Here is a 57671-nt window from a genome sequence, read left to right as displayed (position 1 = left end):
AACAATCTGTTCAACACCGTCATCCAAACTTTTTCTATTCATTCTTCTCTCTTACTTAACACCACCGCTTTTTAATCATATTTATATCTCCTGACTTAGAAAAAAATAAGCCGCTGTATTTCTGTCAAATAGATGACTGTCTAAGTTAAATTTTCTCCTTTACCCTGCTTCTGGTTTTTGTTTATATCTAAGACAAAGAAAATCAATTATTAAATAAATTCAAGGAAGTCTAATGGCCACCAAGCAAGATCTACACGCTGGCATTTTTGAAAATCATCCCGAACATTTCCAGCTGTTTACCGGAATAAATATCGCTTCTTCCGAGCTTATGAAACTGGATTATTCAAACAAAGATATTGCAATTATTGGTACAGACCAGTTTACCGTTACCCAGCTGGATAAAATTAGTCAACATGCCGGTTCGGTGAAAGTTTTTCAGATTAATCCTGCTTTTGTGCTGCCAGGTTCAGACCGCATTCTGCAACGCATTATTAATCATCCTTTAATTGGTAAAAATCGTCGTCTATTTAATAACCGGATTAAGAGTCTGCTTTCCCTCAGATTTCTGGAAAATCAGGTACAAAACCTGTGGCTAAGACGCCAGTTAATGCCAAATCTTGCATCTTCTCCTAGCACCTATCTCAAGTCAGATCATTATTATGCCGCGCTACAGCGGGAAAATTGCCAGCTGATTACCTGGCCAATCCTAAAAATTACTGAAAACAGTATTTGCTGTATCAATGGAGATCAGCATCAGGTCGATATTATTATTCATACTTATTTAGCAGAAGAATAAGCTACGTTGGGAACTCAACATGAAAAATTGATGAAATCTAGAACTCTACACCCAGGATTAATAGTGTACTTATTCAACAAATTGATTAAATAACGCTCTTTTGTATTTTTAATTATGATACTTGATATTTTTTAAATTTATAAAAATCATATATTATTTCTATAAATAAGCACTTATTGGTATTTTTTAGCTATAAAACAGAGCCAAATCAAAGTTTGGCTCTGTTTGGCTTTTTAGCCAATTCGACGTTTTAAACCCGTCATTTGCAAGACACGTGTCGAGATTTCTTCAATCGACATTTCAGAGACATTCAGGTACTTGATTCCTTCCGAAATGTAGATTCCTTCAATGGCACGCAGCTCCATCTGGCACTGGCTAAAGCTGGCATAACGACTATTGGCCTTACGTTCAGTGCGAATCGCGACGAGACGGTCTGCATCAATCATCAGACCAAACAGCTTGTTTTTATGCGGACGCAGTACCGCTGGCAAGCGATTATCGTCCAGATCTTCTTCTGTTAGTGGATAGTTGGCCACCCGAATACCAAATTGCAAAGACAAATAAATGGAGGTAGGTGTTTTACCCGAACGCGACACCCCAATCAGAATCAGATCGGCTTTATCATAATGACGCGTACGCGCGCCATCATCATTGTCCAAGGCAAAATGTACCGCATCGATACGGGCTTTATAGGAGGCAGTATCAGTCACCGCATGGGTTTGACCGACTAAAGTTGTAGGCAACACCTGCAACTCATCCGACAACTTACTGATAAGCCCTTCAAATACATCAAGATTTACGGCATTTGCGGTATTAATAATCTCCCGCACATAAGGGTCGACTAAAGTATCAAAAACCAGTGGTTTTTCACCGTCTTGCAGAGCACGCGCATTGATCTCTGCAACCACACTGGTTGCGGCTTCTTCAGAGCTAATATAAGGGATAATATGAATGTCAAACTTTACATTTGGAAACTGCGCTAATAGTGAGTGTCCAAGCGTTTCAGCGGTAATTGCCGTGCCATCCGAGATAAAGAAAACACTACGCTGAATTTGTTTACCTTCTGACATTAAAATTCTCCTCCACCATTTGTCTTAGTGCTATATAATCTTTATAGTAAACCGATCTTACATGACTGTCGCTTAGTAAAATCAAAAACCTAGATGATTTGCTATACTCTCATGCCAAGATAGTGATTAATACTGCAAAAGTGGAGTAACAACTTTGGAAGCGCGCGTAATTGGTCTGGAAAAATTAGGGAAGCACGACGTTGAACTCGTGGGTGGGAAAAACTCATCCTTGGGCGAAATGATCAGCCACTTATCCAATGCTGGTGTATCGGTGCCAGGTGGCTTTGCAACTACAGCTGAAGCATATCGTGAATTTCTCGAGCAAAGTGGCCTAAACGCTAAAATTAATGCAGAGCTTGCAGCACTAAATGTGGATGATGTGAATGCTCTTGCTGAAACCGGTGCAAAAATCCGCCAATGGATTGTGGATACTCCACTTACCTCTGAATTAGAACAAGAAGTTCGTACAGCATTTGCAGAACTTTCTAACGGCAACCCTGATATCGCGGTTGCCGTTCGTTCATCAGCGACAGCAGAAGATTTACCAGATGCTTCTTTTGCTGGACAGCAAGAAACTTTCTTGAATATTCGCGGTATTGATAACGTGCTTATCGCGATCAAAGAAGTTTTTGCATCTTTATATAATGACCGCGCAATTTCTTATCGTGTCCATCAAAACTTCGCGCATGACGTGGTTGCCCTTTCAGCAGGGATCCAACGTATGGTTCGCTCTGAAACGGGTGCTGCAGGTGTGATGTTTACCCTGGACACTGAATCAGGCTTCCGTGATGCAGTGTTTATTACCGCGTCTTATGGTTTGGGTGAAATGGTCGTTCAAGGTGCAGTCAACCCTGACGAATTCTATATTTCTAAACCGCTGTTAAATGCAGGCCGACACGCGATTTTACGCCGCAACTTGGGTTCTAAACACCAGAAGATGATTTATGGTGAAGAAGCTTCTGCAGGTAAATCAGTGGTTGTCGTAGATGTAGAAAAAGCTGAGCGTCAACAGTTCGCTCTAAACGACCAAGAACTCCAAGAACTTGCCAAACAAGCGCTGATCATTGAAAACCACTACGGTTCTCCAATGGACATCGAGTGGGCAAAAGATGGCGATGATGGAAAAATCTACATCGTTCAGGCACGCCCTGAAACAGTAAAAAGCCGTGAAAATGTCGGCACCATGGAGCGCTATCTCCTCAAACAACGTGGTACTGTGATCTGTGAAGGTCGCTCAATCGGTCAACGTATCGGTTCTGGTAAAGTCCGTATCGTGACTTCAATCAAAGAAATGGACAAAGTACAAGACGGTGACGTGCTGGTATCTGACATGACTGACCCGGATTGGGAACCAGTGATGAAACGTGCTGCTGCGATTATTACCAACCGTGGTGGTCGTACCTGTCATGCTGCAATCATTGCACGTGAACTTGGTGTTCCTGCGATTGTAGGTTGTGGTAATGCCACTGAAGTACTGGTTGACGGTCAGGAAGTGACTGTGTCTTGCGCTGAAGGTGATACGGGCTTCATCTATGAAGGTGCGCTGGATTTCGAAATCCAAACCAACTCGATCGAATCAATGCCTGCTCTTCCGTTCAAAGTCATGATGAACGTCGGTAACCCGGATCGTGCATTCGACTTCGCGCAAATTCCAAACGAAGGGATTGGTCTTGCACGTTTAGAATTCATCATCAACCGTATGATCGGTGTGCATCCTAAAGCATTGTTGAATATTGACAGCTTGCCACGTGAAACACGTGCTGCTGTGATGGCGCGTACTGCTGGTTATGCTTCTCCAATCGAGTTCTATGTAGAAAAACTGGTTGAAGGTATCTCTACTCTTGCTGCTGCATTTGCAGATAAACCAGTGATCGTGCGTATGTCTGACTTTAAGTCAAATGAATACGCAAACTTGATCGGCGGTAAGTTGTACGAGCCAGAAGAAGAGAACCCGATGCTGGGCTTCCGTGGTGCAAGCCGCTACGTGTCTGACAACTTCCGTGACTGCTTCGAGCTTGAATGCCGTGCATTGAAAAAAGTTCGTGATGAAATGGGCTTAACCAATGTACAGATCATGATTCCATTTGTGCGTACTGTGGCTGAAGCAAAACGTGTGATCGAGTTATTGGAATTGAACGGTCTTAAACGTGGTGAAAATGGTCTTAAAGTGATCATGATGTGTGAATTACCAACCAACGCATTGTTGGCCGATCAATTCCTTGAACACTTCGATGGTTTCTCTATCGGTTCAAACGACCTGACCCAGCTAACGCTTGGTCTAGACCGTGACTCTGGTATCGTATCGCACTTGTTCGACGAACGTGACCCTGCTGTAAAAGCGCTTCTTGCTCTTGCAATCCAGGCATGTCACCGTGCAGGCAAATACGTGGGTATTTGTGGTCAAGGTCCTTCAGACCATCCTGATCTTGCGAAATGGCTCATGGAACAAGGCATTGAGTCTGTATCTTTAAACCCGGATTCAGTCCTGGATACCTGGTTCTTCCTGGCTAAAGAAAAAGTGGCAACTGCATAATAGATTTTAAATAAAAAAAGACCCTTTCGCAGGGTCTTTTTTTATGAGATGAATATTCTTTTATATTTCAAAACGCTCTTCTGAAAGTTTTAAAAATATAAGTTTTTGTATTTTGTTTCTCCACATTCAAATTGTAATGACAAACAAATGCCAACAGTAAAATCATTTTTAAAGGGCAATAATTAAAGCGAATCGGATATGTTGAATGATGCACTCAAACCACCCGATCCTTGTTACACTGTTTTTGATTTGAAGCATTTTCTTCATAAATAGGATTGAAAATACTCAATTTATCTATAATCTTAACGATAAGATGGTGTTTGTTTTCAAAATAGAATTCAATACAATCTTAATTCAACCTATTATCAGTTCAAATTTATATATTGAGATTCAGTCTATATGCAGATTTACTTGGCACGAAACAATCAACAAGCTGGTCCATATACGCTCGAGCAATTAAATCAAATGCTTGCCAATCAGCAAGTCATGCTAACTGATTTGGCATGGCATCAAGGCATGGCAGAGTGGAAAGCTTTAGGTGAGCTTACCCAGGGAAAATCGGTATATCAACCTGAGGGTTATGTCGTACCAACCGCAACACCTGACACGCCTTTCCAGAACAACCCGCCTATAACAGTGTCTGGTACGCAACCACGCACCCAAGCAACTACGCAAAAAAATACACTTGCCAGTATTCCCAGCCGTATTCTGGCCAAAATTGTAGACGTGTTACTCTGGTTACCAGCGACTTTTATTCTGACTGGATTCTTCACCCCTGAACAGGAAGTCCGCTTTGCAGAATTGAACCAAGAGTTCATGAATGTGATACTCAACAGTGATGCTGATCCTACCATGGCGCAGCAACTGCAAACCCAGATGTTTGAGATGTTTTCTCAACAAGCCTGGATTGCAACTGCGGTCTATTTACTGATCATGCTGGTGATTCAAGCCTACCTTATTGCCAAATCTGGGCAAAGTATTGGCAAAAAAATGACGAAAATCAAAATTGTAGATGCTGAATCTGGTGAGAAAGTTAGCTTATTACGTGCCTTCACCATTCGTAGCGTATTCTTTATATTTCTGAATATCATCTTCATGCCCTTGAGTTTAATGATTGACTGGGCCTTCGGATTGGGTAAAAAACGTCAGACCCTGCACGATAAACTGGCAAAAACTCAAGTGGTAAAACAATAATTTTGAATCACTTAAAATGGGATGATATTCATCCCATTCTTTCTTACATAACTTTGAAATTGAAATAAAATTCCTATAAATATTCCTAAATCCCGAGCAACAAAATCGGTTTTTATTACAGGCATTTAAAGCGGCTTTAGATATAGCTTAGTTCGTCAATCTCAGGCATAATGCCCTACAACGTAGCGGTGTATTATGATTAATAGGATGTTTTGTAAAAATCAGCCTTTTTCGTCATGTGCACTTTAATCGCTATCCCATATTAAATTAGGGAATGGGACTCTTCACCGAGGTTGTAAAATGAGACAAACGATTTTAGCTGTATTGTCTTTATCTGCGATGACTGCACTCTTGACCGGGTGTGGTGGTGATATGGTACTTCTGAACTCTAAAGGTCCAGTTGCAGCAGGTCAAAGTAACCTGATGATGACTGCGATTTACTTAATGCTGTTGGTGGTTATTCCATCAATCATCATGGCATTATGGTTCGGTTGGAAATATCGTGCATCGAATAAAGACGCAGACTATAAACCTACATGGACACACTCTACTGCGATTGAAATTGTGGTATGGGGTATTCCTGTCATTATTATTGGTATTTTAGCTTGGTTAACTTGGTGGGGTTCCCACAAGTATGACCCATACCGTCCAATTGAAGCAGATAAAGCACCATTAACTGTTCAAGTTATTGCTGAACAATTTAAATGGATCTTCATCTATCCTGAGCAAAACATTGCAACAATTAACGAATTGCGTTTCCCAGAGAAAACTCCGGTAAGCCTTCGTATCACGTCTAACTTCACGATGAACTCTTTCTTCATCCCGGCGTTAAGTGGTCAGATTTATGCAATGGCAGGCATGCAAACTCACCTTAACTTCTTAGCTGATGAAACGAGTCCAGCTGAAGGTTATCGTGGTTTCTCTTCAAACTATTCAGGCTATGGCTTCTCACAAATGCGCTTCCGTGCACATTCTGTGACTGATGCTCAATTCGCTGAATGGGTTGCTGCAGTTCAATCAGGTAATGGTACTTCAGTAAATCCTGTTGCAGTTCAAAAAACTGTTTTAGACCAAGCTGAATTTGCGACCTTACGTGACGGCAACCGTTCACAAAAACAAATTGATGCAATGGTTCGTAATGCAAGAACAGATTTAGAGAAACGACTTGCTGAAACTGCACAAGCAGAAGGCCCATATAAGACTCAGCCACATCCTGTGACTTATTATTCTTCTGTCGAGTCTGGTTTGTTTGAATCTGTGATTCACAACTATATGAGTAACTACCACGGTGCTGATCATACAGCTCCTGTAGAAGCTGCAGCGACTGATGCTGTTGCTCAGGAAGCATCTGCTTCTGAAGCTCATGTAGCAGGTGAACATGCGACTGCTTCTCAAGGAGAATAAGACATGAGCTTCTTAGGTAAGTTAGGTCCAGATGCAATTCCTTACGATCCAATCGTATTGGCAACTGTTGCAATGATGATCTTGGGTGCTATCGCAGTTGTTGCTGGTATTACCTACTTCAAAAAATGGGGCTACTTGTGGAACGAATGGTTCACATCTGTAGACCATAAAAAAATTGGTATCATGTATATCTTCGTATCTGTGATCATGCTGGTGCGTGGTTTCGCCGATGCGATCATGATGCGTCTTCAGCAGTTCCTTGCAAAAGGTGGCGGCGAAGGTTATTTACACCCTGAGCATTACGACCAGATCTTTACCGCGCATGGCGTGATCATGATCTTCTTCGTGGCAATGGGTCTTGTAGTTGGTTTAATGAACATCTCTGTGCCGCTTCAAATCGGTGCACGTGACGTTGCATTCCCATTATTGAACTCACTCAGCTTCTGGTTATTTGCCGGCGCTGCGGGTCTGATGATGGTTTCACTTGCGTTAGGTGAATTCGCTGCAACAGGCTGGATGGCATACCCTCCACTGTCAGGTATCGAATATTCTCCAGGCGTAGGTATGGACTACTACATCTGGGCACTGCAAATTTCAGGTCTAGGTACGCTATTAACGGGTGTTAACTTCTTTGTTACCATCATCAAAATGCGTGCGCCTGGCATGAAACTCATGGAAATGCCAATCTTTACCTGGACATCTTTATGTACAGCAGTATTGATTATTGCGGCTTTCCCGGTGTTGACTGCAACAATTGCAATGCTAACGCTTGACCGTTACTTCGATTTCCACTTCTTTACAAATGACCTGGGTGGTAGCCCAATGTTGTATGTAAACCTGATTTGGACTTGGGGTCACCCAGAAGTGTATATCTTGGTATTACCAGCATTTGGTATTTACTCAGAAGTTGTTGCGACTTACTCGCGCAAAGCATTGTTCGGTTACAAATCCATGGTGTATGCAACAGTAGCAATCACAGTATTGTCATTCGTTGTATGGGTTCACCACTTCTTTACTATGGGTGCAGGTGCCAACGTTAACGCGTTCTTCGGTATCATGACCATGATTATTGCGATTCCTACAGGTGTGAAGATCTTCTCTTGGTTGTTCACCATGTACAAGGGTCGTATTGTTTACACTACCCCAATGCTATGGACACTTGGCTTCCTTGTGACTTTCGGTATCGGTGGTTTAACAGGTGTATTGATGGCGGTTCCACCAGCGGACTTCCTGGTACACAACTCTTTATTCCTGATCGCTCACTTCCATAACGTAATTATTGGTGGTGTAGTATTTGCGATGTTCGCAGGTATCATCTTCTACTGGCCGAAAATGTTCGGTTGGAGACTGAATGAAACTTGGGGTAAAGCAGCATTCTGGTTCTGGTTCTTCGGTTTCTACTTTGCATTCATGCCACTTTATATCCTTGGTTTCATGGGTATGACTCGTCGTCTGAATACATTTGACAACCCAGATTGGGACCCATATGTAAATATCGCGATGTTCGGTTCAGTTCTTGTTGCACTTGGTATCGTATGTTTCGTTATGCAAATCGTGGTTGGTTTCTTACAACGTGACCAACGTCTAGATTTGACTGGCGACCCATGGGATGGCCGTACGCTTGAATGGTCGACATCTTCTCCTGCTCCGTTCTATAACTTTGCTCATCTTCCAAAGATCAATGGTATTGATACTTTCTGGGTTGAGAAAGAAAATGGTGTTGCATATGCAAAACCAACGAAGTATGAAGATATCCATATGCCAACGAATCGTGCTGCTGGTTTCGTTATCGCGATGTTCATCACTGTAATGGGCTTCGGTTTAATCTGGCACATCTGGTGGTTAGTAGTTGTTACGTTCATTGCTTCTATCATTAGCTTCATCGTGTCTTCTTTCACCAAGAAAGTGGATTACTATGTTCCTGCTGCTGAAGTTGAGCGTATTGAAAACGAACGCTATGCGATTCTTGAAAAACACTTGAAGAAGGACTAAGACAATGGCTGAAGTACTTCATCACGATAACCACGGACACGATGAGCATCATCACGATGATACTGACATCACCGTCTTTGGTTTCTGGACTTACTTGATGAGTGACCTTGTCCTGTTCGGTACACTCTTCATTGCGTTCGCTGTTTTAAGTAGCCACATTCCTGTGGGTACTCCAAGTGCGAGAGACCTGTTTGGCGACTCTTTAGGTTTCGTTCTGACTGAAACCTTCGCTCTCTTGATCTCTTCTGTAACCTTTGGTTTTGCAGTTCTTGCTGCATACAAAAAAGACGTTGCAAAAGTACTGACTTGGTTAGCGATTACTTGGGTATTCGGTGCTATCTTCATCGGCATGGAACTATATGAGTTCAATCACTTAGTTCATGCGGGTCACGGTCCAAGCACAAGTGCGTTCTTATCTGCGTTCTTTACCTTGGTAGGTACGCACGGTATTCACGTAACTTCTGGTCTGGTCTGGATGATCGTGTTAATGGTTCAAATCAAGAAATATGGTTTGACTCTTGCAAACACGCGTCGTCTAGCTTGCCTAAGCTTGTTCTGGCACTTCCTTGACATCGTTTGGATCTGTGTATTCAGCGTAGTTTACTTGATGGGAGTTCTGTAATGAGTCACGATCACAACTCAGCTGGTGCATCACACGGTAACGTTAAGCAATATACAATTGGCTTCGTACTTTCTGTCATCCTTACCGTAATTCCATTCGGTATGGTGATGGCAGGCGGTTTTGAACGCGGTATCTTGATTGCAGTAATTGCGATTACTGCGGTTGCTCAGATTCTTGTGCAGTTAATTTACTTCCTGCATATGAACTCTTCTTCAGAGCAACGCTGGAACGTGATTGCGTTCGTGTATACCATCTTAACCATCGCTATTCTTTTAGTAGGTTCTGTATGGATCATGAATTACCTACACTACAACATGATGATCTAAACTGGTCGTCATGTTGAAAAAGTATTTATTCCTGACTAAGCCAGGAATTCTCTTCGGTAACTTTGTTACCACTTTGGGTGGCTACTTCGTAGCCACCCAAGGTTCTGTAGATTTCCTTCTCCTGCTTATTACCCTTCTCGGTACTACGCTTGTCGTAGCATCAGGATGTGTGGTCAACAACGTGATTGACCAGGACATCGACCAAAAAATGCAGCGCACACAAAATCGTGCTCTGGTCATCAAAACCATCTCTGAACCTGTTGCCCTGGCTTTTGCTCTGGTCTTAGGCCTCATTGGTTTTAGCATTTTATGGTTCTGGGTAAATGCGTACGCTTTTCTTTTCGCGGTGATTGGTTTTGTTGTATATGTTGGTTTCTACAGCCTATGGACAAAACGAACCACAATTCATCAAACTGTAGTCGGCAGTATTTCTGGTGCAGCTCCGCCTGTCATTGGCTATACCGCTGTGGCCAATCAATTTGACCTGGGTGCATTACTGATCTTTTTAGGTTATGCGTTGTGGCAAATGCCTCACTCATGGGCAATTGCGGTTTACCGCTTTGATGATTACAAAAATGCAGGCATTCCCATTTTGCCTGTGGCGCGCTCGATTCATCGTACCAAGATCGAATCACTTTTGTATGTGGTGTTATTCACCCTGACCATGAATGCATTATTTGTATATGGCTATGCCAATTGGTTGTATGCAGTCATTTTAAATCTATTGTGCATTTACTGGTTGTATATCGGTGTCATTGGATTTAAAGCTGAAAATGATCAGCTTTGGGCAAAGAAATATTTTCTGTTCTCTGTCATCCTGATTACCGTGATCAGTATTGTATTTAGCTTTACTTCAACTGCGCCATCTACACAGATAGTATTTTTTTAAAAAGATAGAGAGTTCGTCTCTATCTTTTTTTATTTCAGAATCAACGTCTCATATGTTCATGCATCGGTTGCATCGCATGGCAGTCATAACACAAAGCACTCAAATTGATTAAACGGTTATCGGCTTTATTACCATTAATATGATGCGTATGTAAATTTGCATGATCGTGAGTACAATCTTTTGTACATGCTTCACAGCGCCATTGTTTCGATTTTCTGTATTTATAGGAAATATACTTCCAGTCCATTTGATATTGATTAGCTACAATATCATTTTGGTCTGTATATAACACTTGAATCATCGCCTGATAAAATTGTGGCTCAAACTTGAGATAAAAATCACTTAAGTCTAATTTTTTGGATATCTGGTTTTTTTCCATCGGTGTCATCGAAGTTTTATAGCCGTTTAACTTTAATTGACTTAGACAGTATTTACAGACATCCAAATCATACTCACCACTTTTAATTTGGTTTGTATAATTTGAAATAAAGCGAATTTTACGAATTTTATCTGTGCGTGCTGAACACACATAACGCTGTATACGCCCAGCAGCCTTCATTTCTTTGAGCTTATGACAATGACAAATGTGTAATTTAGGCAGACTCTCTTCTTGCTTATTTCCCTGAAAAGCATCCTGAATATTCAGAGAAACCATCACGCCTTTATAATAAAGCAAACCCGAAGGAGAGCTTGTAATATCACCAATATCAACCTCGACACCTTCATGCAAATCATATAAATCTGCGTAGGTAATACCATTGCGAAAGGGTAAATCAGTAATATCTAAAAGCTTTGCTTTCATTTGACTTCTTAATTCATTTAAGAAGTCACTAGTTAAAAAATCAACGAGCTGCATTTGAATCACCATAGGCAACAGCACGAATTCTATCTTCAGCGGTTGTCACCACTCTAAATTCTACACGTTGTGATGCACCGTAATGCTCTCTATTAGAGCCACTCGCAGGTTGCCCATTTTTACCTAAAGGTGCAGCCGAAGAAAATCCAATTGCTCTGAATTTACGTTTTAACCACGCTTTTTCTACCGTTGTTAATAATGAACTTTGTAGTAAATAAATTAAGGTATTTTGTGCACGTGTTTGAGAAAGCTGCATGTTACGAATATAAGCCTCTTCCTCACCAACACCTTTTGCCCAGAAACTTGACGTATGCCCTTCAATACGAATTTCTTTAATATTATCAACAAAACGATCTTGCATCACCGAACGAATATAAATAGGGAAATATTCATTCAGTGCCTGCTTAAATTCAGCACTTAAATCTGCTGAACCTGCCTTAAAAAGAATTTCCTCATTATTAAAGCGCACTGTTAAGTCAGGACTTAGAGTTGCACCCCACTTGGTCAATTTACTTTGTAGCTTTTGCTCTAATTGCGAATGTAATTGTTGTTCATCCGCCTTAAAAATTCGTGGGATATCGACTGATTCTTTAACACGTATCATGTAAATGACACTAATAAGCAAAAACACCATCATCAGTGCAGTCATAATATCGCTTAAACTAATCCATTGATCAGAATTCGTTGCACGCTGACGCATAAAGGGCAACATTAAGATCTCACTCCCTGATCAATCGAGTCGATAATATTTTTTAAATTTTCTGTAATTGGCTCATAATCTTGTGCAAACTTAGTTGAAAGTGCACCTAATTGCTGAGCGAGTGTGATCAATGACTGATTCAATGTCTGCTGCAATTGAGTTTCAATCGTGCTTAAACCATCGCTTAATTGCTGCTGCGTCTGTTCAAATGATTGCTTCATTTGCTTTTGCATTTGTTCAGCTTGCTGTGCAGACGTTGTTTGTATCTGTAGCGCACGCGCATGACTAGACTCCAAATAGTCATGAATTTCAGTAAAGATCGTTTCGGTCAGTTGATTGATTTTATCCATTTGCGATTCAGTCTTGTTAAAACTCTCTGCAAACAATTGACGCGTTTGATCAACCTCTACAAGTTTTGCATCCAAAGCGCCATAGAAATGCTCAATACGGTTGTTAAACTCATAGTTGGTATGATCAATGGATTGAATGGCTTGCTCTACTTGTAAAATAATTTGCTTAAAACCATCCACATTATGCAACACAGTTGAAAAATCATTTTTCACCTGTTCAATCTGAGACAACATTCCCTCATAATTTGTGGTCTGTTGTTCTACGTGAGATGCGTATTGCTCCTGCCAATCTACCAAACGGTTTACAGATTGATTAAGTTGCTTAAAGTTTTCACCCAAACTATCTGTTAAATTTTCATTGAAACGTTGAATTGCTTGTTCCAGGGCCTTAATGAAAATATCAGTGGTCTGTTCTGCTTGCTTTTGTGCAAACGAAACAAATTCGTTTCTTAATTCTGCGATTTCACCTGCAATATAACCTTGTGTACTGCGTTGAATTTGCTCAATACCACCTAAACTACTACTGATCGATTGAAGCATTTCTTGCATATTATTTTTATTATTTTTATCTAAATTTAGGCCAAAATTTTCAATGGCTTTTACTAAATTCTGATGATGATTTTGATTATCAGTATAAATTTTTTCTAAAAATTGGCTCTGCTTTGCTAAAATTTGATGCTCTTCATAAAACTGCTGCACCTGCTTATCTGCCTGTAAATCAGTATCATTTTCTTTAAACTTAATAAGTGCATGAAATTTAATTAAAATTGAAGCAAGAATACCTGCAAATGACCCCCAAAATGCAGTTTTAATACCATTTACTAGAGTCGATAGACTTCCCGTTGGATCCTCTGTGTCAAAGCCCGCAAGCCCCAAAGCAACACCAAAGAAGGTAAAGCCAATCCCTATTGTAATCAGTAAACTTGGGTAAGCAGGATTAGCCTTTTCATGCAAGCGATCTAAACGAATAAAATAAATAAAGAAAACAACAATAACTACAATTGCAAGGAAATGAAAAATTTTGGAAAAAACATCAAGAAAATCTAACATGACAGAGGGAAAGGAAATAAAATTATGTGAATAGTATCACTATAAATAATTGTTCCCACAAAAAAACTTCAATAAACACAAAAGAATAAATATAACTTAATATTTGAATTTAGCTATTTCAAAGCTATGACTTGTATTTTAAACCTAAACCCTCTAAAATTCTTGGCTCGCAAACACTGCGACACAACCTTGGTTGTGACTCCTTGCTTCAATTTACTTAAATTGGGGCTGTCCAAACCGTAAGGAGCTGACAATGCGTCATTACGAAATCGTACTTTTAGTACACCCTGATCAAAGCGATCAAGTCGTTGGTATGGTAGAACGCTACCTAACTCACATCAAAGAAGCTGAAGGTCAAATCCACCGTCTTGAAGACTGGGGCCGTCGTCAATTGGCTTACCCAATCAACAAGATCCACAAAGCTCACTACATTCTTATGAATGTTGAGTGTGGTCAGACTACTCTTGATGAGCTTGAAGAATTGTTCCGTTATAACGATGCAATCATTCGTAGCCTTATCATCCGTCGTGAAAACGCAATCACTGAAGAGTCACTATTGGCGAAAAGTGCTGAAGAAAAACGTGCGCGTAAAGCTCAACGTGAAGAAGCACAACACGCTCAAGACTCTGCTGAAGCTTAAGGAGAACATAACATGGCACGTTTTTACCGTCGTCGCAAGTTCTGCCGCTTTACAGCTGAGAACGTTACGTACATCGACTACAAAGATATCGACACTTTAAAACAGTACATCACTGAAAACGGCAAGATTGTTCCTAGCCGTATTACAGGTACTAAAGCTCGTTACCAACGTCAATTGGCGCTAGCTATTAAACAAGCTCGCTTCTTGTCTTTGATCCCTTACACTGACAATCATAAGTGAGGTTGAGCTGTGGATATTATCTTATTACAACGCATTAAAAACCTAGGTAAACTAGGCGATAAAGTATCAGTTAAAGCTGGTTATGGCCGTAACTTCCTTATCCCACAAGGTATGGCAGTTGCTGCAACAGAATCAAACACTGCTGCTTTTGAAGCTCGTCGTGCTGAACTTGAGAAAGCTGAAGCTGATGTTTTAGCTGCTGCTCAAGCACGTGCTGACCAATTGAACGAAGTAAATATCGTAATCACTGCGAAAGCTGGTGACGAAGGTAAACTATTCGGTTCTATCGGTACTCGTGACATCGCTGACGCGTTGACAAATGCTGGTCTAGAAGTAGACCGTGCAGAAGTACGTCTTCCAAATGGCGCACTTCGTCACACTGGCGAATTTAACATCGCAATCCAATTGCACCATGATGTTACTGCAGAAGTTCTGGTTACTATCGTAGCTGAGTAATTTCTCGCCTCAAAAAGAGCATGCGAAAGCATGCTCTTTTTTTATCTATAAAAAAATGACAGGTATCTCCTGCTTAAAAATTATTTTATTACCCATACAAATGAAAATTTACCCTTCGCATTTGATTTCAGAACGCGTATGATTTCATGTCGTAGTGAATAAAAGCTATTCATCTCCGATAATGTTTAACCATTGTATTTAAAATCAGGGATTTATATGTCACAGGCGAATGCCAGCAAAAAGCCGACCAGCGCTAATATCGAAATCAGTACTGAGAACAGCAATCTCAAGGAATTTCGTACTCCACCGCACAATTTAGCGATTGAACAAGCCGTACTTGCTGCATTAATGACCGTTGCCGAATCTTTTGAACAGGTCGGTGATGTGCTGACTGAAAATGATTTTTATGCGACCCGACATAAATATATTTTCCGCGCCATTGATCAACTCTCTAAAGAAAACTCACCTTATGATGCGGTACTGGTGCATGACTGGCTGATCAAGCAGAATTTACTGGATGCGATTGGCGGTGAAGAATATCTGATGCAGCTCATGGCAGACTCGCCATCGAGTTTCTACAACCTGGAAACCTATGCAGGCAAAATTAAAGAATTCTCGACCCTGCGCAACATGATTAAAGTCAGCTCTGAAATTTTACAAAATGCCTATGACACCAAAGGCCGTACCGTCAGTGAAATTTTGGACTTGGCTGAAACCAATATTTTCTCGATTGCAGAACAGCATAATAATAATGCCAAGGCTCAAGGGCCTAAACCGATTAACTCTGTCGTTGCCGATGTTTTTGATAAATTGAATGAATTATCACAAATGGAAGGTAGCATTACCGGTCTAACCACAGGTTTTGTGGAGCTGGATAATAAAACCTCAGGCATGCAATCCGGCGACCTGATTATTGTCGCGGCGCGTCCGTCCATGGGTAAAACCACCTTTGCCATGAACCTGGTCGAAAGCGTTTTATTTAATAACAACCTGCCGGCGCTGGTCTATTCCATGGAGATGCCAGCGGATTCGATTGCCATGCGTTTGATTTCGTCATTTGGCCGTGTGCATCAGGGGCATTTGCGTTCAGGCAAAATGGACAGCGATGAGTGGTCAAAAGTGACCAGTACCATTGTGCATTTACAGGAAAAAAACCTGTATATCGATGATTCCTCTGCCCTGCCACCAACTGAATTACGTTCCCGTGCCCGTCGTATTGCCAAAATGCATGGTGGCAAACTCGGCTGTATCATGGTCGATTATCTTCAGTTGATGAAAGTACCCGGTATGGGCGACAACCGTGTCGGCGAGATCTCGGAAATTTCACGAAGTTTAAAAGCCTTAGCCAAAGAAATGCAGTGCCCTGTGATTGCACTTTCCCAGTTAAACCGCGCCCTGGAAAACCGCCCCAATAAACGCCCGGTGATGTCCGATTTACGTGAATCCGGTGCAATCGAGCAGGATGCCGATTTGATCATGTTCATTTACCGCGACGAGGTTTATAACAAGGAATCAAAGGAAGCCGGCACTGCTGAAATTATTATTGGTAAGCAGCGTAACGGCCCGATTGGTACGGTACGTCTGGCTTTCGAAGGTCAATATACCCGTTTTAGTAATCTCTCACCTGAGTTTTATGCTCAGTATGATGATGAAGAGTAAACAAGCTCAATCATCAGATTTCCATCGTCCCTCCAGGAGTAATTTAGGGTGCGCCAAGCTACAGTTTATATTGACAGTGCAGCACTGCAATATAATTTAAACCGTGTCAAACAACTTGCCCCAACCGCTAAAATCGTCAGTATGGTCAAAGCCAATGCTTACGGACATGGAGTTAAAGACTGCCTAGCAGCCTTAAGTGCAAGCGATGCTTTTGGTGTCGCATGCTTACAAGAAGCCCTGGAAATTCGTGAACTGGGTTATCAACAGCCGATCACGCTCATCGAAGGTGTTTTTGTTGCAGACGAAATGCCAATCGTGATTGATCAGAATATTGAAGTGATTGTGCATCAGCAGGCACAGGTCGATTGGCTCTTGGCACATAAAGATGCTTATATCGCCAAAGACCTGAAAGTCTGGGTCAAGCTGAATAGCGGGATGAACCGTCTTGGCTTTAAAATTGATGTAATTAAAGACGTGATCAATCAACTCAAAGCTGAAGGTTTTACTTGTGTTTTGGCGATGCATTTTGCCAATGCCGATGCTGATCACCCGCTGAATGATGAACAAATCCGTCAATTCTTAGAAATTAAAAATGACTGTGCACCATTGATGGGTTCATGTTGTAACTCAGCAGCCATTTATAAATATCCAGAATTGCATTTTGATTTTGTCCGTCCCGGGATCATGCTTTATGGCGCGACTCCATTTGCAGATCATGATGTGCATGATCTGGATTTAAAACCAGTCATGACCTTTACTGCCGAAGTGATTGCACTTAACCATATCAAGGCAGGTGAGCATGTCGGTTATGGTTCAACATTTACAGCTGAGCAAGACATGACACTTGCGATTGTTTCAATTGGCTATGGTGATGGCTACCCTCGTGCTTTCCCGAAACAGAACTATGTGGCGATTAATGGCCAGCAAACGCGTGTCATTGGTCGTGTAGCAATGGACATGATCGCGATTGATGTAACTGCGATGCAGGTAAAACCTGGCACTCAAGTCGAACTTTGGGGGAATACCCGTTTGGTCGATGAGGTTGCTGAAGCCAATGGCACCATTGGTTATGAACTGTTATGCAGACTCAGTCATCGTCCGCTACGTAAAGTTATTTGAGTTGATCCTCAGAGCCAAAAAAGTCCAACAGAAGTTGGGCTTTTTATTTAAGCTGATTTTTGTTCTTCAGCCTGCTCTAAACTCAATTTCTCTAATAAAGCATCGACATGATGTTGCTGAAAGGCAAAAGGATTAAAGTCATTAAATCCCATGTCCTGACAGAATTGCTGGATTTGACTGCGTTTAGAAATATACTTCATCGACCAGTCGGGGAAACTCGGATATTCGATTTCCTTGGTCTCAAACAATTTAATATCATGATGGCGAGGATCTTTATTGAGTCTCTCGAGCAGCAGACTTTTTAAGGTTAAACACTCACCTTCCAGACATTGAAAAAAATAACCATCGGCAAAATACAGCACTCCTGTGACTTGATAGCGATGATTAAAATCACGTGCTTCTTTCAGGATATTGGTCAGATCTTCAAGCAAATCAACTTTAGAAGACGTACTTTTACTGGCGTAACAAAATTGGTACATGCGCTAACTTATCTATTTTTATTATGCTGGTGCACAGAAGTTCATACTGTACGCGAAAAAACTGAACCAGAATACCTTTTACAGAAAATATTCATTCGATGGAACAGGTAGCGCTGCCAGTCCTTTTTTCAAGGTGTCTGACCATTGCCGGCTGATCGACGTGAAATATTCATCATCTTCGGCAATACGTTTACCCCTCGGCATCATTAAACTGTCTTTTTTATACACCAGCACATCGAGTGGCATACCGACCGATACATTGGAACGTAAGGTCGATGCAAATGAAATGAGCGAACAACGCAGAGCTTCATCCAGCGGCATATCATAAGTCAAGGCGCGATCCAATATCGGCTTGCCATATTTACTCTCGCCAATCTGGAAATACGGCGTATCCCGCGTGGCACAGATAAAATTTCCTTGCGGATACACATGATAGAGCTGCATTTCTTGATCTTTGAGCTGACCACCCACCAGTAAATTACAATAATAATTACTCTGTTCCAAAATGTCGCTGGTGACATTGGCGATGACTCTCTTAAGCGTGCTCCCGATCAGTTCAGCCACATCAAACATGGTATGCAGACTGAGTATATTGGGTTCCTGCTTCAATTCTAGCTGATTTTTGATACGCCCAATTACGGCTTGTGTTGTGGCCAGATTTCCGGAGGCCTGTATGACGATCATACGCTCCCCAGGAATACCAAAGGTATACAGTTTGCGAAAGACAGAAATATGATCTACTCCGGCATTGGTCCGTGTATCACTAATAAAAAGCATACCTTGCTCTAAACGTAGCGCACAACAATACGTCATTCTTTTGTCCTTATTAACATCCTAGTACCTGAACAATGGAATGCATGGATTCCACACCGCCCTTCTCCCTCACACCACGTACCGGTGCTACATCCCAATAATCCCGCCCAATGGCCACATAAATATGCGAGCTTGGACTAAACAGCAGATTACTCACATCAAAACAATACCATGTCTGCTCTACAAACACCTCTGCCCAGGCATGACTGGCCAGATGTGAAGCATTTTGTGCATATAAATAGCCAGAAACATAACGGGCAGCCAAGCCCAGATATTTACACATGGCAATGAAAATATGACTATGATCCTGACAGACCCCCTGACGTGCTTCAAAGGCATCTATGGCAGAGCCTTGCACTGAGGTGCTATTGGAAATATAAGGGACATGTTCCAGCAAGGCCTGTGCCAGTTCAATCAGACGTTGACGGCTTAATGCAGGGACATGAGCTTGTGCAAAATCTTTCATTGCTGCATTACATTGCGTTGATTCGGTTGGCTGTAAAAAAATATTGGGATTGATTGAATCATTCAGTCCAGTCTGATGCGCGGGATTCAGCTCGACAATCCCTTGCGCCATGATCGTTAAGGAATAATAAGGTTCACGCTGGTTACAGGTCATCCACAGATTATGAAAGGCATCTTTTCGGATTTCTTTATTCCCCGGTACACTAATATCCCAGGAATGCACCCGTTGATGCGCATTGCTCGAAGGCATCATTTTGATGTACTGAATACTGTTCCTCACCTCAGCTGTATACATATAATGCGTTTGGTGATTCACCATCAATTTCATACATCTGCCTCAAACAGTTGATGGATATGGTCGCTAAACTGATAGAACTGAATCCGGTTCGGTTCTGTACGCAACTGTTCCCAGTATTGCTCCAGGTCACCCCAGCCCATTTCCACTAGAATTCTGACTACATCATCGATCTTGCACAGTGTCGTACTGGTTTCTTCACCGAGTCGTAACTGATGATCGAGCTGTTCGACACATTGTCCCAGGCTAAAGAACAGAAAAATATCGGCAGATTCAGCTTCCAGAATATCTTCACATTCAGTCACCACTTCACAAATATAACCAGCATTTTTGTCTGCAGTTTTGATCAGTTTCATTAGTTCTGCATAGCCTGATGCAGACAATACTCCGCGTAGTTCCTGAATATTATCTTTAGCCACTTTAAACTGCTGGCTAAAAGATGCGGTCTGAGTTGAATCTAGTACCAATTCATTTAAGGAACTGGCATCAAAAGCGGGTAAACAAAAAGCATGTGCATAGGCCACAGCTGCTTCGTCTTCTAAAAATGGAAAGCGCGCACATAAAAAATGAGTGCGAGATAAATAACGCCCTAACCAAAAAATATGTTGTGCATTGCTATTCAGCAAAACCATGACATTTTCCTTCTTTGGAATATTATGAATGTAAATTGTCGACTACCCAGGTATCTTTAATACCGCCACCCTGTGATGAATTCACCACCAGTGAACCGGGCTGCATCGCTACACGTGTCAAGCCACCCTGCACAATTTCAGTACGGTAAGGCGAGCTTAAGACAAATGGGCGCAAGTCAATATGACGTTCAGCAATACCAAAATTGGTCAAAGTCGGACTAACCGATAAGTCCAAAGTTGGCTGCGCAATATACAAATGCGGCGCAGCTAAAATTTTCTCCCTGAAAAATTCAATTTGCTGTTTCGAAGCCTGTGGCCCAATCAGCATGCCATAACCACCCGAACCCTGAGCTTCTTTTACCACCAGCTGGTCCAGATGGGCCAACACATAGCTTAAATCTTGCTGATTACGACATTGATACGTCGGAACATTTTTTAGTATTGGCTGTTCACCCAAATAAAAATGAATCATTTTATCGACATATGGATAAATCGATTTGTCATCTGCGACACCTGTACCCGGTGCGTTGGCAATCAGGACATTATTTTGTAAATAAGCTGACATTAAGCCAGGTACACCCAGGGTACTCTCCGGTTTAAAGCATAATGGATCGAGATAAGCATCATCGACCCGTCTATAAATAACATCGACTCTTTGGCGACCACGTATAGTTTTTACATAAACCTTCGAGTCATCAACAAAAAGATCACGTGATGTTACCAACGGTACATTCATTTCTCTTGCGAGAAAGGCGTGCTCATAGTAAGCACTATTAAAACGCCCTGGCGTCAGCACTACGACAAAGGGTTTGTCGACATGGGCATTTTCGATCAGGATTTCTTTTAAAAGCTGGGGGTATTGCTCAATTCCAGCAATCTTGGACTGTTCAAATATTTTCGGCATCAGCTTTTGGCTAATCTTACGGCATTCCAGCATATAAGAGACACCCGATGGCGTTCTAAGATTGTCCTCCAAGACATAAAATTTGCCCTTGGAATCACGTATTACATCAATGCCACTAATCTGGCTATAAATCCTGCCTTTCAGGCTATGTTGATACATATGCGGCTGATAAGCCTCATGCGTCAAAATCTGGAGTTCAGGAATGATATTGGCTTTTAAAATATCCTGTTGATGATAAATGTCATGTAAAAACAGATTCAGTGCGCGCACGCGTTGTGCCGACCCCAGAGCCACCATATTCCACTGTTTGCGGTCAATCACTCGTGGAATGATATCGAAAGGAATGCTTCGCTCTACCCCCTCTTTATCTTCGTAAACCGTAAAGCTAATGCCATGATGTAAAAAATGTTCTTTTGCCACCTGATTCAGAGCATTCAATTCATCCAGCGTGTGTTGGGATAACCATTCTTCCAGTCTTTGACTTGCCTGACTGGACATGACTTGCTCATCCTGCATTTCATTAAAGAATTTTGAAGACAACTGTTGAAATAAAAGTTGTGGATTTGCTGTAGTCGATACCGTTGCTGTTTTAGCCTCTATAAAATTTTTCCCAAGATTCGGAGAAGTAAATTTATCAATCGTTTCAATCACATTTGTATCCTGATTTCCTTTAAGCATACAAACCCTCGTATTATCATCTATTTTAATTTAATCAAAGCAATATCTATGCCAGCACATCTATATTCCGCCTATCATTAATCTAGGAACTACCATTTAAACTCAATGCTATTTCTTGCCAAGTTATTTTTAGTTTGTAGGACAATTGTTGCGTTTAAGGACTTGCGAAAAAATGTGAGTTTTCTTATTGTGTTAATCTAAGTTCAAATCCCGTCTTTTATTGCCAGTAAAATACACTATGTCAGCACAAGAAAAAGAAACCTCGAACAGCCTGTATCGCCAATGGCAAATCTTGTCGCGTCTTTCTACCGGCAAATGGATGGGAACACGTGAATTACAGGAAATCCTGAATCGCGAAGGAATTGATATCAGCCTGCGTACCATTCAGCGTGACCTGAACCAGATTGCGCAGCGCTTTCCAATCGAAAGCAGCAAGACCACACCACAAGGCTGGCGTTGGCGCTCAGATGCACCGTTGCAAAGCTTGCCGCATATGACCAGCTCACAGGCGGTCACCTTTATGATGGTCGAAGAACATTTAAAACATTTGCTGCCACCGAGCCTGATCGAAGAAATGAATCCCTGGTTTGATCTGGCACGCCGCAGTCTGTCCTCGCAAAACAATGTCCGCCAATGGATTAATCGGGTACGGATTGTGCCAGCCACCCAACCGCTCATTCCACCTTTCGTGGATAAGACTGCACAGCAGGCGGTATATGAAGGCTTGTTGCAGGACAAACAGCTGGAATGTGTCTATCAGGGCCGCGGTCACAACAGCGAAGAAAAGACTTATATCCTCAATCCACTGGCTTTGGTGCAAAAAGGCTCCATCATTTATCTGGTCTGTACCCGTCATGACAAATCTGATATTCAGACCTTTGCCCTGCACCGTTTTAAATCGGCAGTAGTTCTCAATTCACGTGCCCTGCATCCGGTGAATTTTGATATTGATGACTATATCGATTCTGGTGCATTGGGCTTCCGGGTGGATTTCAATCACCCTACTGAAAATGTCATGCTAAAACTGAGCATGTCGGAATCGGATGCACATTATTTTGAGGAAAGTCAGCTCAGTAAAGATCAGAAGATTGAAAAACTGGACAATGGTATGTCGCTGATTAGTGCAACGGTTCCTTTTACTTCACAACTGGTGTGGTGGCTGCGCAGCTTTGGTAAAAAGATTAAACATATTGAACCCAGTATGGTGTCCAATGCAGTTAGCCAGATGGATGAGGAAAACCCTTAACCAAATGGATTTCATTCAGCTTTAATAATTCCAGAATAAAAAAATCCCCAGATTGGGGATTGGAGAATTATGCTTGTATTTTTATGATTGTTCTGGTGGTCTACCGCTGTACCAACCTGCTTTTCTCTAATACCCCGAAATGCAGATTGGATGAAACCTCAATATTTAAACAGAACTGAGACATGAGCAAGCCAGTTCGGCATTATTAAAGCGAATGGATTTTTTTGTCATGGTTTATAACTCCTGTATGGGTGATAAATCGACTATAAAAGCATTCACTCTGCCTGTGAAATAAATAGAATATATGTGCTTTGCATATTTTTTCTATAGGAATTTTTCCGCAAAATTTATCTGCAATTGCTACTGACTGATTGCCTGTCTGGGTATGATTTTTGGCAAGTTTATAAAATTGAATAACAATTCTATGCTTGCATAAGATACCTGGCTCTGCACATCATAAAGCCCTATAGAAGTAGAAATAGGGACTTAATTTTACAATGGCTAACCCTGCTCAATTAGTACGGCACAAGCTGCTCAATACTTTCTTTTCTCGCCATTCAGTCTGGTTTGCCTGCATTCTGATTGCAGTGATTTTTACCACATTCCATATCGGTTATTCGCCGCGTTATATCTATTATTTTATGCCGCAAACTTTGGTGAATACCCTGTGGATTCTGAGTATACTCCTGAGCCTGTTGGGTTTGTATGATGTACTGCAAAACAAGCATTCTATTCTGAAAAACTACCCCATCATGGGACATTTCCGCTTTATCTTCGAAGAATTTCGTCCGGAGATTCGTCAATATTTTATTGAAGCCGACCGCGATGCACTGCCCTTTTCCCGTATGCAACGTAGTCTGGTGTATCAGCGGGCGAAAAATGAAAATTCAGATAAACCTTTCGGTTCAATTCTCAATGTCTATGAAGACAATTATAGATTTGTCAGTCACTCTTTGACGCCATGTAAGGTGGCCGATCCACAAACTTTCCGTATCCTGATCGGCAATGAGCAATGTACACAGCCCTTCTCTGCTTCCATTTTAAATATTTCAGCCATGAGCTTTGGCAGTATGAGTGCCAATGCAATCCGTGCGCTGAATCTCGGCGCTCAAAAAGGTGATTTTTTCCATGATACCGGTGAAGGCAGTATCAGCCCCTATCATCTTGAATATGGGGGCGATCTGGTCTGGGAAATTGGCAGTGGTTATTTTGGCTGCCGTACCTTAGATGGACAGTTTGATCCGGAACGCTTTGCGGCACAAGCCAAATTACCGCAAGTAAAAATGATTGAAATCAAGTTATCACAAGGGGCTAAACCCGGACATGGCGGTATTTTACCTAAAAGCAAGATCTCGGAAGAAATTGCCCAAATCCGGGGCATCAGCCGTGAACATGATTGCGTATCACCCTCTAGTCATCCCGCCTTTAGCACCCCGATTGAAATGATGAATTTCATCCAACGATTACGTGAACTTTCCAACGGAAAACCGGTCGGATTCAAGCTATGTCTGGGGCAGCCCTGGCAGTTTATGAGTATGGTCAAAGCCATGCTGCACACCCAGATTTATCCCGATTTCATCGTCGTCGATGGCTCTGAAGGTGGAACGGGCGCTGCACCCATTGAGTTAATCGACTTTGTCGGTGCACCCCTAAGAGAAGGTTTACTATTTGTGCATAATACCCTTGTTGGTGCAGGTTTAAGAGATAAAATCAAAATTGGTGCAAGTGGTAAAATTATTAGTGCATTTGATATTGCCAGCACGCTCGCGATTGGGGCAGATTGGGTGAATTCGGCACGTGGTTTTATGTTTGCCGTCGGCTGTATTCAGGCTCAAAGCTGTCATACCAACCAGTGTCCTGTCGGTGTCACCACACAGGATAAAGATCGTCAAAAGGCCTTACATGTGCCCACCAAAGCAGAGCGCGTATTTCATTATCATAAAAACACCTTACACGCCTTGTCTGAACTGATTGCTTCTGCAGGCCTGAAACACCCTTCGGCGATTAAGGCACATCACTTGGCACAACGTGTGAATAATCACGAAATAAAGAACTTTGCGCAGATTCATTTTTGGTTGAAAGAGGGAGAATTATTATCCTGTGAAAATAAGGATGAGGAGAACTTCTACTTCCGGATGTGGAACCTGGCTAAACTGGATAAATTTTAACTCAATACAGTTAAATTAGAAAAGGCGTTTAATCAAACGCCTTTTTTCACATTGAATTGTAGATCAATAATAGGTTTTACTGCCCTGTGCATGTAGAAAGGCAGGAATCAAGCCGGTCAATGCAGCACGAATATCCGCGCGTTCATTGATCAGTTGATGCGAACCTTCTTCCAGCATCAGTAAGGTCTGGAGACGGAATTTACGTCGGATAAATTCGATATTATAGCGCCAGTCTACGGTCTGATCCTGTGCACCCTGTGCCAGCCAGACCGGAATACGACAGGCCGGACGCGCTTCCATTTCCAGCATCCAGCGCGACATCGCCAGAATCCAGTCCATACCCATCATCCGCGGCTGTAACGGATCTTTAAGCCGGATAAAACGCAGAAACTCCGGATTATGGTTATTGCGTCTGAAATGCCGGGGAACTTCACGCTTGATCCGGCTAATAATGCCCAGCCCGACCGAGTTATGCCACCAGGCTGTTTTCGCAGGACGAATCAGCGGCGATAACAGCAAAACCCGTTCTACAAAAGGATTTTCGCGGCGCTGTGCAAATTCGAGTAAGTGATGCATCCAGATTGCACCACCGGTACTCTGTCCAATTCCCACCCAAGGTTTGGGCAATTGCGAGGCAAGTTGTACATAGCGATGTACGGCATGCAAAACCTGCTGATAATGATCAAAATTCTGAATGCTGGCAGGTGAACCATCACTCAGACCATGTCCGGGCAGGTCATAGGTCAATACACTAAAACCTTGCTCCAGCAGCTCTTTGACAATCGGCTGATAAATCCCGCTATGTTCCAGATAACCATGCAGCAAGAAAGCAGTGCCCTGAATCTTGTCAAAGCGGGTATTTTCCAGGTTTGGTTCAAATACCTGTACATGTAATTTAAACAATGGCATCTGTACGTAGCCTTGCCAGTGTTTGCAGTCCAATAAATCAAAGCCATACAGCTTGCGATAGGATTGCAGATCAATTGGCGGCTCATCACTACGATTCAGGTTTAACGGCGGCAAGAGTTGTGGCGTTATATCCCGGCTTGGGATGGGTAAATCAAGTTGCTTCAGGATCGTGGGATTTAAAAATGGGATATCAGACATTATGGCACCTCCCGACAGTCACTAGATCCAAACCACATATCGCGCATGGTCGCCAACATTTCATAATTGGCACGACGACTATGATCATAATTTTGCGCACTTGGACGCCATCGTGTCAAAGGCTTCGGCATCGGTGCCTCTACCGGAATGGTTTGTATGCCATTTAAAGCAAATAAACGGCGGGTCCGTGGCATATGATAACGATCCGTAATCAGAATCACAGTCGGTGCTCCACCTTTCTTTTGTAATAATAATGAACTGAAACGGGTATTTTCACAGGTATTCATGCTGCGATCTTCCAGCAATTTGGCATCAACATCGTGGTTTTTCAACCAGCGCTGCATATACGGCGCTTCTACACCACTCAGCACAATCGGTAACTGATAATGTTTTTCTACCGCCAGCGTGGTTTCCAGACGTAAACGCGTATAGTGATTGACCACAATCTCTTCACCCTTTTCATCTAGCGTTAAACCGCCACCCAACACCACAATGGCATAAGGCTGGGAGCTATTCGCCGGTTTCACTTGTTGCTGATCTTGTAGTAAAGCCAGGTCCTGCTGAATTTCCTCTTCAGCGGTTTCTTGTACCGAGCTGGCCTCTTCTTGTTCTATAGGATGCGTACTCAGGAACTCAATATATTGTTCAATACGTTCTTTGTTTTCATTGCTGTCCCAGTCCAGCAACTTCCGAACATTTGCAGTCGGATCAACCGGCTCTGTCGGTACTTGTGAATATAATAATGGAACTTGAGCAGGCGGACTTTGCTCTGCCTTTTGACTTTGCTGCTCACGCTGATGTTCTTCAATGACCTGTTGCAGCGCTTTATAACGTGCCTGAATCAGAATCAGGTTGGCAGAATTGTTTTGTTGGATATCCTTTTCCATGACCTTTAAATATGCCTGACGGGCAATCCATAAATCGGAGCCAGGTTCCAGATTTTCATGCTCGCTCAATGCTGCCATTTTCTGGCTTTGCGCTGCTACTTCATTAAGTTCTAAAGATACAAACTGGTTTAAGCCCTTGACGATCATTTGCGAGTAAAAAGGGGTATAAACCAACACCAGTAGACAGCCGAATAGTACAAACAGTCCAGTGACCACTTGTAGCAAACGTACCATCCAATGGGTTTTATTCATATCATTTTTCATCCTGATGAGAACGGATCAATCCATTTTGGTCAAACAATACAGGTTCTGGTTCCAGCAGCAGCTTGAATTTTTCCCAGACCGACTGCTGTACTGCACGATAAGTTTTACGCACATCGGTAAGAGAGGCCTGACCATAATTCACCAAGACCAGCGCCTGTTTATGAAACATGCCGACAGACCCCAACTGTTTGCCCTTCCAGCCAGCCTGATCAATCAGCCAGCCTGCCGCCAGTTTAACTTGAGTATTGGCTTGCTGGTAATGGGGTAAATTCGGGAAAGATGCCGCAATCTGGTCAAAGACCGGCTGATCTACCAGCGGATTTTTAAAAAAACTCCCCACATTGGGAAATTCTTGCGGATCAGGTAATTTGCTTTGACGGATCTGAATCACTTGCTGTTGCAGGTTTTCTGCTGTAAGCGTATCACCGACGGCTGTCTTTAAGTCACCGTAATTCAGTTTCAAATCTGGCTGTTTCAGTAATTTAAAAGTCACATGGGTAATCACATAACGGTTTGGCTCATCTTTAAAAATACTATGTCGATAGGCAAACTGGCAATCTGCTGCGCTAATCGAGCCAAACTGTTTGAGCTGACGATCATAGACTGCAACCGAATCGATAAACTCGCCAACTTCGACGCCATAGGCGCCAATATTCTGTACCGGCGATGCACCAACACGCCCAGGAATCAGGGCCAGATTTTGTAAACCATACAGACCTTGTGCTGTAGTCCAGAGCACGAAGTCATGCCAGCCCTGCCCGCCGCCCACGCGTAAACGTTGCGACTGATCATCGCCATCCAGCATCTCAATGCCCTGAATATCGATATGCAAAACCAGTGCGTGAATCTGTTCAGGCAACAACATATTGCTGCCACCTGACAGAATCAGCACATTTAACTGTTGCTGTTCAGCAAAATCCAGAGCCGCCAGCAGATCATCGGTCGATTGAATATGGGCATAGTGTGAAGCAATGGCTTCTAAATTTAGGGTATTAAAGGGTTTAAGTTGAACCTGAGTTTGAATCTGCATTGCTTAAACCTTGTGTACATTCTGTTTGAAAATTTCAACCCATGCCTGACTGCTGGACTCACACTGATCGAGCACCCGTTCAAAACCATCCGCTTCGCCATAATAAGGATCGGGCAAGGCCTGTTGTGGATAATCCTGATCATGCTCACTCATCAATGCAACGCGTGCACGTAAATGACCGAACTCAGTTTCGGCCAGACGCTGTATATTCTGGATATTAGATAGGTTTTCCAGATCCATTGCCAGAATCAGATCATAATCAATAAAATCATGCGTGGTCAGCTGACGTGCGCGAAGCGTTGACAGATCATAGCCACGTTTCAGTGCATGCTGCTGGCTACGCAGGTCTGGGGCCTTGCCCGGATGATAATTACTGGTTCCAGCAGAATCGACCACAATATTCAGTTGCTGTTCATCACAATAATGTCTGAGTACCACCTCTGCCGTGGGAGAGCGGCAAATATTTCCCAAACAAACACATAACACCTTGTATGGCGTTCTGGATGACATAAACAACCTCAGAGCTACTTTATTTTAAGGATTCTTATGTTAAGTTATTTATATACTGATTCCTATCTCACAACCATAGAATAATCTCGTATTTGCAATAAAAAAATCAAGGATATCGCCATGAATCGTTTTCAGTTTCAAACCGTCCCCAATATCATTGCCGGACTAGGCACGATTCAGGAATTATTTAAAATTCTAAAAAATGGCCGTTATCAACGTCTTCTACTGGTGACTGACCCGGGTATGCTGAAGCAGCAATTACATCTGCCGATTCTGGATATTATTGAATCTGCCGGTCTGGATTATGTGATTTACTCAGATGTTCAGGCTGACCCGCCCGATAACGTAGTGCTTGAAGCAGCAGCTTTTGCAAAGCAGGAAAAGATTGATGTGGTGCTAGGCTTTGGTGGTGGCAGCTCGATGGATGTGGCCAAGCTGATTGCGATTTTGGCGCATCCTGAGCAGCATCAGACGCTTTCCGATCTGTATGGCGTCGATAATGCCACCGGGCCACGTTTAGCTCTAATTCTGGTTCCCACCACAGCCGGAACGGGCTCCGAAGTCACACCAATTTCGATTGTTACTACAGGTGAAACCACCAAAAGCGGCATTGTCGCGCCTATTCTCTATGCCGATATTGCTATTCTGGATGCGACTTTCACTCGGAATTTGCCGGCACAGATTACCGCTGCCACCGGAATCGATGCCATGGTACATGCCATTGAAGCCTATACCTCAAAACACAAGAAAAATCCTTATTCGGATATGCTGGCCAAACAGGCTTTAAGATTATTGAATGCCAATTTGCAACGTGTTCTGCAAGATGGTCATGATCTAGATGCCCGTCAAAATATGCTGGTCGGTTCCATGCTGGCCGGACAAGCCTTTGCCAACGCACCGGTTGCCGCCGTGCATGCGCTGGCTTATCCACTCGGTGGGCATTTTCATCTGTCGCATGGACATAGCAATGCTTTGGTGCTGACCGAAGTCTTAAAATTTAATGCACCTGTAGCCAAACAGCTCTATGCCGAATTGATGACCTGGTTAGATCCCCACAGTAAAGGTTGTCATGATGGACTGACCGATCTGTTTATTGATCATTTTAATAATCATCTGATACAGAGCGGCTTAACCTTAAAATTAAAGCAGTTAAATGTACCAGAACAGATGTTGATGGTTATGGCAGAAGATGCCATGCAACAAAGCCGGCTGTTGCAGAACAATCCACGCGAACTCAAGTTGGATGACGCTTACCAGATTTACCAGGCGATTTATGCCTAAATCTATTTCCACACTAAGCCTTGTCTAGCTGAGAGCGAATCCTGATGAAAGCCACGATCAAACAACGCGAACACTATGCCTTTTTCTTGCCCATTCAGACCCGCTGGGCAGACAATGACCTGTATGGCCACGTCAACAATGTGACTTATTACAGTTATTTTGACACCGCAGCCAATGCCCTGCTGATTCAGGAAGCGGCCTTTGATCCGAAATACTCTCCGATGATTGGGCTGGTGGTCAGCTCCAACTGCCAGTTTAATCAGGAACTGTCTTATCCGGAAATTATTGAAGTGGGCGTGGCCATTGAAAGCATGGGAAATTCATCACTGAGCTACGATCTGGCCATTTTTAAACGCAATTCGGATACAGCTGCAGCTCAGGGTAATTTTGTTCATGTATTTGTCGATCGTGAGACACGAAAAAGCACCCCGATTTCAGCCGAAATGCGGGATGCCTTATCTCGATTTGTTGTGCCTTAAAATCCAGTCTATTTCAGCTGAATATTTTGCAATTCACCATCGAACTGCTGCAACAGGTCACGTACCGCAGGTTCAGCCTGTAACAGCTCTTCAGCGCGTTTAAAGGCACGAGCCTTCCGCTGATGCTGCATGGTATAGGGTGTTAGCTGGTCCACACTTTCAAATTTCACCTGGAAATGAGTTTGCGGCCACTGCTGTTGTAAAGCAGCTTCCAGAGTATGTTGCAGTTGTGTCAAAAGTTGCTGGTATTGCTCAGGGATATGAAAAACGGATTGGCCATTAATCTGTCCACTCATGACACCATACTGTGCCAGTTCCTGCACTGCTGGAGAAAGCTGGCTGTTACGGAACCAGTATTCCCATTTTTCGACGCTCCACTCACCCTCTAACATTTGCTCAGGGATTTTTAAAATATCCTGTGGCATCAGATTCTGCGTATTTAAATCTTGGGAAATGTCATCCGGTAGCGCAGTCTGAATCGGAGCGACTTCTTCAATCACAGGCTGAGCAATCGTTTCCTGTGAAAGTTCCAATTCCGGTGAGGCAAGACTAAATTCCTCATCAGCAGATATTTCTTGTGCTGCTTCGACATGAGTAACAGCATCTACAGGAATAAACTCTTCAAGCAGGAAATCATCCGAGCTGCTGCTTGTCGCCGGTGCTTCTACGCTACTCTCGATTTCATCAAAACCAAACAGGCCTTTGTCGTCATTTGGATCAAAAACGATCTGATCACTAGACTGTACTTCCTCAATCGCTGTCTGAATTACTCCCTGTTGAACAGGCTCAGGTGCATGATCATTAGTGGACTTTTCTTCATGGAGAAAATCATCTGAAGATGGTTCAGGCATTGATGGCGTATAAGCTTCCTCATCCGTCTCATCGTCCAGAGAGAAATCATCAAACACTGGTTCCGCTTCAAATGTTTTTGCTGTGACTGTTTCAGACTGCAATTGTGTCTGAACGGGCTGTTGTAGACGTGTAGGAGAAGCTGCTATTGGTTGAGTTGCGGCTTCATGAACGACTGGAACCTCGCTTGGCTGTAAGGGTCGGAATGCCAATAAGCGTAGCACCGTCATCTCAAAACCTTGTTCCTGAGTCACAGCCAACTGTAAATCAGCGCGTCCCTTACAAGCAACTTGATAATACAGTTGTAAATCCTGAGCCGAAATCAGACCGGATAATTGCATGATCTTTTGATTGATTTCAGCACTATATTTCAGACTTAAATCAGGCAGATATTGTAATAAAGCCAGTTCATGCAAAGTCGAAATTAACTGATCTAAAACCAGTGACACATCCAAAGCCTGCTGACGGAATTGCAGCAACAACTGACTGACCTGTGCTTTCTGGTTCTGGTGAATCGCCAGAATCAGATCATAAATAATGGTCCGGTCAATCAAGCCCAGCATGTCTTTGACATCCTGATGCTGAATCGCACCCTGACCATAGGCAATCGCCTGATCGGTCAGAGACAAGGCATCACGCAAAGAACCTTGAGCAGATTCGGCAATTTGCCAGATGGCATCCTGATCCGACTGAATACTTTCTTGGCCTAAAATCTGGGCCAGATGCTCGGTAATTTCATCAACAGCCAATGGGCGCAAAGTAAACTGCAAACAGCGTGAAATTACGGTAATTGGCAGCTTTTGTGGGTCGGTCGTAGCAAACAGGAACTTGACGTGCGCAGGTGGCTCTTCCAGAGTCTTTAATAAAGCATTGAAAGAATGCGTGGACAGCATGTGCACTTCATCAATCAGGTAAACTTTAAAACGACCTTGAGTCGGTGCATAAGGCACATTGTCGAGCAGCTCGCGAGTATCTTCAACCTTGGTGCGTGAGGCCGCATCGATTTCGATCAAATCGATAAAGCGTCCTTCGTTGACGGCGCTACAAGTCGCACAGACTTCACACGGTGTCGAGGTGATACCGGTCTCACAGTTCAAGCACTTCGCCAAAATACGTGCAATCGTGGTTTTTCCGACACCACGCGTTCCTGTAAACAAATAGGCATGGTGCAAACGGCCACGTTCGAGCGCGCTGGTTAAAGCACGTGAAACATGGTTTTGCCCCACCAATTCATTAAAATTACGAGGACGGTATTTTCGCGCAAGTACTTGATACATGTATGCTCCTTTTTACAGGTCTAAGCATACTGTTTTTTTAGTAAATAGTGAAATGAATGCCGGTTTATAAACAATAAAAATCCCTTGATCAAAATCATTGAAAAAGGGATATAAAACATATATTTTCTTAAAATCAGACCGATTCAAACAGGATAAAGTCACTTTGCATCTGGTAGCGTTTGCCTGTTTGATCTTCACGAATTTCCAGAACCTGCTTTTTCAGATCCACATAAACCAGATTGCGGGTATCGACATTCAGCAGTTCAATCTTTTGTTGCGTATCATCCTGAAAACGAATCGGCCCAGTAATGGTTTCAATCGGGTTATGCCCACTCAAGCTTTCACGTGATAACGTAAAAGTCCGATCATCATGCAAGCTCAAAGCAACAGCCATACCCGGACAATCGTCACAACTTGAAAAACATCCCATACAGGGTGTGGTGCCCTGATAATTCCCGACCCAGGCAGGAATCTGAGCTTTAGCCTCAATAGCAGTATTTGCCGTCGATTGGTTTTGATCCTGGCAGCCAAACAAGGCACTGCTTGCGACCAGAGGAATCATCAGCACTTTTTTCATCACTTCATACCACAGACTGGGAGTCACGCCAAAATAACATATTTTAAGGACTTTACTAAACTCCCCAATCAGGGATATTTAGCGCCAACCTTTACGTCCAGTCAGGACGGCATCAGCACAGCGTAAGGTTTCCTGTGTCAAACCCCACAGACGATAATCTCCGGTCAATGAACCTGTCGGGAAATTATGGGTATAGGCAAAACTTAAATTGCGCTCAGGGTCACACCAGGCTCCCGAACCATTAAAGCCCATATGACCAAAACCTTGCGAAGCTTTACCTAAAGTAAGCACCCGATGATAACCCAATCGCCAGTGCATCGGCAAAGGCATGACTCGATCGCGTTTTTTGCATTGAATCTGACTGAGACGCTGAAAAACTTCAGGCGAGATCAATTGCTGTCCTTGCCATTCGCCGCGGTTGGCCAGCATGGCATAAATTTTTGCCAGACTCTCTGCGGTAAATACTCCATTGGCGGATGGAATGATTGCTTGCAGGCCTTGCTCACTAAAGAAACTGAAATTCCTCATTCCTTTGGGAATCATCGCATCCTGAAAATCCTGCGGATCTTGTCCACTCCAAATCAAAGCCCGCTCCATCAGATTCGGTTTTCTTGATCCTGTTTTTTTCGCAGGCTGCGATTGAGACTTGGCTGCTTTAGCTTTAAAAATCGGCAGTGCTACCCGAGCTAATTCATTGGTCGGCACACTGAAATAAGCACCATTCAACATCAAAGGCTGAACCAGATATGCCTGCATCAGTTCAGTTAAAGTTTTAGCTGTCGCTTTTTCTAATGCACCACCGACCTGCCAGCCAAAGGTCAGCGGTTGATAGGCCGCATCTGTTGCAACTTGAAAACGTGGTTCAGCCGCGGCAATTCGGTCTAGCATCTGCGGCCAGTCGGCCATTTCAGTGGCGTCGGCAATGATATTACGGATATCAAACAATCCGCTTTGATGACTCAGCATATGCGCCAGAGTAATATTTTCTTTACCGTTTTGCGCAAATTCAGGCCAATATTCTGCAACAGGCTGGTCATAATCAACCAGGCCCTGACTGGCCAGAATATGTGCCAGTGTCGCCAGCACACCTTTGCCCGTCGAATAACACAGCGACATGGTATCGGTTTGCCAAGCCTCAGATTCCGATTTTTTCCCGGTATAAATATCGACGACTTTTTGTCCCTGAAAATAGACAACAAGTGCCGCACCACCCTGCTCTGTGCGAGCATGCTGTAGGCGACTAAACTGACGGGCAAGGTCACGGAAATTTTCATTTACCGTTCCTTGGTAATGGGCTGTATCCGCAAATAAATAATCTTTGAGTGGCTGCATCATTCTATCCATAGAATATTGATTTCTTAAAAACAAAAAAGCCTAAATCAGGTTCAGGCTTTTATCGTACTTTAAATTGCGGTCACAGTTCCTGTGACATGCGGCTTCTGATTTTTGCTATTACGAATCAGGATTTCCGTATCATTAGCTGCTTTCGCGGTTAAGAATTGCACTTTGGAAGGCAGATATAAGGGCAGTTTAAACCAGACATCTGCTTCATAGGCATCGGGCAATGCCAGGCTGGACAAAGCTTTAGCCTTGGTCCACATACCATGCGCAATCGCCTGTTTAAATCCGAATGCCTTAGCCATTAGGGCATGAATATGAATCAGGTTAAAGTCGCCGGATGTCATGGCATAACGGCGACCCGTATTTTCTAGAATTTCCCATTCAGCATTCAGCTCATAATCGGGTGTCTTGTTTTCGACGATTTTGGCTGCAGCTTTGCCTTTACTCTTTTGACGGGACAGATAAGTGGTCAAGGCTTCCACCACCACTTCATCACCGACTTTTACTGTGGTGATGAAATCAAACTGTACACCTTTATCATGCGGCTGCAATTCACCAAACTTGCAAGACAATGTGAGAGATTCATTGACTCCGATTTTACGATACTGTTTGACCTGATTGCGGATATGCACCAGACCGAGAACCGGAAAAGAAAAAGCTTCAGCCGTCATCATATGCATTTGCAGGCTTTGTGAAAGAACTGTTAGATAAATGGCTGGAATATAGCCATTATTTTTAAAACCACAAACTTCATTATAGGCTTTCAGATGCTTTTGATCGACCTTGAATGAATCCACCACATATTCAACTTGCGGTAGAACTTTTTCAGCTTTTGGCTTTTTTAAAATCAAGCCCTGAATCACTTTTGGATAGGCTAAATAAGGTTTTGGAAGTTGACTAAAATGGCGAGTATTCATACTGAACCTTTGGAATATTTATCTTTATGACGTCCTTCTTTTTAAAAGAAGGAAGAATATCTTTTTAAATAAATCCCTCCCAACCTCCCTTTAACAAAGGGAGGAGTAGTCCCCTCTTTTGCAAAGAGGGATTTAGGGGGATTCTAAATTAAGCCCCTAACAGGCTCTGACCACACACACGCACCACATTGCCATTCAAACCTGAAGAGGCAGTCGAGGCAAACATCGCAATCGCTTCTGCCACATCAACAGGATGACCACCCTGACTCATGGAATTCATACGGCGTCCAGCTTCACGGATGGCAAATGGAATTGCTGCTGTCATTTGCGTTTCAATAAAACCCGGTGCCACAGCATTAATGGTTATACCATTTTTTAATGTCGGTGCTGTGAATTTCACCACACCAATCACACCTGCTTTAGAGGCTGCATAGTTGGTTTGACCCAGATTACCTGCAATACCTGAAATAGAAGATACACAGATAATACGGCCATTTGCATTTAGACCATCGTTGCAGAGCAAGTAATCATTGACGCGTTCAATTGCTGACAGGTTGATGTTAATGACCAGATCCCAAAGCTCAGGCTTCATATTGGCCAAAGTCTTGTCGCGGGTAATCCCGGCATTATGCACGATAATATCCAGACCACCCTGCGCCGCTGCCGCCTGTTTGATTTTCTCACCCGCATCGGCTGCAGTAATGTCAATCGCTAGTGTAGAGCCGCCAATTTCACCAGCGACACGATCCAGATCCGCCTGCTGTTGTGGGACATCCAGACAAATCACATGTGCGCCATCACGTGCCAGCACATGAGCAATCGCCTCACCAATACCACGGCTTGCTCCAGTTACTACTGCCGTTTTTCCTGCCAGTGGCTTACTCCAGTCCAAGTCTACTTGTGCTGCTGCCGATACACGAATAACCTGACCAGACACATAGGCAGAGCGTGGAGAAATTGCAAAACGTAGCACAGACTCAAGATTGGCTTCGGCACCTGCATCGACATAAATCAGGTTGGCTGCAATACCCTTTTTAAATTCTTTGCCCACAGATTTGACAAAACCTTCGAGCGCACGTTGTGCAATGGCCTGACTCACAGATTTTGCAGATTCAGGTGTTGTGCCGATCACGACCACACGACCAGAACTTTGAATCTGACGCGCAATCGGATTAAAGAATTCATAAAGTGATTTTAGTTGCTCTGAATTTTCAATACCAGAAGCATCAAAAATAACCACTTTAAACCTGGATTCTTTATCGCCAGTATTAAATGCATTCAGGTTCAGACCCGATTTCGCCGCTGCCTGTTGCAGTTCCGCATTATTGCCTGCATAGCTATTGGCATGAATATTGGCCAGTACCTGAGCAATAGAACCGGTCAATACACTCGCAGGTGCAGCACCGAATAACACAGCGCCTTTTACCACTGGCGTTGCAGACTCGAAACGGTCTAGGGAAATTGGGGATGGCAAGCCCAGATTTTTAATGACAAATTTACCAATAGGAGATTTTGCGAAAGTTTGGTACTGATCAGTCATGTTTATTATCTCTCATACAAATTAATTTTTGATCGATCTAAAGTTATCCTTTAACTTCAATATAATGCCAGATACTTATATTGCAATAGATCTACCAGATTCTACCCAATCATACTTGAGATATCTGGCAGATGACTTGACCTGAGCGCAGTCTGCAATGTCATTGTAGTCAATACAGCATATACTCATCTATGCTAATGTAAGCCACAAGAAGACGATCAATTTGCTTGGAAAAGCCTTATGAGCAAAACAACTCAAGAAAATCCAGCAGTCGAGAATTCCGCATCTCCAGCTGTGTCAAAATCATCAACGCGTGCTAAGCGTAGCACTAAAAACACGGATACAGCCGCTGCTGCAGCTAAAAGTCCGGCTAAAACTCCGCGTACCCGTCGTACAGCGAGCAGTAGCAGTCAGACGACATCAACTCAAACAGATTCAGTTTCAAAAACACAGCCTTCTGTTCAACAGGATAATAATATGAGCCAAAACACAGTTCGCCGCGTTGCTATTCTTGGTGGCAACCGTATTCCATTTGCACGTTCGAATGGTGCCTATTTTACTGCCTCTAACTCGGACATGCTGACCGCAGCATTAAATGGTCTGGTAGAGCGCTTTAATCTGCAAGGTCAACGTGTCGGTGAAGTGGTTGCAGGTGCTGTCCTGAAGCATAGCCGTGACTTTAACCTGACTCGTGAATGTGTTCTGGATACGGCACTGGCACCAGAAACCCCAGCTTATGATATCCAGCAGGCGTGTGGTACGGGTTTACAAGCTGCATTTTTAGTGGCAAACAAAATTGCACTGGGCCAAATTGAAGTAGGAATTGCCGGTGGTGTAGATACCACCTCTGATGCGCCCATTGCATTTGGTGACGGTTTACGTAAAGCGCTGCTTGAATTGAACATTGCCAAAACTGCCAAAGACCGTTTAAAAGCCTTGACCAAAATTAATATCAAAGAATTGATGGACGCACCTAAAAATGGTGAGCCACGTACTGGCTTGTCTATGGGTGATCATCAGGCGATTACCACACTAGAATGGGGTATTTCCCGTGAAGCGCAAGATGAACTTGCTGCATCTTCACACCAGAAAATGGCAGCAGCTTATGAAGAAGGTTTCTTTGATGATCTGATCACGCCATTCCTGGGTTTAGAGCGTGACAATAACCTGCGTGCTGATTCTTCAGTGGAGAAACTGGCGAAGCTTAAACCTGCATTTGGTAAGGGCGATGCGCGTACCATGACTGCGGGTAACTCTACCCCACTGACAGATGGTGCTTCTTGCATTCTGCTAGCGTCTGAAGAATGGGCAAAAGCCAATGGTCATGAAGTTTTGGCTTATCTGACTTTTCAGGAAACTGCAGCAGTTGATTTCGTCGAGAAGAAAGAAGGTTTATTGATGGCACCTGCTTATGCTGTTCCTCGCATGCTGGAACGTGCGGGCCTAAAACTTCAGGACTTCGACTATTATGAAATTCATGAAGCATTTGCTTCTCAAGTGCTGTCTACTTTAAAGGCATGGGAAGATCCAGCATTCTGTAAAGAGCGTTTAGGTCTGGATGCGCCACTCGGTTCAATTGACCGTGCAAAACTGAACGTGAAAGGCTCATCCCTTGCAGCCGGTCATCCCTTTGCAGCAACTGGTGGTCGTATTATTGCGACGGCAGCCAAACTGATTGCTCAAAAAGGTTCAGGTCGTGTACTGGTATCGATCTGTGCTGCCGGTGGTCAGGGCGTTACAGCGATTATCGAAAAATAAGCTGCTACCTTGATTCAAAAAAGCTCCTCGATTGAGGAGCTTTTTTATACCTTTTACCTACTGTATTGGCATTGGATTATTTTTAAAGTATTCGTCAACTTTATTCCAAGGTGCTGTTGATGCTACACCCCTCACAATGTTTTGATTAACCCCCTGGCACAGCGCTGCATCGGGAGTGAGGTGGAATGCGTTAACATTTGGATCCATATAAGGCAGTGAACCAGGACGGCGCTGGAAGTAGAAGTTCAACCAATCCACCATCGGCTCGAAGCCATGTGATGACATCGCCCATGCGCTATTATGTCCCCCCCAATGATGTCCGAATTCATGCGCAATAATACGAAAACCTGATAAACGATAGTGACCATAGAATAGCCAAGTATCGACACCCAGCACGGTACCGCCACCAAGACCACCACCCATATTGGTAATACCAAGATTAATCTCGTTACGATTTAAAATCTCTTTGTAGATACGAACATAGTCTTCAGGCATATAAATACCGTTTGGCCCATCGACTTGACCTGCATTACCAAAGAAATCATGGCCCATCACTGCTTTATGATTAAACCAGAGGTTTTCAAATTCAGGGGTACTGAGCATGTATGCTAAGTTCGTCATCATGATGACCCATTCACGCGCATAGACAGGCGTTACTCGACACCATTTGCCTGGTTCGTCATATTTACCAAAATAGATTTTCCATTTTGCCTGAATTTTATTGAGCTTTTTCACATGCTCGTCTGTTTCAGAAGTCACATGTAAATCGAAAATATCACTTGGTATCAGCGTGGTCTGACTTAAACCTGCCAACTGAATTGAACCACTGCCATCTGCAAGCGGGAAGCGGGATTGATCATTCAATTTAATATTAAATTTTGCAGTGGAAAATGGCGTAAGCTCATCTAAATCTGCAAGTATAACCCAATCATCTGAATGACGAATTTTGGCGCGAATTTGTAAATTTCGAACAGGAACAGCGCTATAACTTTTAAGCGTTAAAGCGTTGCTACTCAGCTCTGCCGATAAAATCCGATTCATATACACATGACGTTCAGCACTATTGGTCAGCGCCTCCCAAGATTCACCATCTTGCAATACACGTGTTTGATTTTGTGCTTTAGATTCAGTCAACAATAATGCAGAACTCAGCTGTTTGGTCTTATTTTGCTGTAATGTGACCATTGGCAAGAGCTTAACCCTTTGATTAGACAAATGAATCAACTGTTGGCCATACACCGCAACATCACCTGCTCTTTCGATATGACTGCTTTCAGCTTGCCCTTTCAGGATATATTTTTTGAATTGGTCGATATTGTGCTTTGGCAGAATTGATTTTAAGCCAAATTCCTGAGTAGGATATGTTGCTATCGAACCATCATTCCTTGCGGTATACACAGTACCGTCATCATGACGGTGTAAAAGGGTCGCAAGATTTGACTCTGTCAAAATAGGTGCAATGTGAGTGTCATTTTCACGAATTTGGTTAATGTCATGCACATAAGTTTTACCGTTTGGAAGGCTGGTATACAGATGATCTCGCATGACTTCCATACGTGCATTACAGTTACGACCACAATCAGGAAGACTGAGCCGAGCAAACTTTTTCGCTTTTAAATGGTTCTGTGCAATAGCATCGCTTTGACGCCAGACATTAATACGACCTTCGATATCGGGGACATAGATATAGCGGTCATCTGCGGTAACAGCATTACTGTGAACTAAAGCATGGTTCACTGTATCGCCCCACCAAACGCCAGTTCCTAGCGCCATCACAAAGCTCGGTTGAGGCTGTGAAATATCTAGAATATCGACACGGTTAGAACCATAACTGGCCACATATAAGCGTTCTGCATGGATTTCGATATCTGCAAGACTGTCCCATTTTTTTGCTAAGCCTTCAATTTTTAATGGGTCAATTGCACTCAGCGCACGTTTTTGTTTTAAATCATAACGTAAAATTTTTGATTCTGATTGGCTATTGGCGATATACAATACATCATCAGTTCGTACCAGGGCTGTAGGATTCCATGTACTTAAACCGAAATCTTGAGCAGTAAGTTCCGAACCCACATCCAAGACTTTAAATTCTGAAATTTTGGTAAATTGAGCATTATTTCCTGTTGATGGATTAGAGCCAACCGTACCTGACCCAGGCTTAGATGCATGGCTGTCATTCTCACCACCACCGCCGCCACAAGCAGTCATGAGTAAGGCAATGCTTAAACTCAACAAGCTGTATTTTAACTTCATAATTCCCCTTAGATGCAAATGCATAAAAACTTCTGCTCTTATAAAGGGGTTTAAGATGAATACCAAGTCGAATAAGTGTGCTATGTGTCAAAGAAATACTGCTGTTTACTAAATTCCCCACATAAAGCACAAGTAACATTAGCTGTGCTTTATTTTTTTCTATGCTTTTCTTATTATATTTTTCGATGCTCAGGCTGATATCCAAGCATTTCTTCTATCGAATCATAACACCACTGAAAAATGAAGGTATATACCAGAATACACAAGGTCAGGCTAAAATCGAGCACAATCGCCTGCCATAGCCCCATGTTCATCGCATAGGCCACCATTGGAATGGTGGCGAGCATTAAACCACCTTCAAAGCCAATCGCATGTAAAATACGCACTCGAATCGTTCGTTTCAGTTGACGTTTCGCTTCAAATTTTTCGAAATAATGATTAAACAGCATATTCCAGATGACAGAGGTCACGGCCATCACAATTCCCAGTACACCTGTGACTTCTAGCGGCATATTAAAAATAAGACTCAAAGCTATCACAATGATCACCAACAGGATGACTTCATAGCTAAGCGCATGCACAAGTCGTCTTTTGGAAATCAACATTTTCATTACTCGGTTTTTTATCAATAATCGCGCATATTATGTTCTTTAAACTGATTAATCGAGTTAGAATATTTCAATAAAATTGATAGATAAGATTACATGAATATTAATCAGGAACAACTCACTGTATTTAAAACTGTGATGGAAACCGGTTCATTCTCTGCAGCTGCACGAAAATTGGGAAAAGTTCCCTCTGCCATTAGCATGTCAATTGCGAATTTAGAAATTGATCTGAATCTGCAACTGTTCCAGCGTATTGGGCGTGAACCTGTGCCAACGGAGCAGGCACAGACACTGTATGAAAGAACAGAACAGCTGTTAATCGAAATGAATCAGTGGAAACAGCATGCGCTTGCCCTAAGTTCAGGCCTGGAGTCTGAACTGAATATCGTCATCGTTTCTGAATTACTGCATACGCGCTGGACTGATTATGTCGTTCTGGTGGAACAGCAATTTCCCGAGCTTCAGATTAATGTCTTTGGTGCACCTCAGGAAGATGCGCAACAGATGCTCTTGGATGGTAGCGCACAACTGGCATTAATGTTTGAGCGGGAACAACTCGATGCACGTGAACAGTTTGTGGAATTAAAGCGTGAAGTCTTGATTCCTGTCGCAGCCAAGCAGCATGTACTGAGTCAATACGATCAGGTCAGCTTTGAACAAATTCTAAATAGCCGTCAAATTGTGGTGGCGAGCCGTGACCGTAATATTAAACCTGAATTATTATATTCCCGTCATTACTGGCGCACTGACAATCATCATTCTGCCTGTAGCATGATTCAACAGGGTTTGGGTTGGGGTGTTCTCCCGCAGGAAATGCTAAAAAAACAGCCGAATTTACAGCAAAATCTGCAAGTGCTGAATCTGCTCGATTTCACCCCAAAGTTTGAATATTTTATCGATCTGGTCTGGAGTCGGGAAAGCAACTTGGGCACAGCTGCTCATTTTTTGATTAATCATCTGCGAAATCAGCGTAAAAGTAGCAAATAATCACAGAAACACCACTTCAGTCTACTTGGTAAATACAGGGTTTATGATATAAAAGTATGCATAAGCAATAACCATAGAATTAGATCGTAATGACATTAACCGCATTAGACCAATTAAAAAACTTGACCACAATTGTGGCGGATAGCAGTGACTTGAGCGCAATTGAAAAATTTCGTCCTCTGGATGCAACCACCAATCCATCACTGATTACAGCAGCGGCCAGTCAAGTTGAGAACAAGGCCCTGATTGAAGCGGCCTATCAGCAGGCGCAGCAGGAAGGCTATGCGGATGATGCCCTAATTGAACGTACCATTGATATTTTGACCGTCAAATTCGGCGTTGAAATCTTGAAATTAATTGAAGGGCGTGTTTCGACTGAAGTCGATGCGTCCCTGTCTTTTGATACTGCTGCCACCATCGCAAAAGCCAAAGAGTTACTGGCACTATATGCGCAGTATGGGATTGACTCCGATCGCATCCTGATCAAGATTGCATCAACCTGGGAAGGCATTCAGGCCGCAAGAACCTTAGAAGAAGAAGGCATTCATACCAACCTGACCCTGTTATTTGGCCAGCATCAGGCCCATGCCTGCGCTGATGCCAAAGTTACTTTAATTTCACCTTTTGTTGGCCGGATTCTGGACTGGTACAAGAAGGCTGAAGGTGTGGATGCTTATCCAATCGAAAAAGATCCTGGCGTGTTATCGGTTAAAAGTATTTATGAGTTTTATAAAGCCCATGGCATTCAAACCGAAATTATGGGCGCCAGCTTCCGCAGTATCGATCAGGTCTTGGGCTTGAGCGGTTGTGACCTTCTTACCGTTGCACCAAATCTACTGGCAGAACTGAACCATGATCAACGTAAAGTTCAGCCGCAACTTTCAGCGACAGCTATTACTGTGCAGGGTGAACTGAGTCCGATCAGTCAGGCAGCATTTCTGGAACAGCTGAAGCAGGATCAAATGGCCAGTGAACTGTTACAAGGCGGTATTCAGGGTTTCATCAAAGCGCGTGAGCAACTGGCTGCGCTATTAGGTCAAACCTTTCTCAATCCCGTTGAAAGCTAAGCTAAAATCTTAGAAATTTTACCAGCCGATGTTGCTATAATGCCGCATCGGCTTTTTCTTGTGCGAATTCTTCGTGTTTGGTATTACAGATCTCAGTACCTTTATCATTGGTACCACCTTAATTGTGCTCTTGCCCGGCCCCAATTCCCTTTATGTCATGTCCATTGCCTCACGTTTTGGTATCAAGACAGGTTATTTAGGTGCTCTGGGAGTGTATACCGGTGACATGATTCTGATTTTATGTACTGCTTTGGGGGCTGCATCTTTATTGCATGCTTTTCCAATCCTGTTTATTACTTTGAAGATTATCGGCGCCATCTACCTGAGTTATCTGGGGATGAAGTTATTAATTGCCGCCTATAAAACCATTCGTCCAACAGAAAAAGTGACGATTCCGCAGATGAATGCGGCTGATGCTAAAGCTTCGTCTATTCAGCCATTTCGTACTGCATTGACCATCAGTATTTTAAATCCAAAAGCGATTCTGTTTTATCTGTCATTTTTTGTGCAATTTGTTGATCCTCGCTATCCTTATCCGGCATTGACTTTCATTCTATTGGCTTTGATCTTGCAATTGATTAGCATGACCTATCTGTCCATTCTGATTTTCTCAGGGGTAAAACTGGCCTCCTATTTCAACCAGCATTACAAACTGACAGCCAGTTGTGTGGCCATAGTTGGCATTTTATTCTGTGGTTTTGGGATGAAGCTAGCCAGCTCTACCTTATAAAAGCTTGAAACAGATATTGTCTAAATACGTGAAAAGCGTATGATTTAAACGCTTTTTAAAATTGTGTCATGGACGATGCCAAAACTATTACAAGATCTGTCTCTTACTGCGGTCATTGCCGGCCTGATTACCTGCCTGATTGGCATTAGTGTTTCTGCTGTACTGGTGATTGAAGCTGCACAAAGCTTAGGCGCCAATGCGGCACAAATCAGTTCCTGGTTATGGGCACTGGGAATCGGCATAGGTATCTCTGGTGTGTGGCTGTCCTGGAAATATCAGTATCCTGTTTCTACTGCCTGGTCAACGGCGGGACTAGCTTTGATCATTGCGTCTGCGGGTCATTACAGCCTCGGTGAAGCGATTGGTGCGTTTCTGATTTGTGGACTGTTGACTGCTGCGCTGGGATTCTTAGGAATTTTTGAGCGTATTTTTCATTTTATTCCACAAAGTTTAACCAGTGCCATGCTGGCTGGAGTATTGCTAAAATTTGGTATTTCAGTATTTGGTAGCCTGCAACAGTCCTGGAAATTTGTACTCAGTGTCCTGGCCATTTATCTGATCTCAAAAAAAATCAGCACACGCTATAGCATCGTGATTACCGTATTTACCGCAATTGCGCTCTGCCCTTTCTTTATCGATTTTACAATCCCGAGTTTAAACTGGAGTATGGCCCAGCCGGTCTGGATCCAACCTGAATTTAGTCTACAAGCTGTTCTAGGGCTGGCTTTACCACTGTTGGTGATCAATCTGGCTTCGCAATATCTACCCGGACTGGCAGTAATTAAAAGCTATGGCTATCCACCCAAGGTAAACGGTATTTTAGGCTGGACCGGTATAAGTCAGGCGATACTGGCACCTTTTGGCTGCTTTAGTGTCAATCTTGCTGCGATCAGTGCGGCAGTGAGTCTGGATACTCAAGCTCATCCCGACCCACAGAAACGCTATATTGCAGGCATGAGTTGTGGGCTGTTTTATATTTTGATGGGACTATTTGCAGCGACCTTGACCAGTGTCCTGATGGCATTTCCAGCAATCCTGATTACCATTCTGGCCGGAATTGCCTTATTCGGCACCATTGGGCATAACATCGCGCTGGCTTTTCAGCAAAGCCATGAACGTGAAGCGGCTCTGATGACCTTTTTATTCAGTGCATCCAATATTCAGTTTTTCGGGATTGGTTCAGCCTTTTGGGGCTTACTACTGGGATTAATGGTTTATTTTCTATTTAAGCTCAAGCCTCAAGTCACTTAAAATTGATGACTGATCATTAGAATAAAATGACAAATAAGGGCAGCGATCATGTCTGCCTTTTATGAATGTCCTGCGGTCTGGGAAAAAAGGTTGATGACGAGTGCACCGGAAATAATCAGTGCAATGCCAATAAGTGCAGGCACATCGAGCGTCTGCTTGAAAAGTACATAGCCCACAATGCAGTCAGAACAATTCCCACACCGGCCCAGATGGCATAAGCGATTCCCAATGGAATGACTTTAATCACTTGGGACAATAAATAAAATGCAATACAGAATAAAACCACGACTGCCAAAGACGGCCATAATTTGCTAAAGCCTTCAGATTTTACTAAAAATGTAGAGCCTGTGACTTCGGCGACAATCGCCAGTGCCAGTAACAGGTAGGCCCACGATACAGGATTCATTTTTCCATCTCCAAAATTTCAGTATTCATGCTTTGAATAACAAGCCAATTAAAATAGAAAATTAAACTTTAAATAATGCTTATTTTACAATGAATGCTGGTGCAGAAAATCAAGGGTGCGAATAAAGGTTTGCTGACTCTCTTTTTTGCCCATAAAAAACTGGTATTCATGAATCAGCCAGGCCTTAGATTCCGGATAAAATACCTCGGTCACTGCAATATTCCGGGCCTTGAGTGTCTCTACAAAAGGTAAGGATTGAGTATCGGTCAAAAAATCTTTATTACCGCCACTGATGAACACCGGCGGATAAGCATTTGAAATATGCTGGATCGGGGAAATCTGCTTTAAAAATTCGACATCATCTTTCTGGTCGCCCGTATAAGCCTGTACCAGATTATAAACGCCCCATTCGACCATTTTGATTTCATCCGGTGCTTTTTGCACAAAGGCCTGTAGATCGTAAATACCACAATGCAAAATCAAGCCTTTGAGCTGCATTGGCTGAATATTTGGACTGAAATTGGATTGTTGTGAAAACTCTGGATTGGTCAACAACGCGGCATAATGACTGGCCAGATTGGCACCGGCAGAATCTCCGGCTAAATACAGTTGTGCTGCATCAATGTGATAGTTCTCGGCATGCGTGTTGATAAATGCCAATGCCTGATTAATTTGCTGAAGTTGACTCGGATAAGTCACCTGCGGCGCAAACTGATATTGTACAGAAATCACGTTATAGCCTTGCGCCGCCAATAGCTTAAAATAGCCGCGGGCATGTGCCTTGGAACCTGAAATCCAGCCACCGCCATGAATCCAGACAATGGTCGGTCTCGGGCCTAGATTCTGAATATTTTGCGGTTGATACAGATCGAAGCTTAAATCTTGTAGCGGCTGGTACACAATATTGTTTTGTACCCGAACAGTTTTAGGGGCATAACGATCCATCACTTTTTGTTGTAGGCCCGTAGTCATATTGAAGGCACTGGCAATTAGCCTGCTATTTTGTACGGTATTCTGACAGCCCGCTAACATCATCGAGCTGACCAGCACAAGATTTACCGCGATATATCTCACAATTTCAATTTCCCTATATTGATAAAAATCAAGCGCAGGCAGTTTAACTGAAATGCTCAAAAACCAAAAACTTAATCCAGTTCGTTCTGGCAGCAGAGGTGAAAATCCCCAGTTTTTTGCTCGGATTTATTTGCCCATTTCTTTACAGTTTTATGTGAATAATAGTTGTAATTTAATGAGTTTTTTCATTTTTTTAGGTTTTGCAATTGCACCTGTAGAGTCACTGTGCTATCAATGAATCAGAAGCGAACAATAAACATTTGGAGTAAAAAAATCATGGCCTATCAGCATATTTTAGTTCCGGTAGACGGCTCAGAAATTTCTTTTTCCGCAGTACGACATGCTGCAAAAATTGCCAAAGCATTTGGTGGCCAGCTTTCCCTGATCAGCCTGATTGCAGAAGATCCTTTTACTGAAGCTGATTTCTATTACAGCTCATCTATCATGAAGGAATATTTTGTACAGGCGCATGCCAATGCCAAAAATGCCCTGAAAGAAGCCACTGCGATTGCAGCGACTGAAGGTATTGAAGCTCAGTCACGGATCGTCACGGGTCTGGTCAATGCCGAGCACATTGCCAAAACTGCTGATGAAGTAAAAGCAGACCTGATTGTTATGGGTTCTCATGGCCGTAAAGGCTTCCAGAAAATGATTCTGGGCAGCTTTGCACAGGATGTTTTAGGTGCCAGTGAAATTCCGGTTCTGATCGTGAAAAAATAATCAAAGCTTTGCGCATCTTCAAGGTGCGCATTACCCGGTTTTCTATATTTGATTTCAAACCAAACCGTACGTTATGGAGATTCACCCACCCAAATCCTATTTTCCTTACTGCAATAATAAATATCAGGAAGCACCATGAATAATTATGATCATCTTCTCGTAGCACTCGATGAGTCCTCGATTTCCTATGCTGCCGCAGAACATGCCCTCGAACTGGCCAAAGTATTTCATAGCCATGTCACCTTACTCAGTGTCATTGCGGTTGACCCTTTTAAGGGCGTAGATTTTTATAAAGTTGCTCCAGCAGTCACAGATTACTTTATGCATGCAGAACAAAATGCGCTTGATCGCTTAAATGACCTGAAACAGAGCTTTGTTCGTGAAGGCATACAGGTCACGACAAAAATCCTGCATGGTATGGCACCTTCAGAAGGAATCTTACAGGCTGCAAATGAATCACCGACTGATGTCATTATTATGGGTTCACATGGCCGTAAAGGTTTGCAAAAACTCATGCTGGGCAGTGTCGCTCAGAATGTTCTGGCACTTTCCTCTATTCCAGTACTCATCGTCAGACAATAGGATGCTTGATCAAAGCCTGTATGATACAGGCTTTTAGCGAAGTTTTTGATTTAATTCACTTAAGAAAATTTCAGCATCAAGCTGACTTTGAAATACTTTTTTGTATTCTCCGACCTGCTGAATGGAATGCGGCGTATATTGAATGGAGATTTCAAGTAAGCCATTTTCAGGATTCTTGCTGACATGTACGGCAATAATATGCTGGCTATTTAAATAAAAACCATCTTCAATTTTCACTAACATATCTTGGACAACCTCTAGTAAGCGAATCTGTAGATCCCTTTACCTAGCTTACAGCTTAATAAATAAATACTCTTTTCCGTATAATCATACTGTAACACCCTTTGGTACTTACCTAAGCCTTTAGAGAAATTCAACTGTATTTAAAGCCAGCGTTTGAAATAAACAGGAAATAAAAAACCGGATCAGGTCGATCCGGTTTTTTATGAATATTGATGTTATACGCTGAGCATACTATTGAGTGTCTCAGACACGTTTTTAGATTTAACCAGTGGTTTTAAGGTTTCAAGCTGTGCTTTCACTTCACTGCGTTGCGGTTCTGCCAAGGTATACCAGCGTGACAATACCTGTAGCAAACGTGAGCCTACAATCGGGTTTTTCTCGTCCAGATATTTCGCCAGACCAATAAAATGCTGTACGCCAAAGCTCCAGGTATTGACTGGGTTGGCATTCAAACCACCACTGACTGCACGAATACGGTTAGGCACCGCCAGATCATAATCTGGATGCTGGGTCAGATACGCAATGGTTTCGTCCGTTGCTTTTGGATGGGCTGCCTGAACCATAAACCATTGGTCTAAAGACAAGGCTTCATCTTCAAAGCGGCTGTAGAAATCGGCTAGAGCTTCTTGTGCTTGTGGTGCATCATTCCAGACCAAGACTTTCAGTGCACCCAAACGTTCAGACATATTCCCCGTGTGATATTGCTCATAGGCTAAATCAAAGGCAAATGCATCTCCCTGACGAGCCATCATCGTGAGCATGATATTTCTTAAAGCACGCACACCCATCGCTTGCGAGAATTCAGATTGCAGATCAGGATCCAGATTGAGATAAGTTTCTTTCGCTGTTTCACCAAAGGCACGTGCCAAAGTATGCAGCAAAGCCTCACGCTTTTCCTGAATCAGAACCGGATTATAGTCCTGATCAATACGGCTGCCCAAATAACCTTCAGACGGTACATCAAACAGACGTGATGCCAACAGCGGATCTTTTTCAATCACACCCGGCAAGGTATTCAACATCGCCGCGATATAAATATCCGCAGGCTGATCATCTAGCAAGATACGCTCTAATAACGTTTGAGTGGCTTGCCACTGGTTAAAACCATTGGTCTCATATTGCAGCAGGAAGGCCAATTCTTGTTCTGAATAGTCAAAGTCCAGATTGACTGGCGCAGAAAAATTACGCAACAAGGACACCACCGGTTTGCTGCTTATGCCGCTAAATTCAATCGTGGCTTGTTCCTGATCAAACAGATACACCCCATCTTTCACGCCATTTTCAAAGAGTGCTTCAGAGTTCAACTTTAACTGCTCACCGGTTTCGGCATCAAACAGCGCCAAAGCCACTGGAATAGGTACCGCTTTCAGATTCGGATATTTGGCATGGGTTTTCAGGCTTTGCTTCAAGCTAAGACGATAAGTTTGCATTTCAATATCATATTCGGCTTTTACTTCAAGTTTCGGTGTACCCGGCTGGTTATACCAGGTCAGGAAGTTGGATAGATCCACCCCTGAACCTGCGGTGAGCGCGGCCACCCAGTCTTCCACCGTTACCGCCTGACCATCATGACGGCGGAAATACTCATCGGTACCTTGGCGGAATTTTTCCTTGCCCAGCAAGGTCGCCATCATGCGGTTAATTTCCGCCCCTTTTTCATACACGGTTGCGGTATAGAAGTTGTTAATTTCGACAAAATGATCCGGGCGTGGTGGATGGGATAGCGGGCCAGAATCTTCCGGGAACTGATGTGCCTTCAGAACCGCCACATCATCAATACGCTGTACCGCAGCCGACTGTAAATCTTCCGAGAAAGACTGGTCACGGAACACGGTCAAGCCTTCTTTCAAGCAGAGCTGGAACCAGTCACGGCAGGTAATCCGGTTACCAGTCCAGTTATGAAAATATTCATGGGCAATCACCGACTGTACCCGCATGATCGCAGCATCAGTGGTAAATTCTTCATCGGCGAGCACACATGAGGTATTGAAGATATTCAGCCCTTTGTTTTCCATGGCACCCATATTAAATGCACTGGTCGCCACGATCATGTAGTTATCCAGATCATAAGGCAGACCATAATGCTCCTCATCCCAACGCATGGAATGTTTTAGCGCTTCCATGGCAATCTTGCATTTTGGAATATCTTTTTCTTCTGCATAGATTTCCAGTGCCACATTGCGGCCTTCTGACGTAACATAGGAATCTTTCATCACCGCCAGATCACCAATGACACAGGCAAAGAGATAACTTGGCTTTTTGGTCGGGTCCTGCCAGATGGCGTAATGACGGTTGGCATCAACTTCACCAGTTTCCAGCAGGTTACCATTGGCGAGTAAAACAGGATATTTCTTGTCTGCTTCGACACGTGTGGTAAAGACCGACAACACATCCGGACGGTCTGGATAGAAGGTAATTTTACGGAAACCTTCTGGCTCATTTTGGGTTACAAACAGATCTGAACTGGCCTGATACAGACCTTCCAGCATAGTATTGCTTTCCGGATGAATTTTCACCACGATTTCAAGCAATACCTGATCAGGTGCATTGGCAATCAGCAGTTGCTCAGCATCCAGGTTGTAATCACTGGCATTGAGTTGTTGACCATTTAACTGAATCGATTGCAGTTCCAGATCTCGTCCGAGCAAGACCAGATCACCGGCAGTTTGGCGCTGCATCTGCAGTTTGCTGCTGACCAGCGTATGATCCGCATAGACCTGAATATTCAGCTCGATAGAATCGACGATAAAGGAGGGTTTTTGGTAGTCTTTTAAATAAATGGTTTGATCCGCTTCGATCACCGGGTTTGCCGCAATATTCATGTCCTGTCCTAATCTTTATCTTATTCGACATTGTTCATGTCAAAATCATACGCCAAGTTTTAAACGCTGTCTGTGCATTTGTATTGTTCGCTCTAATATGGGCATTGTACGCACCACTTTCAATGCATTTTGCCTAATTGTGCAGCATTCGATTAAGCTTAAGAAATATCTATGCCAAATAAACAGCCAGAATCATAATTTCTTACATTATTATAAATATTTGATTTAAAGATATATATTGATATCCAAATTACACTTCACAAATACAGATTAAAAAATAAGCACACTTCTTGCTAGAGTTAAGCTGTATTTCCCCGCCCTTAAAATTAAAGAATAATGATAACCATGAGGTGAGCCATGTACTTAAAAAAACATATTGTACGAATGGAAAATATCAAAACCCTGCAAACACTGGATCAGGCCAATATTGACCATAAAGTCATTGCACTCTTGATGAGCTGTGAAGGTATTCCTCTTCAGGCACATGAAGTGACTGCCATTCTCAACAGCTACGATGCCCTCGGTACCAAGAAAGTTCCATCTAAAAAAGTTCAAGCCTTAATTCACGCCAAACATCGCGGACAACAAGACGAAACCTTACCATGCCCAGTCTAAAACCCGTCATTTCATGTTTTTAAGATCAGAGCTACTTCGGTAGCTCTTTTCATGTGCGCGTATATTTTTTGCTGACGTAAAATAGCATCAGTCAACTACATTTGCTTCGCATCAGCGGTGTATAATCAAATGCCCGTCCATTCTAAAGTTGCTCGCGCCCATGGTATTCAGTGTTCTGCAAAAACAGCTTGATGAAAGCACCCACTGCCCGCTATGTAAGGCATCGATGTATTGGATTGAGGCGGAACAGTATGATCAGGAGATGAGTTACCATGAATGCAGCCATTGCCAGCATCAGCTTCATCCGGATCAAAAAAATAATTGTTATTGCGCACAGTGTCTGGCCCAACGTAAACGCATGCTCAAGGAAGTCCGTTTACAGGAAAATCGTCTCTATCATAAAAAACAGGACCGGCCGGTTCCTGAGCTCAATCAGCTCAGTTTTATCAATAAACTGTTTCTACTTTCGATTTTAGATGAACAAGTACAGGAATATAGCCAGCACCGCGAATATATCGACTGGCATCAAATTCGCTATTTTTCCATCAGTCCGAACTATCTGTTTCAACATGGTCTGGTCAAAAATATGCTCAGAGAACAGATTTTAATTCCCAAAGATGTGCAACAGGAAAATCAGCACTATTATATTAATGTACGTCTGGATGGCTATTCTGAACCGAGCCTGTTCAGCATTACCCAGCAACTACGCAACTGGTTTTATCAGAACCTGAGTCAAGGTGTGCCCTTTAAAAGTGCAGATGAAGTCAAAGATGCCCTGTATTGTCTGCTATATGAGGAGATCATTCAGTTTGCGCAATTTTACTGTCGTAGCTGGAATGTGCAGATTGCCGGAAATCAGAGCTTTCAGACCTTTTGCTATCGCCTTTTAGATGTCTTGGCAGTGGGACAGATTTATTATCTGGTACAGACCGCACTGGAATATCTATATAAGCAAAAAGCGCTTAAACCACGCAATGAAAATTTTATTAATACCAATCTGCTGAAAAAAACCTTACAACAGTATCGGGAACGTTCTGTCACGGAAAAATGGGAAACCTCTACCCTGCCACGCCCGCCACAACTGGCCTTCAGCAAGATGAGTGAAATCCTGTTTTATCGCTTCCTGGGTTATGATGAGAATATTTTCTTTCAGCCGGTCTGGCGCTCATGGCATAAAATTGAACCGCGCCTGAAATTTTATTCGCAGAAACGTTGTATGCACTGCGGTTCACAGGAACTTTCGGTGGATTATGATGCCAGTGACTATGTCAGCCTGTTCTGCCGTAGCTGTAAGCATCAGGACCATTATTTTACCCGCTGAGCGAAGATACGACTTAGATTACTTTTTGACAGATGATCATTATGAATACTTCTACGCAAGCACTACAGCACACGCTTCTGGATCAAATCTGCGAGGCATGGTTAAAGTTACAGCAACATCAGCCATTGGTGCATATCATGACCAATGCCGTGGCCAGTAATTATGTAGCCAATGTGGTGCTGGCTGCCAATGCTTCCCCCGCCATGATCGATAATCCTTTTGAGGCCGAAAGCTTTGCCAAAATTGCAGCTGCGATCAATCTCAATCTGGGTACACCGACCACCGAACAAGTACAGGCCATGCACATTGCTGCGGAAACGGCACATCGTCTGAAAAAACCGTGGGTACTGGATCCGGTTGGTTATGGAACGGTACTGCATTGGCGCTCGAATACGGTAGATCAGTTACTCAATTCCCATCCGACAATTTTACGGGGCAATGCCTCTGAAATTGGTGCTTTGGCCGGCAAGCGGATCGAATCCAAAGGTGTGGACAGTACCATCAATAGTGCCGATGTTTATTTACAGGCACAAAGCTTATTGGCGCATTGTGACTGTGTCGCGATTTCCGGTGAATCTGATTACATCATTTCCAGAGATTATCCGGTAATACAGGTATCAGGCGGATCATATTTACAACCGCGAGTCACGGCCACCGGTTGTGCACTTGGTGCACTGATTGCAGCCTATAGTGCTGTAAGTTCTCCCGCAATCGCAGCACTCGCTGCACATGTGCATTTTGCAATTGCAGGTCAACGGGCTTTTGAACGTGCGCCACAGCTTGGCAGTTTTAATGTGGCTTTTTTGGATGAAGTCCATCAACTTAATACTGAAAGCATCCGACAATACGCCAACTTTCAAATTTTGCCGGGAGCAGTTTAGTTTGCTAACAGCTTTAAGGGATGTTTGCAGGTTTGCATAGACCTGACACCCCACTTTTAGCTGTACATCGCTCACATTTTCTACTAATTTCTGAAGAGATAGGTTGTTTCTGAATCCTACGCTGAAACTATTTTGAGCATAATCGGTGGTTAACTGAACAGGCTTCATATAACTTAATGTAATTTATCTACCGATTTCCGCCAAAGAGATCAAAATTTTGTTTGATCTGTTTTTGCATGATCCAACTGAAATCATATGAATTATAATTTAATTATCCAGCAGGATTTGAATGTTACTTTTAAGCTTTAATTAACAGGCTCTATTGATCAATATCCAGTATGTGATTCTGCTTATGCTGCATTACGAACCTGACTATTGGACTTAAAACTCTAGTGCAATATCAGGCCATTCAGCTCAATATCCAACTTGAGTGATAGTCTGCATCGAATGATAAAAAATCTGTCTGAACAATGACCTCACTTTGTTTTTAATAAGGACATTTGAGAAAAGATGCATTAAAAAAAGTCAGCTGCCACTAGAGCAACTGACCTTCAAGATTTGAACAAAGCAAGTGTTTAAAACAAGCGTTTAAGCCGCGTAATGAATACTAACTGATTTGATACGATTGCTTTCAATTTCAGTGACTTTGAACTGTACACCTTGATAATCCAATTCAGTACCGACTTCGACCACACTGTTGGTTTTATCCAGAATCAGACCCGCAACACTGATATAACCAGCATCTTCATCAATCAGATCAATCATGCCGAGTTCAAGCTCAAGCTGATACAGATCCAGCATACCTGAAGCGATCCAGTGGGAATCGTCAATTCTGACCAAATCAAGTTGTTCGTCTGCATCCGGGAACTCACCGGCAATGGCTTCAAATACATCTAGTGGTGAGATCAGACCCTGTACATTACCAAACTCGTCGCTCACCAAGACCAAAGAGCCTTTAGAGGTACGCAAAGTATTGATCGCATCAATAACTTTCATCTTTTCAAAGATATAAATTGGACGATGGCGTTTGATCAGGGCTTTTAACTCTTCCGGTTCTTCCAGCACATCCAGTAATTCCTTGGCACGTACGATGCTAATCACCTTATCCAGGCTGCCACGACATACCGGAAACAGGCTGTGGGGAACAGATAGAATTCTTTCACGGATCTGTTCCGGGCTATCCTCTAGATCGACCCATGAAATCTGACTGCGCGGTGTCATGATCGAAGCGACTGAACGCTCTGCAAGGGTCAATACCCCGCCAATCATGTAACGTTCTTCATCTGCAAAGGCTTCTTGAGCTTCATTTTTGTCAGTATCAGTGGTTTCCAGCTTGCCGCCCATTAACTTCAAAATGGAATCAGCCGTACGATGACGCAAAGGAATCTTAGATTCATGCTTTGCTGCATTACGCTGGCCGAACTGGTTGAACGCTTCGATCAAGATCGCGACACCAATACCTGAATAGATATAGCCTTTTGGAATATGGAAACCAAAACCTTCTGCAATCAGACTGATACCAATCAAAAGCAGGAAGCTTAGACACAGAATCACCACAGTTGGATGACGGTTTACAAAACTGGTCAATGGTTTCGATGCCAGTAGCATTACACCCATCGCAACAATCATTGCAGCCATCATGACGTAAATATTGTCGACCATACCAATTGCAGTAATCACTGAATCTAAAGAAAATACAGCATCTAAAACCACAATTTGGGCAACAACAGCAGTGAAACTTGCATAAACCACCTTAGTGGTCAATTTGACTTCAGGCTTACCTTCTATCTTTTCATGTAACTCTGTGACGGCTTTATACACCAAGAACAAGCCACCAAATAACAAGATCAAGTCCCGACCAGAGAAGGTCCAGTCAAACAGGGTGATCAGCGGCTGAGTCAAAGTGACCAGCCAAGCAATGGCAAACAACAGGCCCAGACGCATCAATAATGCGAGTGAAAGACCGATGACACGAGCTTTATCACGTTGTTCAGGAGGAAGTTTTTCAGCCAGAATGGCAATAAAGACTAGGTTATCAATACCTAAAACGATTTCAAGAATAATAAGAGTAATTAAACCTACCCAAATTCCGGGATCTAATAAAAATTCCATTAGAGAACTACCCCGTTCGAGTAAGCTAGAAATAGAGATGGAAGATCAACGCACGGCGAGGGATCCATTAAATTTAACCTATGTAACTTAAGACCATTCCATTATGCATAAACTGAGTATTTTGTAATGTATTAATTTATAAAAAAATTACATGATTATGATTTTCCTTAGACTTTTTTCATTAATCAGTGTGTATAAAACGCATTAAACTTAATTTTTTCTTCACAAATTATTTTACTTTAATTAAAAATATGCATAATTACCATTCATTAGCTCAACCACTTTTAAAGTGAACTAAAAATTCAGCCATCAAATATATACCGATTAAAAAAGCAATCAGTTAAAATAGGGCTTGAATTTTTTGATGGGGAAATTCCTCCGCATAACTGCATAGATCCATCAGCAAAATTGTCTGGTTGATTAAAATCAGAGTGATTGCATTTTGGCCGATAAGCGAATCATGCTGTCGAATGACAAACGATTGCGGAAAATGATTCCGCCTCAGAAATATACAATTAAGTATTAATTTTACACAAAATATTATTGCCTTTCATCCGATTTAAAATGGCCATTCTCTGTCCTGAATCAGCGCATATGCAGAACTGC

At 42.9% G+C, this 57671-nt stretch carries 51 protein-coding genes and 1 pseudogene; 27 read left to right on the top strand and 25 right to left on the bottom strand.

What is annotated here, in order from left to right:
* Nucleotides 1-232: 232 nt before the first annotated feature.
* On the top strand, nucleotides 233-796 hold the full coding sequence (locus tag FTT75_RS03655) for a flavoprotein (protein WP_159516003.1): 564 nt from the start codon (nucleotides 233-235) through the stop codon (nucleotides 794-796).
* A 233-nt stretch (nucleotides 797-1029) separates the two neighbouring features.
* On the opposite strand, the gene FTT75_RS03650 is transcribed toward FTT75_RS03655, so the two are convergent.
* Nucleotides 1030-1866: a pyruvate, water dikinase regulatory protein gene (locus tag FTT75_RS03650; RefSeq protein WP_005097231.1), complete on the bottom strand. Its 837-nt coding sequence runs from the start codon at nucleotides 1864-1866 to the stop codon at nucleotides 1030-1032.
* A gap of 154 nt (nucleotides 1867-2020) precedes the next feature.
* Between FTT75_RS03650 and ppsA the strand changes: the two genes are divergently transcribed.
* From ppsA to cyoE, 7 genes are all read left to right on the top strand, one after another.
* The gene (ppsA, locus tag FTT75_RS03645) at nucleotides 2021-4399 is read left to right on the top strand and encodes a phosphoenolpyruvate synthase (protein ID WP_005097232.1); all 2379 of its coding nucleotides are present in this window, start codon (nucleotides 2021-2023) and stop codon (nucleotides 4397-4399) included.
* A gap of 399 nt (nucleotides 4400-4798) precedes the next feature.
* A complete protein-coding gene (locus FTT75_RS03640) occupies nucleotides 4799-5593 on the top strand; it encodes an RDD family protein (protein ID WP_180085873.1) in 795 nt (264 codons plus the stop codon).
* 300 nt (nucleotides 5594-5893) lie between these two features.
* On the top strand, nucleotides 5894-6997 hold the full coding sequence (gene cyoA, locus FTT75_RS03635; protein ID WP_005097235.1) for a ubiquinol oxidase subunit II: 1104 nt from the start codon (nucleotides 5894-5896) through the stop codon (nucleotides 6995-6997).
* A 3-nt stretch (nucleotides 6998-7000) separates the two neighbouring features.
* Nucleotides 7001-8989: a cytochrome o ubiquinol oxidase subunit I gene (gene cyoB / locus FTT75_RS03630; RefSeq protein WP_074383225.1), complete on the top strand. Its 1989-nt coding sequence runs from the start codon at nucleotides 7001-7003 to the stop codon at nucleotides 8987-8989.
* A gap of 4 nt (nucleotides 8990-8993) precedes the next feature.
* Entirely contained in the window at nucleotides 8994-9611 is a 618-nt protein-coding gene (cyoC, locus tag FTT75_RS03625) for a cytochrome o ubiquinol oxidase subunit III (RefSeq protein ID WP_005097238.1), read from the top strand.
* A complete protein-coding gene (locus tag FTT75_RS03620; protein WP_005097239.1) occupies nucleotides 9611-9937 on the top strand; it encodes a cytochrome o ubiquinol oxidase subunit IV in 327 nt (108 codons plus the stop codon). Before cyoC ends, FTT75_RS03620 begins: the two co-directional genes overlap by 1 nt.
* 10 nt (nucleotides 9938-9947) lie before the next feature.
* Nucleotides 9948-10826 carry a heme o synthase gene (cyoE, locus tag FTT75_RS03615; protein ID WP_005097240.1) on the top strand — a complete coding sequence of 293 codons (879 nt, stop codon included), beginning with the start codon at nucleotides 9948-9950 and terminating at the stop codon, nucleotides 10824-10826.
* Between the two features lie 40 nt (nucleotides 10827-10866).
* On the opposite strand, the gene FTT75_RS03610 is transcribed toward cyoE, so the two are convergent.
* From FTT75_RS03610 to FTT75_RS03600, 3 genes are read right to left on the bottom strand one after another with little or no spacing between them, the layout of a single operon-like run.
* Complete coding sequence (locus tag FTT75_RS03610) at nucleotides 10867-11682, bottom strand: hypothetical protein (RefSeq protein WP_180040159.1); 816 nt, start codon at nucleotides 11680-11682, stop codon at nucleotides 10867-10869.
* Nucleotides 11669-12382 carry an OmpA family protein gene (locus FTT75_RS03605; protein WP_218944650.1) on the bottom strand — a complete coding sequence of 238 codons (714 nt, stop codon included), beginning with the start codon at nucleotides 12380-12382 and terminating at the stop codon, nucleotides 11669-11671. Before FTT75_RS03605 ends, FTT75_RS03610 begins: the two co-directional genes overlap by 14 nt.
* Before the next feature lie 11 nt (nucleotides 12383-12393).
* Nucleotides 12394-13782 (bottom strand): hypothetical protein, encoded by a 1389-nt coding sequence (locus tag FTT75_RS03600; protein ID WP_180040161.1) that lies wholly within the window; start codon nucleotides 13780-13782, stop codon nucleotides 12394-12396.
* Nucleotides 13783-14035: 253 nt separating this feature from the next.
* On the opposite strand from FTT75_RS03600, the gene rpsF reads away from it, so the two are divergent.
* The 5 genes from rpsF (at nucleotide 14036) to alr (ending at nucleotide 17896) form a co-directional block, all read left to right on the top strand.
* On the top strand, nucleotides 14036-14422 hold the full coding sequence (rpsF, locus tag FTT75_RS03595) for a 30S ribosomal protein S6 (RefSeq protein WP_004278789.1): 387 nt from the start codon (nucleotides 14036-14038) through the stop codon (nucleotides 14420-14422).
* 12 nt (nucleotides 14423-14434) lie between these two features.
* Complete coding sequence (gene rpsR, locus FTT75_RS03590; RefSeq protein ID WP_005097242.1) at nucleotides 14435-14662, top strand: 30S ribosomal protein S18; 228 nt, start codon at nucleotides 14435-14437, stop codon at nucleotides 14660-14662.
* A 9-nt stretch (nucleotides 14663-14671) separates the two neighbouring features.
* Entirely contained in the window at nucleotides 14672-15118 is a 447-nt protein-coding gene (gene rplI / locus FTT75_RS03585) for a 50S ribosomal protein L9 (RefSeq protein ID WP_004645413.1), read from the top strand.
* A 216-nt stretch (nucleotides 15119-15334) separates the two neighbouring features.
* Nucleotides 15335-16777 carry a replicative DNA helicase gene (gene dnaB / locus FTT75_RS03580; RefSeq protein WP_180078260.1) on the top strand — a complete coding sequence of 481 codons (1443 nt, stop codon included), beginning with the start codon at nucleotides 15335-15337 and terminating at the stop codon, nucleotides 16775-16777.
* A 48-nt stretch (nucleotides 16778-16825) separates the two neighbouring features.
* On the top strand, nucleotides 16826-17896 hold the full coding sequence (gene alr / locus FTT75_RS03575; protein WP_180185914.1) for an alanine racemase: 1071 nt from the start codon (nucleotides 16826-16828) through the stop codon (nucleotides 17894-17896).
* Nucleotides 17897-17943: 47 nt separating this feature from the next.
* Here alr and FTT75_RS03570 read toward each other — a convergent pair whose 3' ends face one another.
* The 5 genes from FTT75_RS03570 to FTT75_RS03550 form a co-directional block, all read right to left on the bottom strand.
* Nucleotides 17944-18375 (bottom strand): BLUF domain-containing protein, encoded by a 432-nt coding sequence (locus FTT75_RS03570; RefSeq protein ID WP_005097246.1) that lies wholly within the window; start codon nucleotides 18373-18375, stop codon nucleotides 17944-17946.
* Between the two features lie 78 nt (nucleotides 18376-18453).
* Nucleotides 18454-19188 carry a proteasome-type protease gene (locus FTT75_RS03565; RefSeq protein ID WP_005097248.1) on the bottom strand — a complete coding sequence of 245 codons (735 nt, stop codon included), beginning with the start codon at nucleotides 19186-19188 and terminating at the stop codon, nucleotides 18454-18456.
* Between the two features lie 13 nt (nucleotides 19189-19201).
* Complete coding sequence (locus FTT75_RS03560) at nucleotides 19202-19981, bottom strand: transglutaminase family protein (RefSeq protein ID WP_074383227.1); 780 nt, start codon at nucleotides 19979-19981, stop codon at nucleotides 19202-19204.
* Entirely contained in the window at nucleotides 19978-20580 is a 603-nt protein-coding gene (locus FTT75_RS03555) for an alpha-E domain-containing protein (RefSeq protein ID WP_005097250.1), read from the bottom strand. Before FTT75_RS03555 ends, FTT75_RS03560 begins: the two co-directional genes overlap by 4 nt.
* Nucleotides 20581-20602: 22 nt before the next feature.
* Nucleotides 20603-22162, bottom strand: coding sequence for a circularly permuted type 2 ATP-grasp protein (locus FTT75_RS03550; protein WP_180040163.1), 1560 nt, complete (start codon nucleotides 22160-22162; stop codon nucleotides 20603-20605).
* A 238-nt stretch (nucleotides 22163-22400) separates the two neighbouring features.
* Between FTT75_RS03550 and FTT75_RS03545 the strand changes: the two genes are divergently transcribed.
* Complete coding sequence (locus FTT75_RS03545; RefSeq protein WP_005097252.1) at nucleotides 22401-23408, top strand: YafY family protein; 1008 nt, start codon at nucleotides 22401-22403, stop codon at nucleotides 23406-23408.
* Nucleotides 23409-23905: 497 nt separating this feature from the next.
* Complete coding sequence (locus FTT75_RS03540; RefSeq protein WP_005097253.1) at nucleotides 23906-25576, top strand: FMN-binding glutamate synthase family protein; 1671 nt, start codon at nucleotides 23906-23908, stop codon at nucleotides 25574-25576.
* 63 nt (nucleotides 25577-25639) lie between these two features.
* On the opposite strand, the gene FTT75_RS03535 is transcribed toward FTT75_RS03540, so the two are convergent.
* The 4 genes from FTT75_RS03535 to FTT75_RS03520 are packed head-to-tail and all read right to left on the bottom strand — an operon-like array spanning nucleotide 25640 to nucleotide 29374.
* A complete protein-coding gene (locus FTT75_RS03535; RefSeq protein ID WP_005170484.1) occupies nucleotides 25640-26683 on the bottom strand; it encodes an alpha/beta hydrolase in 1044 nt (347 codons plus the stop codon).
* Nucleotides 26683-27822 (bottom strand): YdcF family protein, encoded by a 1140-nt coding sequence (locus FTT75_RS03530; RefSeq protein ID WP_100535329.1) that lies wholly within the window; start codon nucleotides 27820-27822, stop codon nucleotides 26683-26685. Before FTT75_RS03530 ends, FTT75_RS03535 begins: the two co-directional genes overlap by 1 nt.
* Before the next feature lies 1 nt (nucleotide 27823).
* Nucleotides 27824-28864 (bottom strand): UDP-N-acetylmuramate dehydrogenase, encoded by a 1041-nt coding sequence (murB, locus tag FTT75_RS03525; RefSeq protein ID WP_005170480.1) that lies wholly within the window; start codon nucleotides 28862-28864, stop codon nucleotides 27824-27826.
* Nucleotides 28865-28867: 3 nt separating this feature from the next.
* Nucleotides 28868-29374: a low molecular weight protein-tyrosine-phosphatase gene (locus FTT75_RS03520; protein WP_005170478.1), complete on the bottom strand. Its 507-nt coding sequence runs from the start codon at nucleotides 29372-29374 to the stop codon at nucleotides 28868-28870.
* A 120-nt stretch (nucleotides 29375-29494) separates the two neighbouring features.
* On the opposite strand from FTT75_RS03520, the gene FTT75_RS03515 reads away from it, so the two are divergent.
* Both FTT75_RS03515 and FTT75_RS03510 read left to right on the top strand, forming a co-directional pair.
* On the top strand, nucleotides 29495-30655 hold the full coding sequence (locus FTT75_RS03515) for an iron-containing alcohol dehydrogenase (RefSeq protein ID WP_005170476.1): 1161 nt from the start codon (nucleotides 29495-29497) through the stop codon (nucleotides 30653-30655).
* A gap of 44 nt (nucleotides 30656-30699) precedes the next feature.
* The gene (locus FTT75_RS03510) at nucleotides 30700-31134 is read left to right on the top strand and encodes a thioesterase family protein (RefSeq protein WP_005170474.1); all 435 of its coding nucleotides are present in this window, start codon (nucleotides 30700-30702) and stop codon (nucleotides 31132-31134) included.
* Nucleotides 31135-31142: 8 nt separating this feature from the next.
* Here FTT75_RS03510 and dnaX read toward each other — a convergent pair whose 3' ends face one another.
* The 5 genes from dnaX to FTT75_RS03485 all read right to left on the bottom strand — a co-directional run bounded on the left by dnaX (nucleotide 31143) and on the right by FTT75_RS03485 (nucleotide 37635).
* Nucleotides 31143-33260 (bottom strand): DNA polymerase III subunit gamma/tau, encoded by a 2118-nt coding sequence (gene dnaX, locus FTT75_RS03505; protein ID WP_100355356.1) that lies wholly within the window; start codon nucleotides 33258-33260, stop codon nucleotides 31143-31145.
* Between the two features lie 133 nt (nucleotides 33261-33393).
* Complete coding sequence (locus FTT75_RS03500) at nucleotides 33394-33837, bottom strand: copper resistance protein NlpE N-terminal domain-containing protein (RefSeq protein WP_034608473.1); 444 nt, start codon at nucleotides 33835-33837, stop codon at nucleotides 33394-33396.
* A 78-nt stretch (nucleotides 33838-33915) separates the two neighbouring features.
* Nucleotides 33916-35169, bottom strand: a complete 1254-nt coding sequence (locus FTT75_RS03495; protein WP_005097266.1) for a serine hydrolase — start codon at nucleotides 35167-35169, stop codon at nucleotides 33916-33918.
* Between the two features lie 71 nt (nucleotides 35170-35240).
* A complete protein-coding gene (locus tag FTT75_RS03490; RefSeq protein ID WP_005097267.1) occupies nucleotides 35241-36095 on the bottom strand; it encodes a MaoC/PaaZ C-terminal domain-containing protein in 855 nt (284 codons plus the stop codon).
* A 148-nt stretch (nucleotides 36096-36243) separates the two neighbouring features.
* Nucleotides 36244-37635, bottom strand: coding sequence for a 3-oxoacyl-ACP reductase (locus FTT75_RS03485; RefSeq protein WP_100355357.1), 1392 nt, complete (start codon nucleotides 37633-37635; stop codon nucleotides 36244-36246).
* A 240-nt stretch (nucleotides 37636-37875) separates the two neighbouring features.
* Here FTT75_RS03485 and FTT75_RS03480 point away from each other — a divergent pair, with 240 nt between their 5' ends.
* Nucleotides 37876-39393 carry an acetyl-CoA C-acetyltransferase gene (locus FTT75_RS03480; protein WP_180072330.1) on the top strand — a complete coding sequence of 506 codons (1518 nt, stop codon included), beginning with the start codon at nucleotides 37876-37878 and terminating at the stop codon, nucleotides 39391-39393.
* A 57-nt stretch (nucleotides 39394-39450) separates the two neighbouring features.
* On the opposite strand, the gene FTT75_RS03475 is transcribed toward FTT75_RS03480, so the two are convergent.
* Both FTT75_RS03475 and aceI read right to left on the bottom strand, forming a co-directional pair.
* On the bottom strand, nucleotides 39451-41646 hold the full coding sequence (locus tag FTT75_RS03475; RefSeq protein WP_180185913.1) for a beta-propeller fold lactonase family protein: 2196 nt from the start codon (nucleotides 41644-41646) through the stop codon (nucleotides 39451-39453).
* A 173-nt stretch (nucleotides 41647-41819) separates the two neighbouring features.
* Nucleotides 41820-42251, bottom strand: a complete 432-nt coding sequence (aceI, locus tag FTT75_RS03470) for a chlorhexidine efflux PACE transporter AceI (RefSeq protein WP_100357946.1) — start codon at nucleotides 42249-42251, stop codon at nucleotides 41820-41822.
* 99 nt (nucleotides 42252-42350) lie between these two features.
* On the opposite strand from aceI, the gene FTT75_RS03465 reads away from it, so the two are divergent.
* From FTT75_RS03465 to FTT75_RS03450, 4 genes are all read left to right on the top strand, one after another.
* Nucleotides 42351-43241: a LysR family transcriptional regulator gene (locus FTT75_RS03465; RefSeq protein WP_005170459.1), complete on the top strand. Its 891-nt coding sequence runs from the start codon at nucleotides 42351-42353 to the stop codon at nucleotides 43239-43241.
* An 89-nt stretch (nucleotides 43242-43330) separates the two neighbouring features.
* Nucleotides 43331-44308, top strand: coding sequence for a transaldolase (gene tal, locus FTT75_RS03460; RefSeq protein ID WP_005170457.1), 978 nt, complete (start codon nucleotides 43331-43333; stop codon nucleotides 44306-44308).
* Nucleotides 44309-44381: 73 nt separating this feature from the next.
* Nucleotides 44382-45038, top strand: a complete 657-nt coding sequence (leuE, locus tag FTT75_RS03455; protein ID WP_005097277.1) for a leucine efflux protein LeuE — start codon at nucleotides 44382-44384, stop codon at nucleotides 45036-45038.
* Nucleotides 45039-45113: 75 nt separating this feature from the next.
* On the top strand, nucleotides 45114-46289 hold the full coding sequence (locus FTT75_RS03450) for a benzoate/H(+) symporter BenE family transporter (RefSeq protein WP_074383234.1): 1176 nt from the start codon (nucleotides 45114-45116) through the stop codon (nucleotides 46287-46289).
* Nucleotides 46290-46348: 59 nt separating this feature from the next.
* Here the strand turns inward: FTT75_RS03450 and FTT75_RS03445 are convergent.
* Nucleotides 46349-46695: pseudogene (locus FTT75_RS03445) on the bottom strand (SMR family transporter).
* Between the two features lie 84 nt (nucleotides 46696-46779).
* Complete coding sequence (locus FTT75_RS03440; protein ID WP_218949424.1) at nucleotides 46780-47730, bottom strand: alpha/beta hydrolase; 951 nt, start codon at nucleotides 47728-47730, stop codon at nucleotides 46780-46782.
* Between the two features lie 315 nt (nucleotides 47731-48045).
* On the opposite strand from FTT75_RS03440, the gene FTT75_RS03435 reads away from it, so the two are divergent.
* Together FTT75_RS03435 and FTT75_RS03430 are read left to right on the top strand one after the other, a co-directional pair.
* Nucleotides 48046-48489 carry a universal stress protein gene (locus tag FTT75_RS03435; protein WP_005170452.1) on the top strand — a complete coding sequence of 148 codons (444 nt, stop codon included), beginning with the start codon at nucleotides 48046-48048 and terminating at the stop codon, nucleotides 48487-48489.
* A gap of 135 nt (nucleotides 48490-48624) precedes the next feature.
* Nucleotides 48625-49071, top strand: coding sequence for a universal stress protein (locus FTT75_RS03430; RefSeq protein ID WP_005252208.1), 447 nt, complete (start codon nucleotides 48625-48627; stop codon nucleotides 49069-49071).
* 33 nt (nucleotides 49072-49104) lie between these two features.
* Here the strand turns inward: FTT75_RS03430 and FTT75_RS03425 are convergent, their stop codons facing one another.
* A complete protein-coding gene (locus tag FTT75_RS03425) occupies nucleotides 49105-49314 on the bottom strand; it encodes a hypothetical protein (RefSeq protein ID WP_004278836.1) in 210 nt (69 codons plus the stop codon).
* Between the two features lie 215 nt (nucleotides 49315-49529).
* Entirely contained in the window at nucleotides 49530-52136 is a 2607-nt protein-coding gene (pepN, locus tag FTT75_RS03420) for an aminopeptidase N (protein WP_180185912.1), read from the bottom strand.
* Nucleotides 52137-52493: 357 nt separating this feature from the next.
* On the opposite strand from pepN, the gene FTT75_RS03415 reads away from it, so the two are divergent.
* The 3 genes from FTT75_RS03415 to thiM all read left to right on the top strand — a co-directional run bounded on the left by FTT75_RS03415 (nucleotide 52494) and on the right by thiM (nucleotide 54953).
* Complete coding sequence (locus FTT75_RS03415; RefSeq protein ID WP_005097289.1) at nucleotides 52494-52751, top strand: hypothetical protein; 258 nt, start codon at nucleotides 52494-52496, stop codon at nucleotides 52749-52751.
* A 160-nt stretch (nucleotides 52752-52911) separates the two neighbouring features.
* Nucleotides 52912-54072 (top strand): hypothetical protein, encoded by a 1161-nt coding sequence (locus tag FTT75_RS03410; RefSeq protein WP_005170446.1) that lies wholly within the window; start codon nucleotides 52912-52914, stop codon nucleotides 54070-54072.
* Between the two features lie 32 nt (nucleotides 54073-54104).
* A complete protein-coding gene (gene thiM, locus FTT75_RS03405) occupies nucleotides 54105-54953 on the top strand; it encodes a hydroxyethylthiazole kinase (RefSeq protein WP_179999379.1) in 849 nt (282 codons plus the stop codon).
* 588 nt (nucleotides 54954-55541) lie between these two features.
* Here the strand turns inward: thiM and FTT75_RS03400 are convergent.
* The gene (locus FTT75_RS03400; protein ID WP_005097293.1) at nucleotides 55542-57065 is read right to left on the bottom strand and encodes a TerC family protein; all 1524 of its coding nucleotides are present in this window, start codon (nucleotides 57063-57065) and stop codon (nucleotides 55542-55544) included.
* Between the last annotated feature and the right edge of the window lie 606 nt (nucleotides 57066-57671).

The organism is Acinetobacter sp. YH01008 (genome assembly GCF_013420435.1).
Lineage (GTDB): Bacteria > Pseudomonadota > Gammaproteobacteria > Pseudomonadales > Moraxellaceae > Acinetobacter > Acinetobacter pseudolwoffii.
This window is presented reverse-complemented; position numbering and strand designations above follow the sequence as displayed.

Coding starts and splice junctions, on each gene's coding strand:
- FTT75_RS03540 (WP_005097253.1), top strand. CDS start 23,906: ATGGCTAACCCTGCTCAATTAGTACGGCACAAGCTGCTCAATACTTTC.
- FTT75_RS03530 (WP_100535329.1), bottom strand. CDS start 27,822: ATGAATAAAACCCATTGGATGGTACGTTTGCTACAAGTGGTCACTGGA.
- rpsF (WP_004278789.1), top strand. CDS start 14,036: ATGCGTCATTACGAAATCGTACTTTTAGTACACCCTGATCAAAGCGAT.
- cyoC (WP_005097238.1), top strand. CDS start 8,994: ATGGCTGAAGTACTTCATCACGATAACCACGGACACGATGAGCATCAT.
- cyoE (WP_005097240.1), top strand. CDS start 9,948: ATGTTGAAAAAGTATTTATTCCTGACTAAGCCAGGAATTCTCTTCGGT.
- FTT75_RS03520 (WP_005170478.1), bottom strand. CDS start 29,374: ATGTCATCCAGAACGCCATACAAGGTGTTATGTGTTTGTTTGGGAAAT.
- FTT75_RS03545 (WP_005097252.1), top strand. CDS start 22,401: ATGTCAGCACAAGAAAAAGAAACCTCGAACAGCCTGTATCGCCAATGG.
- FTT75_RS03435 (WP_005170452.1), top strand. CDS start 48,046: ATGGCCTATCAGCATATTTTAGTTCCGGTAGACGGCTCAGAAATTTCT.
- FTT75_RS03640 (WP_180085873.1), top strand. CDS start 4,799: ATGCAGATTTACTTGGCACGAAACAATCAACAAGCTGGTCCATATACG.
- tal (WP_005170457.1), top strand. CDS start 43,331: ATGACATTAACCGCATTAGACCAATTAAAAAACTTGACCACAATTGTG.
- FTT75_RS03535 (WP_005170484.1), bottom strand. CDS start 26,683: ATGTCTGATATCCCATTTTTAAATCCCACGATCCTGAAGCAACTTGAT.
- aceI (WP_100357946.1), bottom strand. CDS start 42,251: ATGTTGATTTCCAAAAGACGACTTGTGCATGCGCTTAGCTATGAAGTC.
- FTT75_RS03400 (WP_005097293.1), bottom strand. CDS start 57,065: ATGGAATTTTTATTAGATCCCGGAATTTGGGTAGGTTTAATTACTCTT.
- FTT75_RS03415 (WP_005097289.1), top strand. CDS start 52,494: ATGTACTTAAAAAAACATATTGTACGAATGGAAAATATCAAAACCCTG.
- FTT75_RS03560 (WP_074383227.1), bottom strand. CDS start 19,981: ATGAAATTGATGGTGAATCACCAAACGCATTATATGTATACAGCTGAG.
- FTT75_RS03425 (WP_004278836.1), bottom strand. CDS start 49,314: ATGTTAGTGAAAATTGAAGATGGTTTTTATTTAAATAGCCAGCATATT.
- rpsR (WP_005097242.1), top strand. CDS start 14,435: ATGGCACGTTTTTACCGTCGTCGCAAGTTCTGCCGCTTTACAGCTGAG.
- FTT75_RS03515 (WP_005170476.1), top strand. CDS start 29,495: ATGAATCGTTTTCAGTTTCAAACCGTCCCCAATATCATTGCCGGACTA.
- FTT75_RS03620 (WP_005097239.1), top strand. CDS start 9,611: ATGAGTCACGATCACAACTCAGCTGGTGCATCACACGGTAACGTTAAG.
- FTT75_RS03480 (WP_180072330.1), top strand. CDS start 37,876: ATGAGCAAAACAACTCAAGAAAATCCAGCAGTCGAGAATTCCGCATCT.
- FTT75_RS03570 (WP_005097246.1), bottom strand. CDS start 18,375: ATGTACCAATTTTGTTACGCCAGTAAAAGTACGTCTTCTAAAGTTGAT.
- FTT75_RS03510 (WP_005170474.1), top strand. CDS start 30,700: ATGAAAGCCACGATCAAACAACGCGAACACTATGCCTTTTTCTTGCCC.
- FTT75_RS03485 (WP_100355357.1), bottom strand. CDS start 37,635: ATGACTGATCAGTACCAAACTTTCGCAAAATCTCCTATTGGTAAATTT.
- FTT75_RS03450 (WP_074383234.1), top strand. CDS start 45,114: ATGCCAAAACTATTACAAGATCTGTCTCTTACTGCGGTCATTGCCGGC.
- FTT75_RS03465 (WP_005170459.1), top strand. CDS start 42,351: ATGAATATTAATCAGGAACAACTCACTGTATTTAAAACTGTGATGGAA.
- FTT75_RS03495 (WP_005097266.1), bottom strand. CDS start 35,169: ATGCAGCCACTCAAAGATTATTTATTTGCGGATACAGCCCATTACCAA.
- FTT75_RS03555 (WP_005097250.1), bottom strand. CDS start 20,580: ATGGTTTTGCTGAATAGCAATGCACAACATATTTTTTGGTTAGGGCGT.
- cyoB (WP_074383225.1), top strand. CDS start 7,001: ATGAGCTTCTTAGGTAAGTTAGGTCCAGATGCAATTCCTTACGATCCA.
- dnaX (WP_100355356.1), bottom strand. CDS start 33,260: ATGTATCAAGTACTTGCGCGAAAATACCGTCCTCGTAATTTTAATGAA.
- FTT75_RS03605 (WP_218944650.1), bottom strand. CDS start 12,382: ATGCGTCAGCGTGCAACGAATTCTGATCAATGGATTAGTTTAAGCGAT.
- pepN (WP_180185912.1), bottom strand. CDS start 52,136: ATGAATATTGCGGCAAACCCGGTGATCGAAGCGGATCAAACCATTTAT.
- FTT75_RS03410 (WP_005170446.1), top strand. CDS start 52,912: ATGGTATTCAGTGTTCTGCAAAAACAGCTTGATGAAAGCACCCACTGC.
- FTT75_RS03600 (WP_180040161.1), bottom strand. CDS start 13,782: ATGTTAGATTTTCTTGATGTTTTTTCCAAAATTTTTCATTTCCTTGCA.
- FTT75_RS03440 (WP_218949424.1), bottom strand. CDS start 47,730: ATGATGTTAGCGGGCTGTCAGAATACCGTACAAAATAGCAGGCTAATT.
- FTT75_RS03550 (WP_180040163.1), bottom strand. CDS start 22,162: ATGCTTAAAGGAAATCAGGATACAAATGTGATTGAAACGATTGATAAA.
- FTT75_RS03430 (WP_005252208.1), top strand. CDS start 48,625: ATGAATAATTATGATCATCTTCTCGTAGCACTCGATGAGTCCTCGATT.
- FTT75_RS03655 (WP_159516003.1), top strand. CDS start 233: ATGGCCACCAAGCAAGATCTACACGCTGGCATTTTTGAAAATCATCCC.
- dnaB (WP_180078260.1), top strand. CDS start 15,335: ATGTCACAGGCGAATGCCAGCAAAAAGCCGACCAGCGCTAATATCGAA.
- thiM (WP_179999379.1), top strand. CDS start 54,105: ATGATCATTATGAATACTTCTACGCAAGCACTACAGCACACGCTTCTG.
- murB (WP_005170480.1), bottom strand. CDS start 28,864: ATGCAGATTCAAACTCAGGTTCAACTTAAACCCTTTAATACCCTAAAT.
- FTT75_RS03565 (WP_005097248.1), bottom strand. CDS start 19,188: ATGACGTATTGTTGTGCGCTACGTTTAGAGCAAGGTATGCTTTTTATT.
- FTT75_RS03475 (WP_180185913.1), bottom strand. CDS start 41,646: ATGAAGTTAAAATACAGCTTGTTGAGTTTAAGCATTGCCTTACTCATG.
- FTT75_RS03500 (WP_034608473.1), bottom strand. CDS start 33,837: ATGAAAAAAGTGCTGATGATTCCTCTGGTCGCAAGCAGTGCCTTGTTT.
- cyoA (WP_005097235.1), top strand. CDS start 5,894: ATGAGACAAACGATTTTAGCTGTATTGTCTTTATCTGCGATGACTGCA.
- FTT75_RS03650 (WP_005097231.1), bottom strand. CDS start 1,866: ATGTCAGAAGGTAAACAAATTCAGCGTAGTGTTTTCTTTATCTCGGAT.
- FTT75_RS03610 (WP_180040159.1), bottom strand. CDS start 11,682: ATGCAGCTCGTTGATTTTTTAACTAGTGACTTCTTAAATGAATTAAGA.
- FTT75_RS03490 (WP_005097267.1), bottom strand. CDS start 36,095: ATGAATACTCGCCATTTTAGTCAACTTCCAAAACCTTATTTAGCCTAT.